The 57545-nt window shown below is 71.5% G+C and carries 48 protein-coding genes (1 of these 48 running past the window's edge); 23 read left to right on the forward strand and 25 right to left on the reverse strand.

Features of this window, described 5'->3' with window-relative positions:
* Positions 1-244 precede the first annotated feature (244 nt).
* Entirely contained in the window at positions 245-1753 is a 1509-nt protein-coding gene (locus ACFVS6_RS10530; protein WP_389702929.1) for a GMC family oxidoreductase, read from the reverse strand.
* 483 nt (positions 1754-2236) lie between these two features.
* On the opposite strand from ACFVS6_RS10530, the gene ACFVS6_RS10535 reads away from it, so the two are divergent.
* Entirely contained in the window at positions 2237-4015 is a 1779-nt protein-coding gene (locus ACFVS6_RS10535; protein ID WP_389702532.1) for an FAD-dependent oxidoreductase, read from the forward strand.
* On the opposite strand, the gene ACFVS6_RS10540 is transcribed toward ACFVS6_RS10535, so the two are convergent.
* On the reverse strand, positions 4016-5119 hold the full coding sequence (locus ACFVS6_RS10540; protein WP_389702533.1) for a polyprenyl synthetase family protein: 1104 nt from the start codon (positions 5117-5119) through the stop codon (positions 4016-4018).
* Between the two features lie 156 nt (positions 5120-5275).
* On the reverse strand, positions 5276-6112 hold the full coding sequence (locus ACFVS6_RS10545; protein ID WP_389702535.1) for a serine protease: 837 nt from the start codon (positions 6110-6112) through the stop codon (positions 5276-5278).
* Positions 6113-6329: 217 nt separating this feature from the next.
* On the opposite strand from ACFVS6_RS10545, the gene ACFVS6_RS10550 reads away from it, so the two are divergent.
* A complete protein-coding gene (locus ACFVS6_RS10550) occupies positions 6330-8036 on the forward strand; it encodes a CocE/NonD family hydrolase (RefSeq protein WP_389702537.1) in 1707 nt (568 codons plus the stop codon).
* A gap of 51 nt (positions 8037-8087) precedes the next feature.
* Here ACFVS6_RS10550 and ACFVS6_RS10555 read toward each other — a convergent pair whose 3' ends face one another.
* Positions 8088-16562 carry a type I polyketide synthase gene (locus ACFVS6_RS10555; protein ID WP_389702539.1) on the reverse strand — a complete coding sequence of 2825 codons (8475 nt, stop codon included), beginning with the start codon at positions 16560-16562 and terminating at the stop codon, positions 8088-8090.
* A 175-nt stretch (positions 16563-16737) separates the two neighbouring features.
* Here ACFVS6_RS10555 and ACFVS6_RS10560 point away from each other — a divergent pair, with 175 nt between their 5' ends.
* Positions 16738-17619, forward strand: a complete 882-nt coding sequence (locus tag ACFVS6_RS10560) for an alpha/beta fold hydrolase (protein WP_389702541.1) — start codon at positions 16738-16740, stop codon at positions 17617-17619.
* A 327-nt stretch (positions 17620-17946) separates the two neighbouring features.
* Positions 17947-18486 carry a hypothetical protein gene (locus ACFVS6_RS10565; protein ID WP_389702543.1) on the forward strand — a complete coding sequence of 180 codons (540 nt, stop codon included), beginning with the start codon at positions 17947-17949 and terminating at the stop codon, positions 18484-18486.
* A gap of 16 nt (positions 18487-18502) precedes the next feature.
* On the opposite strand, the gene ACFVS6_RS10570 is transcribed toward ACFVS6_RS10565, so the two are convergent.
* The 6 genes from ACFVS6_RS10570 to ACFVS6_RS10595 form a co-directional block, all read right to left on the reverse strand.
* Positions 18503-19132: an RDD family protein gene (locus tag ACFVS6_RS10570; RefSeq protein WP_389702545.1), complete on the reverse strand. Its 630-nt coding sequence runs from the start codon at positions 19130-19132 to the stop codon at positions 18503-18505.
* Positions 19133-19439: 307 nt separating this feature from the next.
* Positions 19440-20180, reverse strand: a complete 741-nt coding sequence (locus tag ACFVS6_RS10575) for a class I SAM-dependent DNA methyltransferase (RefSeq protein ID WP_389702547.1) — start codon at positions 20178-20180, stop codon at positions 19440-19442.
* Positions 20167-21735, reverse strand: a complete 1569-nt coding sequence (locus tag ACFVS6_RS10580) for a hypothetical protein (protein WP_389702549.1) — start codon at positions 21733-21735, stop codon at positions 20167-20169. The genes ACFVS6_RS10575 and ACFVS6_RS10580 overlap by 14 nt, the downstream gene beginning before the upstream one ends.
* Before the next feature lie 151 nt (positions 21736-21886).
* Entirely contained in the window at positions 21887-22231 is a 345-nt protein-coding gene (locus ACFVS6_RS10585; RefSeq protein WP_389702550.1) for an Asp23/Gls24 family envelope stress response protein, read from the reverse strand.
* A complete protein-coding gene (locus tag ACFVS6_RS10590) occupies positions 22228-22875 on the reverse strand; it encodes an Asp23/Gls24 family envelope stress response protein (protein WP_389702552.1) in 648 nt (215 codons plus the stop codon). Before ACFVS6_RS10590 ends, ACFVS6_RS10585 begins: the two co-directional genes overlap by 4 nt.
* The gene (locus ACFVS6_RS10595) at positions 22866-23453 is read right to left on the reverse strand and encodes an RNA polymerase sigma factor (protein WP_389702554.1); all 588 of its coding nucleotides are present in this window, start codon (positions 23451-23453) and stop codon (positions 22866-22868) included. The genes ACFVS6_RS10590 and ACFVS6_RS10595 overlap by 10 nt, the downstream gene beginning before the upstream one ends.
* 352 nt (positions 23454-23805) lie before the next feature.
* Here ACFVS6_RS10595 and ACFVS6_RS10600 point away from each other — a divergent pair, with 352 nt between their 5' ends.
* The 5 genes from ACFVS6_RS10600 (at position 23806) to ACFVS6_RS10620 (ending at position 27038) form a co-directional block, all read left to right on the forward strand.
* Entirely contained in the window at positions 23806-24312 is a 507-nt protein-coding gene (locus tag ACFVS6_RS10600) for an Asp23/Gls24 family envelope stress response protein (protein ID WP_389702556.1), read from the forward strand.
* Between the two features lie 81 nt (positions 24313-24393).
* The gene (locus tag ACFVS6_RS10605) at positions 24394-24579 is read left to right on the forward strand and encodes a hypothetical protein (protein WP_389702948.1); all 186 of its coding nucleotides are present in this window, start codon (positions 24394-24396) and stop codon (positions 24577-24579) included.
* Positions 24576-25550, forward strand: a complete 975-nt coding sequence (locus ACFVS6_RS10610; RefSeq protein ID WP_389702558.1) for a DUF6286 domain-containing protein — start codon at positions 24576-24578, stop codon at positions 25548-25550. Before ACFVS6_RS10605 ends, ACFVS6_RS10610 begins: the two co-directional genes overlap by 4 nt.
* Positions 25550-26134 carry a hypothetical protein gene (locus tag ACFVS6_RS10615; protein ID WP_389702560.1) on the forward strand — a complete coding sequence of 195 codons (585 nt, stop codon included), beginning with the start codon at positions 25550-25552 and terminating at the stop codon, positions 26132-26134. Before ACFVS6_RS10610 ends, ACFVS6_RS10615 begins: the two co-directional genes overlap by 1 nt.
* A complete protein-coding gene (locus ACFVS6_RS10620) occupies positions 26124-27038 on the forward strand; it encodes a YihY/virulence factor BrkB family protein (RefSeq protein WP_389702561.1) in 915 nt (304 codons plus the stop codon). The genes ACFVS6_RS10615 and ACFVS6_RS10620 overlap by 11 nt, the downstream gene beginning before the upstream one ends.
* Before the next feature lie 102 nt (positions 27039-27140).
* Here the strand turns inward: ACFVS6_RS10620 and ACFVS6_RS10625 are convergent, their stop codons facing one another.
* The 4 genes from ACFVS6_RS10625 to ACFVS6_RS10640 all read right to left on the reverse strand — a co-directional run bounded on the left by ACFVS6_RS10625 (position 27141) and on the right by ACFVS6_RS10640 (position 31529).
* Entirely contained in the window at positions 27141-28616 is a 1476-nt protein-coding gene (locus tag ACFVS6_RS10625) for a SulP family inorganic anion transporter (RefSeq protein WP_389702563.1), read from the reverse strand.
* Positions 28613-29194 carry a carbonic anhydrase gene (locus ACFVS6_RS10630; protein ID WP_389702565.1) on the reverse strand — a complete coding sequence of 194 codons (582 nt, stop codon included), beginning with the start codon at positions 29192-29194 and terminating at the stop codon, positions 28613-28615. Before ACFVS6_RS10630 ends, ACFVS6_RS10625 begins: the two co-directional genes overlap by 4 nt.
* A 748-nt stretch (positions 29195-29942) precedes the next feature.
* Positions 29943-30731 carry a class I SAM-dependent DNA methyltransferase gene (locus ACFVS6_RS10635; RefSeq protein WP_389702566.1) on the reverse strand — a complete coding sequence of 263 codons (789 nt, stop codon included), beginning with the start codon at positions 30729-30731 and terminating at the stop codon, positions 29943-29945.
* Positions 30732-30950: 219 nt separating this feature from the next.
* Positions 30951-31529, reverse strand: a complete 579-nt coding sequence (locus ACFVS6_RS10640) for a fasciclin domain-containing protein (RefSeq protein ID WP_389702568.1) — start codon at positions 31527-31529, stop codon at positions 30951-30953.
* 428 nt (positions 31530-31957) lie between these two features.
* On the opposite strand from ACFVS6_RS10640, the gene ACFVS6_RS10645 reads away from it, so the two are divergent.
* On the forward strand, positions 31958-32365 hold the full coding sequence (locus ACFVS6_RS10645) for a DUF427 domain-containing protein (protein WP_389702570.1): 408 nt from the start codon (positions 31958-31960) through the stop codon (positions 32363-32365).
* A 63-nt stretch (positions 32366-32428) separates the two neighbouring features.
* Here the strand turns inward: ACFVS6_RS10645 and ACFVS6_RS10650 are convergent, their stop codons facing one another.
* A complete protein-coding gene (locus ACFVS6_RS10650; RefSeq protein WP_389702572.1) occupies positions 32429-33061 on the reverse strand; it encodes a hypothetical protein in 633 nt (210 codons plus the stop codon).
* Positions 33062-33212: 151 nt separating this feature from the next.
* Between ACFVS6_RS10650 and ACFVS6_RS10655 the strand changes: the two genes are divergently transcribed.
* Positions 33213-33503 (forward strand): hypothetical protein, encoded by a 291-nt coding sequence (locus ACFVS6_RS10655; protein ID WP_389702574.1) that lies wholly within the window; start codon positions 33213-33215, stop codon positions 33501-33503.
* A 60-nt stretch (positions 33504-33563) separates the two neighbouring features.
* The gene (locus ACFVS6_RS10660; protein WP_389702576.1) at positions 33564-34883 is read left to right on the forward strand and encodes a hypothetical protein; all 1320 of its coding nucleotides are present in this window, start codon (positions 33564-33566) and stop codon (positions 34881-34883) included.
* 208 nt (positions 34884-35091) lie between these two features.
* On the opposite strand, the gene ACFVS6_RS10665 is transcribed toward ACFVS6_RS10660, so the two are convergent.
* Positions 35092-36219 (reverse strand): hypothetical protein, encoded by a 1128-nt coding sequence (locus ACFVS6_RS10665; protein WP_389702578.1) that lies wholly within the window; start codon positions 36217-36219, stop codon positions 35092-35094.
* A gap of 225 nt (positions 36220-36444) precedes the next feature.
* On the opposite strand from ACFVS6_RS10665, the gene ACFVS6_RS10670 reads away from it, so the two are divergent.
* The 4 genes from ACFVS6_RS10670 to ACFVS6_RS10685 all read left to right on the forward strand — a co-directional run bounded on the left by ACFVS6_RS10670 (position 36445) and on the right by ACFVS6_RS10685 (position 40274).
* Entirely contained in the window at positions 36445-37326 is an 882-nt protein-coding gene (locus ACFVS6_RS10670; protein ID WP_389702579.1) for an SMI1/KNR4 family protein, read from the forward strand.
* 316 nt (positions 37327-37642) lie between these two features.
* Entirely contained in the window at positions 37643-37939 is a 297-nt protein-coding gene (locus tag ACFVS6_RS10675; protein ID WP_389702580.1) for a hypothetical protein, read from the forward strand.
* 432 nt (positions 37940-38371) lie between these two features.
* Positions 38372-38749, forward strand: coding sequence for an amphi-Trp domain-containing protein (locus ACFVS6_RS10680; protein ID WP_389702582.1), 378 nt, complete (start codon positions 38372-38374; stop codon positions 38747-38749).
* 229 nt (positions 38750-38978) lie between these two features.
* Entirely contained in the window at positions 38979-40274 is a 1296-nt protein-coding gene (locus tag ACFVS6_RS10685; protein ID WP_389702931.1) for a diacylglycerol/lipid kinase family protein, read from the forward strand.
* Positions 40275-40405: 131 nt separating this feature from the next.
* On the opposite strand, the gene ACFVS6_RS10690 is transcribed toward ACFVS6_RS10685, so the two are convergent.
* Positions 40406-41236, reverse strand: coding sequence for a 2OG-Fe dioxygenase family protein (locus tag ACFVS6_RS10690; RefSeq protein ID WP_389702584.1), 831 nt, complete (start codon positions 41234-41236; stop codon positions 40406-40408).
* Positions 41237-41563: 327 nt separating this feature from the next.
* Here ACFVS6_RS10690 and ACFVS6_RS10695 point away from each other — a divergent pair, with 327 nt between their 5' ends.
* Both ACFVS6_RS10695 and ACFVS6_RS10700 read left to right on the forward strand, forming a co-directional pair.
* Entirely contained in the window at positions 41564-42994 is a 1431-nt protein-coding gene (locus ACFVS6_RS10695; protein WP_389702585.1) for a DUF2252 domain-containing protein, read from the forward strand.
* Between the two features lie 134 nt (positions 42995-43128).
* Positions 43129-43347 (forward strand): hypothetical protein, encoded by a 219-nt coding sequence (locus ACFVS6_RS10700; protein WP_389702587.1) that lies wholly within the window; start codon positions 43129-43131, stop codon positions 43345-43347.
* 454 nt (positions 43348-43801) lie between these two features.
* Here ACFVS6_RS10700 and ACFVS6_RS10705 read toward each other — a convergent pair whose 3' ends face one another.
* Entirely contained in the window at positions 43802-44266 is a 465-nt protein-coding gene (locus ACFVS6_RS10705; protein ID WP_389702589.1) for a hypothetical protein, read from the reverse strand.
* A 69-nt stretch (positions 44267-44335) separates the two neighbouring features.
* Entirely contained in the window at positions 44336-44623 is a 288-nt protein-coding gene (locus ACFVS6_RS10710; RefSeq protein ID WP_389702591.1) for a hypothetical protein, read from the reverse strand.
* 1789 nt (positions 44624-46412) lie between these two features.
* On the opposite strand from ACFVS6_RS10710, the gene ACFVS6_RS10715 reads away from it, so the two are divergent.
* Positions 46413-46988: a hypothetical protein gene (locus ACFVS6_RS10715; protein ID WP_389702593.1), complete on the forward strand. Its 576-nt coding sequence runs from the start codon at positions 46413-46415 to the stop codon at positions 46986-46988.
* A gap of 33 nt (positions 46989-47021) precedes the next feature.
* Here the strand turns inward: ACFVS6_RS10715 and ACFVS6_RS10720 are convergent, their stop codons facing one another.
* On the reverse strand, positions 47022-47480 hold the full coding sequence (locus ACFVS6_RS10720) for a nuclear transport factor 2 family protein (RefSeq protein ID WP_389702594.1): 459 nt from the start codon (positions 47478-47480) through the stop codon (positions 47022-47024).
* A 348-nt stretch (positions 47481-47828) separates the two neighbouring features.
* Positions 47829-48347, reverse strand: coding sequence for a proline dehydrogenase (locus ACFVS6_RS10725; RefSeq protein ID WP_389702596.1), 519 nt, complete (start codon positions 48345-48347; stop codon positions 47829-47831).
* 494 nt (positions 48348-48841) lie between these two features.
* Between ACFVS6_RS10725 and ACFVS6_RS10730 the strand changes: the two genes are divergently transcribed.
* Positions 48842-49339 (forward strand): hypothetical protein, encoded by a 498-nt coding sequence (locus tag ACFVS6_RS10730; RefSeq protein WP_389702598.1) that lies wholly within the window; start codon positions 48842-48844, stop codon positions 49337-49339.
* A gap of 53 nt (positions 49340-49392) precedes the next feature.
* Here the strand turns inward: ACFVS6_RS10730 and ACFVS6_RS10735 are convergent, their stop codons facing one another.
* The gene (locus ACFVS6_RS10735; RefSeq protein ID WP_389702600.1) at positions 49393-50352 is read right to left on the reverse strand and encodes a DUF1152 domain-containing protein; all 960 of its coding nucleotides are present in this window, start codon (positions 50350-50352) and stop codon (positions 49393-49395) included.
* A gap of 348 nt (positions 50353-50700) precedes the next feature.
* Here ACFVS6_RS10735 and ACFVS6_RS10740 point away from each other — a divergent pair, with 348 nt between their 5' ends.
* On the forward strand, positions 50701-52269 hold the full coding sequence (locus ACFVS6_RS10740) for an alpha/beta hydrolase (protein ID WP_389702601.1): 1569 nt from the start codon (positions 50701-50703) through the stop codon (positions 52267-52269).
* A 299-nt stretch (positions 52270-52568) separates the two neighbouring features.
* On the opposite strand, the gene ACFVS6_RS10745 is transcribed toward ACFVS6_RS10740, so the two are convergent.
* Positions 52569-54023: an MFS transporter gene (locus ACFVS6_RS10745; protein WP_389702603.1), complete on the reverse strand. Its 1455-nt coding sequence runs from the start codon at positions 54021-54023 to the stop codon at positions 52569-52571.
* A 223-nt stretch (positions 54024-54246) separates the two neighbouring features.
* Here ACFVS6_RS10745 and ACFVS6_RS10750 point away from each other — a divergent pair, with 223 nt between their 5' ends.
* Complete coding sequence (locus ACFVS6_RS10750; protein WP_389702605.1) at positions 54247-54771, forward strand: MarR family winged helix-turn-helix transcriptional regulator; 525 nt, start codon at positions 54247-54249, stop codon at positions 54769-54771.
* Positions 54772-55044: 273 nt separating this feature from the next.
* Positions 55045-55596: a hypothetical protein gene (locus ACFVS6_RS10755; protein WP_389702607.1), complete on the forward strand. Its 552-nt coding sequence runs from the start codon at positions 55045-55047 to the stop codon at positions 55594-55596.
* 435 nt (positions 55597-56031) lie between these two features.
* Here the strand turns inward: ACFVS6_RS10755 and ACFVS6_RS10760 are convergent, their stop codons facing one another.
* Positions 56032-56604: a snapalysin family zinc-dependent metalloprotease gene (locus ACFVS6_RS10760; protein ID WP_389702609.1), complete on the reverse strand. Its 573-nt coding sequence runs from the start codon at positions 56602-56604 to the stop codon at positions 56032-56034.
* A gap of 270 nt (positions 56605-56874) precedes the next feature.
* A protein-coding gene (locus ACFVS6_RS10765; protein WP_389702611.1) for a DUF4232 domain-containing protein crosses the window boundary here: on the reverse strand, positions 56875-57545 show its 3' portion. The gene runs 280 nt beyond the window's last position; only the last 671 of its 951 coding nucleotides appear in the window; its start codon lies off the right edge, out of view — the gene reads right to left on this strand; its stop codon occupies positions 56875-56877.

The following is a 57545-nucleotide window of genomic DNA, read 5'->3' on the forward strand; positions in this document are numbered from 1 at the left end:
GTAACGGACCACCTCCCCGAACCGCTCACGCAACGCCGCACCGGCCGCACGCACCACCATCACGGTCTCGTCGAGCAGGTGGGCATCGGAGGCGGCGGAGGCGGGATCGCCACTGGGCTGAAGCGTTTCGGACATGGTGGTGCTCCTGTCTGAGGAGGGGTGACGAGGCCGGGTCGCGGCGGCATGCGGCACGCGACGGCGGATGAAGCGCGCCGTGGGAGCGCAGGTGGGCGCGGAAGAAGGCTCAGTCGAGCAGTTGGGCAGCCCGCTCCGCGATGGCGTAGACGGTGGCGTTGGTGTTGGCCGAGGGGATGGACGGCATCACCGAGGCGTCGGCGACCCGCAGTCCCGCGATGCCGTGTACGCGAAGGTTCGCGGGGTCGACGACGGCGTCGGCGTCGGTTCCCATGCGGCAGGTGCCGGTGTAGTGGAAGTAGGGGCCGGTGGCCTTGCGGATGAACTCGTCCACGGATTCGCCGCGCGTCCCGGAGCCCGGCACCGCTTCCTGCTTGCGCCAGTCGGCGAACGCGTCGGCCTCCCCGATGCGGCGTGCGACCGCCAAGCCCCTGCGCATGACCTCCAGGTCACGGTCGTCGCTCAGGTAGCCGGGGTCGACGACGGGTGCGCCGGCGGGATCCGCGTCCGCCAGGCGCACGGTGCCGCTGCTGTGCGGAGCCATCGCCGAGAAGGCGATGGAGTAGCCGTCGGCCGGCGGCCGGCCCCACGCCGACGGGAGCGGGGCGGCGACGACGTAGACCTGAAGGTCCGGCCGGGCCGCGGCCGGGTCGCTGTACAGCAGGCCCATCATTTCGGCCGGCGGGTTGGCGGGAACGAACGGCACCGGTCGGCGGGCCTCGTACACCACCGCCGCCATCGGATGGTCCTGCAGGTGGGAGCCCACTCCCGGCAGGTCGGCGACGACGTCGATGCCGTGCGCGCCGAGGTGTCGTCCCGGGCCGATCCCCGACAGCATCAGGAGGTGCGCGGAACCGATCGCTCCTGCGGTCACCATGACCTCGGCGCTCTCGACGGACCGGTGCTCGCCACCCACGGTGTACTCGACGCCGGTGCAACGGCCCGCGGCGATGCGCAGCTTCCGCACGGTCGCGTCCGTGACGACGTCCAGGTTCGGCCGGTCGAGGAACGGGCGGACGTATGCGTCGGCCGCGCTCTGGCGGGCGCCGCCGGGCAGATTCATGTCGCTCCACCCGAAGCCGGTCTCCAGCCCGCCGCCGATGTCATCGGCCCGGGTGAACCCGGTTTGCAGCGCGGCGTCGACGCCCGCCGCGGCCAGGGGATGGGGGTCCTGGACCGGGGCGACCACGACCGGCCCGTCCGTGCCCCGCAAGGAGGCGTCACGGTCGCGGGTGCTTTCGCTGCGGCGGAAGTAGGGCAGCAGGTCGTCGAAACCCCACCCCGGGGCGCCGAGTTCGGGCCATTCGTCGTAGCCGGAGCGGTGCCCGCGCAGGTGGTAGAGGCCGTTGATGCTCGACGATCCGCCGAGCGCCTTGCCGCGCAGCACGTCAGCGGTCCTGCCCGTACCGGCCTGCACGGTCGAGGCGCCCAGCCACAGGGATGACGGGTCGAACCCGAGGAACCCCCAGGGGGGTGCCATCGCCTCGGTCGCGTTCCGTGCTCCCGCCTCCAGCAACAGCACGCGCACGCCGGGGCGTTCCGAGAGCCGGGAGGCGATCACGCACCCCGCTGTCCCCGCTCCCACAACGACATGGTCATAAGGACTCTGGCCCATCATGTCTCCGCTTCCCACGGCGGCACTGTCCGACCACCGGGTCTCAAAAGGGGCTCATCGACGATCAAAGAGCTGGTTTGCTTACATGTACTCAAGGGCCCGAAGAGTTGGGACGGCTCTCTTCCGGTCGGCCCGGTGCCTAGCTCGGCCACCTCCGAGCGCGGCGTGCGGAAGGCGTTGAACCGGCTGGTCAGTAGCGGGCGGGCGCCGGTGGATCAGGGTCCTCGGGATTCCTGTCCTTGGTGCGCACCCGTCCGCGAACGGCCCGGGTTTTCCTTCTGCCGTCGAAGCTTAGGAACGCCGACACGGCACGTGCTTGAACCTCAGCGACGTTCGTTCGGAACCTCAGCGCCAGATGAGGGGCGGACCGCGGAGGCCGGTGAGGGGGCAGGCCATCGTTGGCTTGCGTACGCGCCGATGTGGTGATGTTGCTCCCGGGCGTGCCCAGACCTTCTGCGCCGCGACAGGACGGATCGGGGGGCGTGCGTGCGAGCGCGAACAGGGGTGGCGGGGACCGGCCTGGTGGCGAGCGCGTCGGCGGGTACGCGGGCCGGGCGCAGGGTGGTCGTGATCGGCGGCGGCCCCGCCGGTCTGACCGCTGCGCTGGAACTGGCCGAGCGCGGCTTCTCCGTGACGGTGGTCGAGGCCCGTGCCCTGGGCGGCAAGGCCCGTAGCATCCCGGTCCTGGGCACCGGCCGGGACGGGCGCCGCGACCTGCCGGGGGAACACGGTTTCCGTTTCTTCCCGGGCTTCTACCGGAACGTCACCGAGACGATGGCTCGGATCCCGTCCCCCGGAGGTGGGTCCGCATCTCGTACCGTGGCCGATCGGTTGGTGGCGACGTCGGAGGTTCTGTACGCACGTGACCGGGGCCGTGACGGGGTGGTCGTGGACATTTCCGGCGGCCCCGCGACCCGGACCGTGGAGGCGACCCTGCGGGCCGTGGGGCGGCTGCTGGCGCGCACCCCCGGCCTCTCGGCCGAGGAGAGCGCGCACTTCGCCAACCGGCTGCTCGTCTACGCCACCAGCGGTACCGCCCGGCACGACGGCGAGTTCGAGAACACGTCCTGGTGGGATTTCACGGCCGGTGCCACCGCATCGGAGGAGTACCGGCGCCTCTGTGTGATCGGCCCGACCCGCAGCCTCGTCGCGGCCAAGGCCGAGGTCGCCAGCGTGGCGTCCATCGGCCGCACCCAGGTGGAGTTCTGGTCAGGACTGCTCGGCGGGCCCGGTCACGCCGAGGCGGACCGGGTCCTGGACGCACCCACGACGGAGGCTTGGATCGGCCCGTGGGCGGACCACCTGGTCGGGCTCGGGGTCCGGTTCCTCGTGGGGCACCGGGTCACCGGGCTGCGGACGGCACGCGGTGCGGTGCGGGCCGCCGCCGTCCGCACCCCGTCCGGCGCTCCGCACGAGATCGAGGCCGACTGGTTCGTGTGCGCCGTACCGGCCGAGGCCGCCGTACGCACCCTCGGTCCCGAGGTGTGCGAGCTGGACGACTCCCTGGCCGGCATCGACCGGCTGGAGACGGACTGGATGACCGGTGTGCAGTTCTTCCTGCGCGAGCGGACGCCCCTGGTCCGCGGCCACGTCATCCACGTCGACTCGCCCTGGGCCCTCACCTCCATCGCCCAGGCCCAGTTCTGGTCGGACATCGACTTCCCGAACCGGTACGGCGACGGGGCGGTGCGCGACTGTCTGTCCGTGGATGTGTCCGCCTGGGACGTGCCCGGCCCGCTGACCGGGAAGCCGGCCCGCGCGTGCACCCGCGAGGAGGCGATCGCGGAGGTGTGGCACCAACTGACGGATTCGCTGCGCCGCGACGGACGGGACCTGCTCCACAAGGACCTGATGCATTCCTGCTTCACGGACCCGGCCATCGCGTGGCCGACGGAGCCCGGAGGCCTCGCCCGCAACAGGGAGCCGCTCCTGATCAGCACCGCCGGCTCCCGGCGGTGGCGCCCCCGGCCCGCGGGCAAGGTCCCCAACCTGTTCCAGGCCGGCGACCACGTGGACGTCGACCTCAACCTCGCGACCATGGAGGCCGCCGATCAGAGCGCCAAGGCCGCGGTCAACGCCCTCCTGTCGACGGCCGGCTCGCGGGCGCCCGCGTGCGTCGTGCGCGGCCGGGACCAGCCTGCCGAACTCGCCGGGCTCCGTCGTCTGGACGACGAACTGAACGCGGCGGGCCTGCCCAACGCCTTCGACCGCCCGGCCCCCTGGGAACGGCAACGGAGCGGGGCGCAGGGCCCGCTACCCCGGTGATCAGTGCGTGCGGCCGATGACGAAGGCGGCAAGGTCCCTCAGGTCCTCCCCGGCCTCCTGCGAGGGCGGGCAGACCCGGGCGAGTGCGTCCAGCGCCGTCCGTTCATGGGTCCGCGCCGCCGCCTCCGACACGGCTCGGGCACCGCTACGGTCCAACAGCCGGCGTGCCTCGCCGGTCTGCGACGGGGTCCACGGCCCGGGCATCGCGTACAGCTCGCGCAGCCGACCGGTGACGGCCTTCTCGGGCAAGGTCTCGTCCTCGGCCAGGGCGACCGCCACCGGATGGGACTTCTTGCGGGCCGCCAGGTCGGCTCCGGCCGGTTTTCCGGTCACCGCGGGATCTCCCCAGAGACCGAGGACATCGTCGACGATCTGGAAGGCGATGCCCAGATGCTCCCCGAAGGCGGCCAGATCGCCGGCCGCGTCGGGGGCGGCGCCGAGAGCGCAGGCGCAGGCGAACAGCGAGCCGGTCTTGTCCGCGTGCACCCGAAGGGTCGCGCCCACCTCGGGACACGCTTCGTCCTCCAGGGCGAGATCGAGGGCCTGCCCCTGAGCGAGGCGTACGAGCGCGTCCCCGAGCAGGCCGGTGACCCGAGCGGACGCGCGCAGCTTTCGGAGGCGCCCGGGGTCGGCCGCCGAGCCGGGCAGCCGGAGGGCGTCGAGGAAGCCCAGTTCGAGGGCGTGCGGGGTGAGGGCGCGCACCGCGCATTCGACGGCGTCGACGCCGAACACGCGCCACGCCGCGGGCCGGCCCCGCCGCACCTCGTCCTTGTCCATGACGTCGTCGTGGAGCAGGGAAAGCGCATGGAGCATTTCCACGGCCGCCGCCCCGGCGCGCACCAGAGGGTCCCTTTCAGCGCCGGGAGCGCCGCCCGCGGCGCGGGCGGCGGCGAAGACGAGCGCCGCCCGTACCGTCTTTCCGCGACCGCCCTCGGCCACGGGACTTCCCTCGGCGTCCCGCCATCCCCATTGGTAGGCGAGCACGCTCGCCGCGGCCGGGTCCACCCGTTGCAACAGTGGGGCGATCACCCCGTCCGTACGGTGTCGGGCCTCGGCGAGGAGGGTGTGGACCCTGGAAGGGCTGCGACGAGCGGCGACCGACACGAATCCTCCGGAGGCGGCCGACGGGAGGGCCGGGGCGGCAGGGCACACAACACGCAGGAGGTTACCGGGCCACGCGCACCAACGGCCCGGCGGACCGGTCCCGCCACAACCGGCGAGTTGACCCGCCGCGTGGGTGATGCGTGCGGGGCGGGTTGGTCAGATGCCGGTCCTGCCGGTGATCCAGAGTCGGTAGGCGCCGGTGTTGGTGTGGACGGACGGGTAGTTGGTGCTGCATGTTTCGGCGCCCCAGCTGACGATGCCGATCTGGCGGCCGTTCTGGACGAGTGGGCCGCCGCTGTCGCCGGCGCAGCCGCCGCGGCCCAGCTCGACTCCCGCCTTGTCGAAGGTGCACAGGTGGTTCACCAGGCTGATGTTCTGTCCGAGCCAGCGCAGTTGACAGGTCGCGACGGGCAGGACGGTGAGCGTGGCCTGCTGCAAGGTGTTCGGCGACGGGCCTCCGCCGCTGAGCCGTCCCCAGCCGGTCAGGGTCGCGCTGCCGCCCAGGACGTCCGGCAGCGCCGGAAGTGGGATCGGCTGCACCAGGGCGGTGAAGGCCAAGGGTGTGCTCAGCTTCACCAGCCCGATGTCGTTCGGCGTACCGGGCGCCCCGGGCGCGTAACCCTCGTGCACGATCGTCTGTTGCACCGCGTACGCGGTGCCCGCAGGTGTCAGGGTGTTCGAGCCCACGACGACCCGCAGTCCGGCGGCCGGTGTTCCGGTCAGGCAGTGGGCCGCGGTCAGTACCCACCACTCGCCGATGACCGAGCCGCCGCAGGAGTGGTGCCAGGCCCCGGCGTTCTGCTTCTGCAGCGACACCTGGTACGGGTACGCGCCCGCGGGGGCGTCGGTCCCGCCCACGACCCGCGTGACCGGTCGCGGCACGGACACCGCCGCCGCCCCGCCACCGGTCACCAGCCCGGCCGCGGCCAACAGGCCAGCCAGCACCGCCACGACTCGCCCGGCCACCCGCCCCCGGCCACCCGTCCACGCCATGGCAACTCCCCCGATCCGGCGCGCCCTTTCGGTCGGGGCGCGATCGATTCGCAGCCTGCCAGTCCGCAGGGGGCCTGTGCGAGCCGCGAACAGGCCGTTCCGGAGCCGGACGGCTACGTTCCGCAGCCGGCGGCCCCGAGTTGCCGACGGCTCGGCCCCTTGCCATCGTTTGTCCTGAGTGCCGGATCAGGGACTCGGGGGTACGGGAGCGGTTCCGATGAGCAGTGGCCACGAGGACGATGCCGGGCTCGACAAGCCGTGGAGCAGGCCCGGACGGGGCCGGTACGCCCTCGGGCGCCTCTCGGGCATGCTGCGCCCGAACATCTCGGTGTACCGACCGGAGCCGGGCAGGGTGCGTGTCGAGAACGATTGCCCGGTCGTCACCCGGGACGGCACGGTTCTGCGCGTCAACGTGTACCGGCCGCCGGATGACAGCACCCCGGTACCCGTGATCCTCTTCGCCCACCCGTACGGGAAGGACGACCTCGCCGAGTTCAACGCGGCCGGTCGTCCCAAGCTGTCGTTCCGCTACCGGGTGATGCGCCAGACCGGGCCGCTGGTCTTCTCGTCGCTCACCACCTGGGAGGGGCCCGACCCGGTGTGGTGGGTCGGGCAGGGCTACGCGTTGGTGAACTGCGACGTCCGGGGCGCGGGCACGTCCGACGGCGTCGGGTCGCTGCTGTCCGCCCAGGAGGGCGAGGACGTCCACGACCTGATCGAGTGGGCCGGGGCCCAGCCGTGGAGCAGCGGGGCCGTCGGGATGCTCGGGGTGTCGTATCTGGCGCTGACGCAGTGGCGGGCGGCTGCCACCCACCCGCCGTCGCTGAAGGCGATCGCGCCGTGGGAGGGGTTCACGAACGCCTACCGAGGGCTGGCGCGCCCCGGCGGCGTTGAGGAGAACGGATTCCTCAGGTTGTGGGACCTCGGTCTGAAGAAGGTCCGGCAGGCCTACTCGTTCCGGCGGGAGAGTTCCCGTCGACCGGTGATCGATGCCTGGTACCGGTCCCTCGACCCGGACCTGTCCGCGATCGAGGTGCCCGCGCTGGTCTGCGGCAGCTTCTCCGACAACAACCTCCACAGTCGCGGGTCGTTCGCCGGATTCGAGCGGATCGCGTCTGCGGAGCGGCACTTGTACACCCACCGCGGCGGCAAGTGGGCCGTCTTCTACGACCAGGAGGCCCGCACGGCCCAACTGCGTTTCTTCGAACGCCATCTGAAGGGGCTGGACGTGCCGCGACTGCCCCGGGTCCGACTGGAGGTCCGGGATCGCGCCGACCACGTGATGGAGGTCCGGGACGAGGAGTCCTGGCCACTGGAGCGCACCCGATGGACCCCCGAATACCTCACGGCCCGGGGTCTCTCGGCCGATCCCCCGGCCGCGCCGGGAGCCCTTTCCTTCGACGTCCGCCGGCAAGGCGCCCGGTTCGGCTGGACGGTCGCGGAGGACACGGAACTCACCGGACCGATGGCGCTGCGGCTGTACGTCGAGCTGCACGACGCCGACGACCTCGATCTCGTCGTGGGCGTCGAGAAGTGGAACGGGGGACGGTTCGTACCGTTCGAGGGCTCCTACGGGTACGGCCGCGACCGCGTCGCCACCGGATGGCAGAACCTCGCGCTGCGGGCGCTCGACCCCGACCTGTCGCGCCCCTTCGAGCCCGTGCCGGCCTGTCTGGTGCGCGAACCCGTTCCGTCGGGGGAGGTCGTCCCCGTCGACGTCGCGCTCGGGGCCTCCTCGACCCTGTTCCGCGCGGGGGAACAGCTCCGGCTGGTGATCGCCGGCCGCTGGCTGTCCCCGCGCAACCCGCTGACCGGTCAGTTCCCGGCCTCCTACCGGACCCGCGCCCGGGGACGCTGCACCCTGCATTGGGGACCTGACCGGCCGGCGCATCTGCTGCTGCCCGTCATCCCGGCGAGCACCTGAGGGCATGACGAGCCCGTGCCCGACCGGCCGGTGTCCGCCGGTCGGCTCTGATCAGTGGGGCAGCGCGGTCAGCCAGTCGTGGACGGCATGGGCGGTGGAGCGTGCGTGTCCCTCCAGGAGGGTGAAGTGGTCGCCGGGGACGGTGGTCTCGGCGTGCGGAAGGGGCCAGGCGGGGGCCGGCGCCGTGCCGGGCAGGGCTTCCCCGGCCCGGACGAAGAGGGTCGGGGCCGCCGGCCCCGTCGGGCCCCATCCCGAGTACAGGCCGAAGTAGCCGGCCATGGCGGTCAGCCGGTCGGGGTCGGAGGAGGCGAACCGGGCCGCGCGGCGCAGCATGTCGACCGTCATCGGGGCGAGGGCCTCGTCGGCCTCGGCGCGGGCGGCCGGATAGGTGTCCAGCAGGACGACGCCGACCGGGGCCGCGTCCTCGGCCGCCAGCCGCTCCGCCACGGCCTGGGCCACCCATCCGCCCGCCGAGCGTCCGAGGAGGGCGAACGGCTCGCCGTGCGCGGCGGCGCGGACGGCGGCGGCCTGGGCGGTGACGAAGGCGTCGAGTGTGGCGGGCAGCCGTTCCCCGCGCCGGAACCCCGGATGCGGCAGGGCCGTGACCGGCCGGAGGCCGGCCAGTCCCCGGGCGAGGCGGGCGTACTCCTGTGGTCCGGACAGTGCGCTGAGCGCCGGGAAGCAGAGCAGCCGGGCTTCCGTGCCGCCCGCGGCGAGCGGGACGGCCCCCGGTACCGCCCCCGGCGCCTCGCCGCGGTCGAAGACCGGGCGGAGCCGCGCGGTGAGGGTGAGCAACCCCATCGCTTCCATGCTGCGTCCACGCTCACAGGCGGCACGGAAGAGCCCGGCCAGCGAGTCGGGCAACTCCGTGTCGCCCGCCGATTCGGCCGCCGCGGTGACGGTGGCCGGCGTCGGGGGCGTCGGCGTCGCCGTCGGGGGCGCCTCGTATTGCTGCGCCAGGTGGGTCGCGACCGCGCGCGGGGTCGGGAAGTCGAACAGCAGGGTGGGCGGGAGCACGGTGTCCGTCGCGGACGCGAGGCGGTTGCGCAGCTCGACCGCGGCCAGGGAGTCGAGCCCCCGGTCGGCCAGCAGGTCGTCCGGGTCGATCGCCTCGTCGTCCTCGGTGTGACCGAGCACCTCGGCCGCCAGCGCCCCCACTTCGGCGAGCAGCAGGCCGCTGCGCTCGGCGGGCGGCGCGTCGGCGAGCCGACGGACGAGCGACTCGGAAACCGGGACGTCGAACCGATGACCCGGTACGGCCGCTCCGGTCCCACCGGCGTACCCGGTCCGCCCCGCTGATCCGGTCGGTCGGGTGGCGACCGTGCGGGAAGGCACGCCGGGTGCGGGGTTCGGATCGAGGCGGGCCGCCACCGGAGCCGGGTCTGCGCCGCGGACGGCCGCGTCGAACAGGGCGAGGCCCTCGGCCGGTGCGAGCGGGGCGAATCCGGCGCGGGCCATCCGCCGGAGGTCCAGCTCCGTGAGGTGCGCCATCATGCCGCCGCTCTGCTGCCAGGGCCCCCAGGCGATCGATGTGCCCGGCAGGGCGAGCCGTCGGCGCTCGCGGGCCAGGGCGTCCAGCACGCAGTTGGCCGCCGCGTAGCCGGCCTGGCCTGCGGAGCCGAACGCTCCGGCCACCGAGGAGAAGAGGACGAACAGGGCGAGTTCGTGGTCAGCGGTCAGCTCGTGCAGGGCCAGGGCGGCATCCGCCTTGGGCCGCAGCACACGGTCGAGCCGTGTGCCGTCCAGCGCGGCGAGGATGCCGTCGTCGAGCACCCCCGCGGTGTGCACCACACCGGTCAGCGGGTGGGCTGCCGGTACTTCGCCGAGCAGGGCGGCGAGTGCCTGCCGGTCGGCGACGTCGCAGGCCCGCACCGTGACCCGGGCGCCCAGTTCCGCGAGCTCCGCGCACAGCTCGGTCATTCCGGGCGCGTCGGAGCCACGTCGCGCGACGAGCAGCAGATGACGGACCCCGTAGGTGCGGGCGAGGTGGCGCGCCACCGTCATGCCCAGGGAACCGGTCGCCCCGGTGATCAGGACGGTGCCCTCCGGGTCGAGCCGGCGTACGGGACGCGGAGCGTCCGCCGCCGGTTCCGGTACGCGGACGATTCCGGGGACGTGAGCCACGCCCCGCCGTACGGCCGTCTCGGGCCGGGCGTCCGCCAGGAGTGCGGGCAGCACGGCCGCGGAGTCGGGGTCGGCGTCGAGGTCGATCAGGGCGAAGCGGTCCGGGTTCTCCCGCTGCGCGGAGCGGATCAGTCCCCAGACGGCTGCCTGGGCGGTACCGGTCCAGGCACCGGCGTCCGTGTGGGTACGGGTCCCGGCCTCACCCGTGTCGATGGCGCCGGTGGTGACGACCACGAGGCGTGAGTCGGCCGGCCGGGGCTCCGCGAGCCACTCCTGCACCAGGGCGAGGGCCCATCGCGCCGCCCGGTGCACCTGCGCTGCGGGATCCACGGCGCCGTCGGCCGCCGATGGTGGCGGGCAGAGGGCCACGACGACCTCCGGTGCGTCGGCGGCGGCCGCCGCGAGGTCGGTGTAGCGCGGGACGCCGTGGCTCGCGGGCGCCAGGACGTCGTACGACTCGGCGACCACGCCGGTGTCGGCATTGACACCCCTAACGGCATCGGTACCGGTACCGGTAGCGGTATCGACGTCGGCGAGCACGCCCCACCTGGGCACGGGGCCGACCACCGCGGGCTGCTGCGGCAACCGCGTCCAGTCCACCCGGAACAGCGAGGCGGCGGGAGGTCGCACCTCACCGGATCCGGTGGGCGGCAGGGGGCGCAGGGCCAGTCGACGGATCGTCGCCACGGGCGCGCCGGCCTCGTCGGTCAGCTCCAGCCCGATCCCGCCCCCCGCCTCGGGGATCCCTCGGCCGGGATGCGTCATGCGCACTCTCAGCCGCCGCGCGCCGAAGGCGTGCAGGCGTACGCCGGAGAAGGCGAACGGCAGGGCCGCCGCTCCCCCGCCCGATGCGGTCCCGGGCCGGACCTCGCCCTCACCCGGGGGGAGTTCGGCGAGCGCCACGGTGTGCAGGGCGGCGTCGAAGAGCGCCGGATGGAGGGCGAAGCCCGCCGCCCCCTCCCCCGTCGCGGGAAGGCCGGCGGACTCGGGCAGGCTCGCCTCGGCGTACACCTCGTCACCGAGGCGCCAGGCGGCGCGCAGTCCCCGGAAGGCCGGCCCGTAGCGGAGCCCGGCACCGGCCAGGCGTGCGTACGCGCCGCCGGGCGCTCCCCCCGCCGGGGCTCCGTCGAGGTCGATCGGGACCGCGCCCTGCGGGGGCCAGGGGTGTTCCGACGCCGGGGCGACGGACGGTTCCCGGGCCGCTTCCGCTTCCGCTTCCGCTTCCGGTACGAGGGTTGCGGTCGCGTGCCGCCGCCAGGGACCCGGGGCCGCCGCGGCGCGGTGGAGGCGGGTGTGGACCGTGAGGGTCCGCCGGCCCGCGCCGTCCGGGCCCGCCACCTTCATCTGGAGCTCGACGTCCGCGTCCGGGGGCAGCGGCAGGGGTGCGGTCAGGGTGAGTTCGTCGAGGACCGGCGTTCCCGCCCGCTCGCCCGCGTACAGGGCCATCTCCACGAACGCGGTCCCGGGCACCAGGACGTCCCCGGCCACGGTGTGCTCGGCCAGCCAGGGCTGGTCGCGCAGGGAGAGGAGCCCTCCCAGCAACAGACCGTCGTCGTCGGCCGTGGCCGTCCGGAACGGCAGGAGCGGGTGGGGCGGACCGGCCGGCGGGGCCGTGGGGACGGGCGTCGGCGTGGGGGCGGTCCTCTGCGGCGGGTCCGCGTCCAGCCAGTACCGGCGGCGCTGGAAGGCGTACGTGGGTAGCGCGGTGCGTCGCGCCCCGTGCCCGGTGAAGACGGCTCGCCAGTCGACCGGAACGCCGTGCGCGTGCAGCGCGGCCACGGTGTCGAGCAACGCGCCCGACTCCGGCCGTGCGCCGCGCAGCGTCGGAAGGATCAGCGGCGCGGGCGCTCCGGCCTCCGGTGCGTCGGCGGACTGGGTCGGCGGGGCGGTCGCGGGCCGTGGCTCCGGTGTGGTGAGGCAGGTGCGTGCCAGGCCGGTGAGTACGCCGTCCGCGCCCAGCTCGACGAAGTGGGCCGCTCCGCGCGCTCGGAGGTGGGTCAGCGAGTCGGCGAACCGGACCGGTCGGCGCACGTGGTCCACCCAGAACTCCGGGGTGCGCAGTTCCTCATCGGTGGCCGGCCGCCCTTCCACGGCGGTGACCAGCGCAAGCGCGGGAGTGGCGAAGGACAGGCCCTTCACCGCCGCGGCGAACTCGGCCAGCATCGGCTCCATGTGAACGGAGTGGAAGGCGTGGCTCACGCGCAACGGCGCGGTGGATCGGCCCAGGTCCCGGAAGTACGCGACGGTCTCGCGCACCGCGGCCTCGTCCCCGGAGACGACCACCGCGGCCGGCCCGTTGACGGCGGCGATCTCCACCGGCCGTCCCGTCCGCGCCAGATGGGCGGCGACCTCGTCCGCGCCGGCCGCCAAGGATGCCATCGCGCCGCCCGGCAGCGCGTCCATCAGCCGGCCCCGGGCGGCCACCAGCGTGCAGGCGTCCTGAAGGGACAGCACCCCGGCGGCATGGGCCGCGGCCACCTCGCCGATCGAGTGCCCGGCCACCAGGCCGGGGCGCACGCCCCAGGACTCCAGCAGCCGGAACAGGGCCGTCTCCAGGGCGAAGATCGCCGGTTGCGCGAACCGGGTCGTGCGCAGGAGGGCGTCGGCCTCGGTGTCGTCGGAGGCGAACACCACGTCCCGCAGGGGCTTGGGCAGCAGCGGGTCGAACAGTGCGCAGGTCTCGTCGAAGGAGCGGGCGAACGCGGGATGCGTCGACCGCTGTCCGTACAACTGCGCCCCCATCGCGAGGCGTTGGCTTCCCTGCCCGGTGAAGAGGAAGGCCAGGGGGCCGGACCGGCGGGCTGCGCCGGTGTGGACGCCCGGCCGGCGCCCTCCTTCGGCCAGTGCCCGCAGCGAGGCGAGCAGTTCCGCACGGTCCCGGGCCACCAGCACGGACCGGTGTTCGAAGGACGAGCGGGTGGTGGCGAGGGAGTAGCCGATGTCGGCCGGTTCCGCTTCCGGGGTGGCGGACAGGTGCTCGGACAGCCGCCGGGCCTGTTCCCGTAGCCCGGACCGGGTCCGGGACGACAGTACGAACGGGACCGGAACGGCACCGGAGGCCGGGGCGGTCGGTGCGGGGCGGGGGGCCCGGGGGCGGTCCTCGGGTAGGGGTTCCTCCAGGACCACGTGCGCGTTGGTCCCGCTGATGCCGAAGGAGGAGACCCCGGCCCTGCGCGGGCGGTCGCCGGCGGGCCACCGCACCTCCCGGGTCAGCAGCGCCACCCGCCCCGACGGCCAGTCCACAGCCGGATTGGGTTCGTCCGCGTGCAGCGTGCGCGGGAGCACGCCGTGCGCCATCGCCTGCACCATCTTGATCACTCCGGCCACGCCGGAGGCGGCCTGGGTGTGGCCGATGTTCGACTTGATCGAGCCGAGCCAGAGCGGTCGTTGCCGTGACTGGCGTCCGTGGACGGCCAGGAACGACTCCGCCTCGATGACGTCCCCCAGCCGGGTGCCGGTGCCGTGGGCCTCGACCGCGTCGATGTCCGCGGGCGCCAGCCCGGCGTCGGCCAGGGCCTGGCGTATGACCCGCTGCTGGGCCGGGCCGTGCGGTGCGGTCAGCCCGTTGCTCGCGCCGTCCTGGTTCACCGCCGAGCCGCGGACCACGGCCAGAACCGGGAGCCCGGTACGACGCGCGTGCGAAAGCCGGCTCAGCAGCAGCATCCCGGCGCCCTCGGCCCAGCCCGTGCCGTCGGCTGCCGCCCCGAACGCCTTGCAGCGGCCGTCCGGCGACAGCGCCCGCTGCCGACTGAACTCCACGAAGGACGCGGGCGAGGACATCACGGTGACCCCACCGGCCAGCGCGAGGGCGCACTCGCCGCGGCGCAGCGCCTGGGCGGCAAGGTGCATGGCCACCAGGGACGAGGAACAGGCCGTGTCCACGGTGATCGCCGGCCCTTCCAGGCCGAAGGTGTACGAGATGCGGCCGGAGGCGACGCTGCCCGCGTTCCCGATGCCGAGATACCCCTCCACCTGCTCGGGCGTCACCGCGAAGCGGGCGGCGTAATCGCCGTACATCAGCCCGGCGTACACCCCGGTCGCCGAACCGCGCAGGGTCCGGGGGTCGATCCCGGCCCGTTCGACGGCCTCCCAGGCCACCTCCAGCAGCAGCCGGTGCTGCGGGTCCATCGCCGGCGCCTCGCGGGGCGAGATGCCGAAGAAGCCCGCGTCGAAGCGGTCCGCGCCGTGCAGGAAACCGCCCTCGCGGACGTACGTCCGGCCGGGGCTGTCGGGGTCGGGGTCGTACAGCCCGTCGACGTCCCAGCCCCGGTCCGCGGGGAACGGGCCGATGGCGTCCGTCCCGTCGGCCACCAGCCGCCACAGCTCCTCCGGGGTGCTCACCCCGCCCGGGTAGCGGCAGGCCATCCCCACGATGACCACCGGGTCGGCGGCGTCGGCGTCGCGGTCGTCGCTGCCGCCGGAAGGGGCCTCGGCCAGGTCCCGGAACGGGGTTCCGGTGTCGGCCTCCCCGGCGCCGGCGCCCAGCGTGCAGAGGTGGGCGGCGAGGGCGGCGACGGTCGGGAAGTCGAAGGCGGCGGCCTCGGAGAGCGGGATGCCGGTCGCCGCGGCCAGCCGCTCCCGCAGCACCGTGGCCGCCAACGAGTCCATGCCCAGGTCCCGCAGCGCGGTCCCGGGCTCCACCGCCTCCGGCGCGCAGCCCAGTACGTCCGCAGCGGTGCGCCGCACCAGGGCCAGTACGTCGGCCGTCGCGTCCCCCGCCGATGCCGTGGGGTGGTCCAGCAGCCGCCCGGCCAGGTCGGCGAGCGCGGGCCGGCGTACCTTCCCGGACGAGGTACGGGGGATGCGCTCGACCTCGTACAGGGCGGCGGGCACCTTGTGGAGGGAGAGTTCCCGGCGGCAGGCCGCCAGGATCTCGGCACGATCGAGGACGCGGCCGGGCTCGGTGACCAGGAAGGCGACCGGCACATCGCCGAAGGCGGGGTGCGGGCGGCCGGCCACGGCGGCGTCCGCCACCTGGGGCAGCCCGCGCAGCACCGCCTCCACTTCCGAGGGGTGGATGTTCGCCCCGCCGCGGATGATCAGATCACCGGCCCGACCGGTGATCACGAGCTCCCCACGACCGTCGACCCGGGCCAGGTCCCCGGAGCGGAACCAGCCGTCGCGCAGTACCGCGGCGGTGGCCTGCGCACTGCCGTGGTACCCCGCCGTCACGCCGGGTCCGCTCACCCACAACTCCCCTTCGCCCACGTCCTGTCCGTCCGCCCCGCCGCCGACCCGGACCCGGGTGCCGGGCAGCACCCGGCCGCAGGACTCGGCCGTCGTCGGGTCGCCCGGCGCCGCCATGGTGACCGGGCCCGCCTCGGTGCTGCCGTAGTGCTCCAGGTAGGGGACGCGGCAGACCTGCTCGAACTCCCTGCGGAACGCGGGCCCCGCCGAGGCGCCGCCGCTGACGCAGCCGCGCAGGGCGGGCGTGCCCAGACCCGGTGCCGGTCGGCGGTCGCGCTCGTCGTCGACCTGACCCGTACGACGTGTCGCTTCGGCGCGCACCTCGTCGAGCAGGGCGGAGTACGTGGTCGGTACCCCGCCGAGAAGGGTGTACGGGGCGTCCGTACGGCGCAGTTCGGCGAGCACCTCCGCCACCGTGAAGCGGCGCGGGATCATGGCGCTCGCCCCGGTGGCGGCCACCCCCACCGCGCAGACCACGTGGCTCATGGCGTGGTGCAGCGGCAGCGGCCAGAGCAGTCGGTCCTGCCGGGACATCCCGAGGACGCCCACGAGTCCGGCGGCCACGGGCGCGAGGCGGTTGCGCTGTGTGAGCAGCACGCCCTTGGGGGTGCCCGATGAGCCGGAGGTGTAGAGCAGCCAGGCCACCTCGTCCAGCCCGAGGTCGTCCGGCGCGGGCGTACCCGGTTCGGTGTTCACCAAGTCCGCGTAGTCGAGCGGGACATGGTCCGCGTTCCCCGGACGCGGGTGGTCCGGAGCCGCCGCGACCGGGTTCGTCCCCTGTGGTTCCTCCGCCTCCGCGACCACCAGCGCGATCAGCGCGGGGCGCGTCTCCAGGAGCGGGCGCAGCCGGGGCAGCCGGGCGGAATCGGTGAAGACGACGCGGGCTCCGCTGTCGTCCAGCAGGTGGGCCAGCTCCGGCCCGGAGCCGTCGGGGTCCAGCGGCACGGCCACCGCGCTCGCCCGGGTGACGGCCAGCAGGCTCTCGACGGCCTCGACGCGGTTGCCGAGCAGGATCGCCACCCGTTCGCCGCGCGCCAGGCCCAGCCCGGCGAGGCGCCCTGCCAGGCGTCGGGTTCTGCGTTCCAGATCGCGGTAGGTCAGCCGGGTACGGGGATCCTCGAAGGCGACCTGCTCCCCGTTGCTCCGGGCATGCTCGCGCAGGAGCACCGGGAGCGGCCTGACGATGTCCTCGCCCGTACGCATCTGATCACTCACCCGTCCGAAACCTCCTGAGTGGACCCCTGGTTGAGATGTCCGCACGGCTCTTCGGGTTCCATCGGCGCCTCGGTTCTTCGGCGGGCGAGGGAGAGGCAGGGCTCCTTGACAGGCCGCAAGTTCATCTGTGCAGGATGGAGACACCTAACCATTCAAAGAACCTTAGAGGGTTAAGATGACTGATGTTCACCATCGCACCGCGGACGTCGACGGCCTGACCGTCTTCTACCGGGAAGCCGGCCCGGCGGACGCGCCCGTCATGCTCCTCCTGCACGGTTATCCGACGAGCTCCCACATGTTCCGGCACCTGATCCCTGAACTGGCCGGTCACTACCGGCTGATCGCGCCCGATCACATCGGCTTCGGCCGCTCGTCGGCGCCCGGAGTGGAGGACTTCGACTACACCTTCGACAGCCTCGCCGAGGTGACCCGCCGCTTCCTGGGCACGATCGGCGTCCACCGGTACGCGATCTACGTGCAGGACTACGGCGCACCCATCGGCTGGCGCCTCGCGCTGGCCTCCCCGGCGAGTGTCGTCGCCGTCGTCTCACAGAACGGCAACGCCTACGAGGAAGGATTCGTCCCGGACTTCTGGGAACCCGTCTGGGCCTACGGAGCCGACCCCGGCCCGGCGAACGAGGCACGGCTGCGGCCCGCCCTCGGCAGGGAAGCCGTCGAATGGCAGTACACCCACGGCGTTTCCGACCCCAACCTGATCGATCCCGACGCCTGGGAACACGACCTGGCCCTGCTGGCCCGCCCCGGCGTCGACCGCGCCCAGCTCGCCCTGTTCGGCGACTACGCCGGAAACCGGGCCCTGTATCCGGCGGTCCACGAGTGGCTCCGGTCCAGCCGCGTCCCCGTACTGGCGATCTGGGGCCGCAACGACGAGATCTTCGCCCAGGCCGGCGCGACGGCCTTCGCGCGCGACGCCTCGGACCCGGAAATCCTGCTGCTCGACGGGGGCCACTTCCTCCTGGAGAGCCATCTCGACGCTGTCGCCGCCGCCATCATCCGGTTCCGGCCGCGCGTGGTCGACGCGCCGACGGGCGGGTGACGGAGGGGCGCTCGCGGACCGGCTGCGGCGAACCGCAACGGATCGGAGGGGTCCACGACGCTCTTGACCTCAAGTCAGCAGCTCCAGAAGGCACCACACACCACACTTCGCACGGACGTCCGGATCGTCGGCCAGGGGCGGCGCGACGCCCGACTCGGCCCGGCTGGGCCCGTCCCGACTTCGTGTGCTTGCCCAACGCAGCCCGGACGGGAACGGGTTGGCGGACGTCGGCCCTTGGACGGTGCCGGCGATGCCAGGGGTCGCATCGGATCGGCTGCGGTCGATGTCGGTGCGCGACGGTGGCCAACGGGCGTAGCGTCGTGCGGTATGAGTGAGGCTGTGGAAGCCAAGGGTCCGAAGGTTCCGCCGAGTTTCCCTCCGAAGTCGCCGCCGCCGCAGAAGAAACCGGTGGAGCCGCCGCGGCCGCAGCCGGCGGCGAAGCCGAAGTCGATCACCGGGGTGCCGGCCCGACTGGTCGTCGCCGGCCGTCGGGCGAAGGTGCTGGCGTTCCGCGCGGACCGATGGGCGGCGAAGAAGGCCGCCGCGCAGGCCGCGCTGGCCGTTGCCGAGTGGGACCATCCGCTGTTGGACGAGCACGACTTCCTCAAGACCGTCCACGGCCTGGTCAACACGGCCGTGGCGGCCGGCGGGAAACGCGTCAGCGTCCACCTCGCCGACGAGGACGACAAGATCCTCGTGATGACCCTCAACCACCGGAGCGACGAACGGGACGACGTGGGAACCGTTCCGGCCGAAGTCGCGGCACTGCGGACCGTGGCAGCCTGTGGTGCGCACGTCGACCACGACGGCCACGCCTGGTGGGCACTCCTCGACGCCCTACCCCGGCCGCAGAAACACCTGGGATAGCCCGTCCTGCCCCATGTCACCTCTCCACGCGGGTTCCTGCCAGCAGGTCGTGGAGGGCGCGTTCCGGGACCACGCAGGAGAGGAGGAAGGCGGCCAGGGGGAACACGTAGAGGACGATGATCGGCCAGGGAGTGGCGGCGTCCCAGTCCATCGGTTGCCCATGGTGCACGGCACGTCGTACGGCCACCAATTGGATGATCGTCGCGGTCATCGGCGGTCCGTACAGCAACACGGTCCGCCACAGGGCGCGCAAGCCGCCGGCTCGACCCCACGTCGACGTGTTCCGGACCGTCAGTCGCAGCAGGGCCTTCCCAGGGGTGCGCCGTCCGCGCAGGACGAAGAACAGCTCGTAGCACGTGATGGTCGCAAGGAACACGACCGCCATCATGAGGGTGATGAAGTTGGCGATGTCCGCCATCGGCTGAGCGGACTCCCGGGCGAGGGCCAAGGAGGCCTCTGCGTCCTTGCCTTCGGGGCCCATGCCTCGCGCGAATCCATTGACCCCGTCGGCTATGCTCTGGCCCACGAATCTGAAGACCAGCCAGCCCATCGGGTATCCGAGGGGCAGAGTCAGGACCGCGCAGATCAGGTAGTCGATCACTCGGGCCCATAACCGTCGTATCGCAATCCGCATCCGGTCCCCCATCCGTGCGTGTCCGGTCGTCGAGCGTGGCTGAATTCTTCCAGCCCGACCCCGCCCGAGGGAGGCGTTCCCCTACAACTCGGGCACGCGGGAGCTGACTTCTCGAACTGACCGCGCCCCGGGGGGTATCTCGCCCCGGACCCTCCGTGCCGAAATCAACGCCGTGATGGGCGTGTGGTCAGCGAGGCCCGCGTGACCCGCGTCGTGCGTGCGGGGTTTCGGGCTCGTCGCATGGCGGCCGCGCTCGCTCATGGCGGAAGGGACCGGTTTCGAAGCCCCGCCGCCGGTCGGTGAAGCATCGGTGGGTCTGTCAGGTTGGCTTGCGCCACACGGAGATGTGCTGTGCGGAGTCCTGGGCGAACGGCGTCCCGTCCCAGTCCGCGACGCGACGTTCCAGTTCGAGGCCGGCGATGCGTGCCATCAGGTCGAGCTCCGACGGCCAGGCGTAGCGGTGCCGGGAAGCGGCGCGACGATAGCGGCCGTCCTCGCCGTCACGGGTGAAGTGGTGCGAGATGAGAACCTGCTCGACCAGGTCGAAGGTGTCGAAGCCGAGATGCTGTTCGGAGACGTCGAACGGCACCGCGACCTGGCCGGGCGGCAGGAACCGCAGCGGCGGCACGCCCAGCTCGATGACGAATCGGCCGCCGGGCCGCAGATGACGCGCGGCGTTGCGGAAGCACTCGACCTGTTCGTCCTGCGTGAGCAGGTTCGTGATGGTGTTGTAGACGAGGTAGACCAGGGTGAACTCGCCGGGAACGACGGTGGTGGCCATGTCCCCGATGGTTACCGGGAGCGTGGTCGCGTCGACCTTGCGCCGCAGAACCGCGGCCATGTGCTCGGACAGTTCGATACCCACCACCGGCACGCCGTGTTCCCGGAGCGGGACGCCCACTCGTCCCGTCCCGATGGCGAACTCCAGGGCCCGGCCGTCACCGGCGAGCTCCGCCAGGAAGGCGAGGGTCGGTCCGAGAACGGCCGGCGAGGAGGTCCGGGTCTCCTCGGCGTCGTAGCGCTCGGCGGTCGCACGGGTCCACAGTTCACTGCTCGTCACGGACGACCACTGTGCCCGGTCCCGAGGGGCCTGTCGACGCATTTGCGTTCCCGCGTCGGGCCGCCGTCGGCGGGGTGGCGGCGGCGTTCAGGCAGTGGTCGAGGAGTGCGTGCATGCGGGGAACGGGGAGGGAGGGGTTGGCCGCGGCGCCCTCCGCGGTGCGGGGGTCGGCGAGGAGGGTTTCCAGGGTTTCCGGTGTCAGGGTCGGGTTGGCGGCGGCCGCTCGGCGTACCGCGTCGTCGGAGTCCTGCAGCGGAGGTTCGGGCAGGCCGGGGTCGGCCGCGGCCAGGGCTCGCACCTCGGGGTCCGGGTGGCCGATGAGGTGGGTCCAACCCGTACGGGGGAAGGCGGGCAGGGTCAGCAGGTGCGGACGGTGGGCGGGGCGGGTGACGAAGACGTCCAGCAGGATGTGCGGCGGAGCCAGTGGGTGGTGGCAGGCCAGCCGGATCCGTACCTCCTCGTCGTCGTCCAGCGCCAGTGTCCCGACGAGCTCCGCGGGCAGGTGGGGCCAACTCGCCGCGACCCGACGGAGCACCGGTTCCTCGGACAGCGCGCAAGCGGCGTACCAGTCGCTCGACGGCTCGTCGGGCGGCTCCGTGATCGGGCAGGTGCAGTCGGGACCGTGATCGACCACGCTCCGGACCGCCTCGCATTCGGCCCAGGTACGGATGACGAGCTGGAGTCGCGCACGCATCCGCACGTCCTCGTCCGGATCCTGCCTCAGCTCCGCCGCCTCCGGTCCCAGGTCGGGTCGGGTGGCGACCAGCCTGCGGATCTCGACGTCGGGGTGGCGGGCGAGCCGGGCGACGGCACCGGCCGGAACATGACGGTTCCGGGCCGGCGGGTACACCTCGCCTTCCGCGAAGCACTGCTCGACGACCGCGGCTGAAAGGGCACAGGTCGCGAGCAGGAACACCCTGTTGCGTGCTCCTTCGGACGGCAACCTGGCCTCCACCGCCTCCGGGTCCAGCACCCAGCCGGCCTCCCTCGCCGCCTTCCGCACCGCGTGGTCCGGGTCGTCGAGCAGGGCGTCGCGCTGCGCGGCGGTGAGAGACGTCCACTGGTAGGTGGCGTGCAGACGGAGCACGGGGTCGTCGTGACCGGCCATGTCCCGCGGGAAGGATCGAGGGACCCGCCGGGAGTACCAGAGCTCCCCGACGATGTCGCTTTCGCTCACCTTGCCGTCCTCGCCTGCTTCCTGGGCGGTGAGGAAGGTGGCCAGGACGTCGTCCGGCAGGGGCCGGACCCACCGGGGCACGAGCCGGCCGCGGACGCCGCCCGCGAAGTACGCGCGGACGATTCCCGAGGGGTCCGATGCCAAGGGGGCGAGTCGTGCGGGGTCGACGTGCAGGTTGTGGGCGAGGGCGCGGCGGATGCGTTCGGTCGGGTGGCGCAGGGCCGCGTCGGTGACGGCGTCGGGCAGATCGCGGCCCCGGCACATCAGCGAGCCGGCCTCACCAGCCGCTTCGTCCAGGAGACGAATCAGCACGTCGGCGGGCGCCGCCTCGTTGAAGGCGAGTCCGCGCAGCCACAGTTCACGGAGGGAGTCGGACACCACGTCATCCTGTCACGTCGCCTGCCGGACCCGGCCGCCCGAGGGCTCTCCCGCCTCCGGCCCGGGGAGTCCCGCTGCCCGACCGCGGCGCCCGTGGCGATCCGGCGGCCCCGGAGCTTCCTCGCGGGGGTCGGTGTCCGGCCCGTGGTCGTCACAGGATCCCGGTCACCGTGACGTGTACCGGGATCGCGGGTGTGCCCGTCGGGTAGGCCGCACGGACGGCCTCCCGGATGTCTCGCGTCACGTCCACGGCCCGGTGCCCGTGCAGCAGGACGACATGGACCTCGACCTTCACCGGTTCCCCGTCGGGATGGGTGATCCGGACACCGGCGTTGCGGCGAACGGCTGTTCCCGGTGTGCGCAGGCCCGTCCTGGCGACGACGGCGGAGCGCAGGAGGTCGCCGAGCGCCGGCCTGAGGAAGGCGACGCCGCTCACGCCCAGGACGGCCTCGGCGATGGTCGTCCGGGCCGCTTCGTCGCTGTTCGTCGTGGTCATCGGGGGTCCTCGGTGGTGGGTTCGTCATGGAGGTCGATGACGACCACGTCGATGGAGGTGATGCGCAGGCCGAGGGCTTGTTCGGCGGATTTCGCGATCGATGCGCGGACCCGGTCCGCTGTCGGTTGGAGGTCCTGGTTCATCCCGATGGTCACCTCGATTCGCACGCGGGCCGGTGTCCGGACATCGGCGCGCGGGGAGGGTTCGGGGCTGATGCGACAGCTGCCCGCCCGCACCCCGGGGACCTGCTCGGCCGCCGCGCGGAAGGTGCGGGCCGCGGCCGCTTCGTAGATCCAGGAGTCCTCGTCCGTGTCCCCCAGTGCGAGGGTGTGGCCGGGGCGGAGTTCCAGGCGCACGACGTTCATGATGCTCGTGGTGAGCCGGGCCATGTCGGCCTCGTTGTCGGCTCCGGTCTCACGGTTCCGGTGCAGAGCGGCATCGCGGAGCAGTGCGAGGTCCGCGAGCGCGGCGGTGCAGTGGGGGCATCCGGTGGTGTGCGGGTCGCCGTCCGGCCCGGCCGTGCCCCGTCGGTCCCGTGCCTCTTCGTCCCAGAGGAGCGCGAGGTCCCGGCCGCAGGGCAGGACGGTGTCGTCGTCCTCGGTGCCGGCGTCGTTCAGTGGCTCGTGGGGTTCGTTCATCGCCATGCGTCCATCGCCTCCGTCAGACAGCGCCGTGCTCGGAAGACTCTGGCCCGTACGGCTTCCTGGCTGATCCCGACCGTCTCCGCAATCTTCTCGTACGGCATTGTCTCGATCTCCCTCAGGATCCAACAGGCGCGCTGCTCCGGCGAGAGGAGGGCCATGGCCTTCCCCAACGCGTGGACGGCGGCCTGGGACTCCGCGGCGCGCTCCGGGGAGCTCTGGTGTTCGGGTGCCGCCTGCTCGGGCAGCACGTCGATGTCGGTGACCGGGCGTCGGGCCCGGAGTGTGTTCAGGCAGCGGTTCGTGACGATCCGGTGCATCCAGGTCCCGAATCCCGCATCGCCGCGGAATTCGGGGAGTTTGCGCCAAGCGTTGACGAATGCGTCCTGGACCGCGTCCTCGGCTTCCGATTTGTTGCCCAGGAACTGTGTCGCCAGCCGCAGCAGACCAGGACCGTGCCGGCGGACGAGGGCCTCGAAGGCCTCCTCGTCCCCTTCCGCCGCCCGGGAGGTGAGGAGGGAATCGTCGTGCTCCGTCCCTGCTCCTGGCTCCTGTGGGCCTTCGTCCCGCTCAGCCGTCACGCGTCGGCTCCTCTCGCGTTCTCCATCTTGGACACAGCAGACACCCATTTCGTTACGGGGTTCCTCCGATCCTCCGCATGTTCCCGGCAGCCCGATCCGAAACCGGTATGTGACGAAACTGCCCGGAATGGTGTCGGGGTGCCCGTCCGGGCGTCCGGGACCGCCCGCGGGAACCCTTCGCGGGGAAGCGGCCCGATGACACGGGGAATCCGGAGGCGGTGGAGCCCGCACGGGGCGGCGAATCGGATTTCTCGTGGCAGCCGCGTCACAGCCGGCCATCGCCGGGGTCTATGGAAGTGAGAGCACATCACGGCGCCGGTTCCCGCGGCGCCCGGAGAAGGGATGTACGACCATGCCCACCGAACAGCTGGTTCCGGCGCCGAAGAAGGACCACCGCGCGCAGACGGACACGACGGCCGCGGGTACGACCGACATCGCCCTGGGCAAGCCGGGTGTGGACGAGCCGGCTCAAACGCGGGGGAAGACGTCCATCGCCGACGTCGTCGTGGTGAAGGTGGCGGGACTCGCCGCGCGGGAGATCCCCGGTGTGCACGACATGGGCGGTGGCCTGTCGCGCACGCTGGGCGCGGTCCGTGACCGGGTGCCGGGTGGCCGTCCGAACATCGGTCGGGGTGTGAAGGTCGAGGTCGGGGAGCGTCAGACGGCCATCGATCTGGACCTCGTGGTCGAGTACGGCGTTTCCATCACCGAGGTTGCGGCCGATGTGAGGGAGAACGTCATCGGCGCGGTGGAGCGCATCACCGGCTTGGAGGTCGTCGAGGTGAACATCGCCGTCAACGACGTTCACCTCCCCGAGGACGACGATCAGCCGGCGTCCGGAGAGACCCGCGTCGAATAGCGGGTACGGGTTGTTGACGCGTTGCCAATGACTACCCCGCTGCCCCTTGTCGGGCGCACCGGGCAGAGAGGCGGAGAAGACGTGAGCAGGGCGTTCATCGGAATGTTCACCGGGATGGCTCTGGCGTTCGCCGGATACTTCGGAGGCTTCGCCGCGTTCGTGCTGGTCGCCGCCCTCGGTACGATCGGCTTCGCCGTCGGCGCCTGGTTGGACGGCGGCGGACAGCCGCACGAGTTGCGGGCGATGTTCGACCGGAGTCGGCGATGACCGCCCCCGCGGCCCACGGGGCGACCGCACCCGCCGCCCGCGGGTCGACCACCATCGCGGACAAGGTCGTCCGCAAGATCGCCGCGCGGGCGGTGCTGGAAGCGCTGCCCTCCACGATCGCCGGCAAGGCCGGCGGGACGGCAACCGTCCACGGCCGCAGGGCCGCGGTGGCCCTGCGCGTCGCCTTGCCCTACCCCGGGCCGCTTTCGGACACCGCCCGCCACGTGCAACAACACGTTGCCGATCGCACCCGGCAGCTCACGGGGCTGGACGTCGCCCGACCGCGGCTCGCCGTCGTCCAACTGGTGGGCCGGAAGCAGGCACTCGGGCAGCCGGCCGCGACCCCGTCGGCCGGGCCGGCTCAGCCCCGGACCCCGCGCCGGTGGTGGTCGGCCCGTCGCCTGCCCGTAGTGGTCCTGCTCCTCGTGGCCTTGCTGGTCTGCGCGGCGGCGACCGTCGACGTCATCCGCGTCCACCTCACCCATCACCCCGCATCCGCCTGGCGGATGCACACGGTGGAGTGGTTGGCAGGACACCGTCTCGCGGATGAGGCCGTGACCATCGGCGCCCTGGCCGCCGCCCTGGTCGGGGTGTGGCTCCTCGCGTCGGCGCTCACTCCGGGGCTCCGCCGGCGGCTGGTCCTCATCGGCACGGGTGCGGTCCGGACGGTCGCGGTGGACCGCTCCACCGTGGCCACCCTGGTGCGTGACGCCGTCGGCGACGTGGACGGCATCGACACGGTGCGGGTCCGGGCGGGCCGTCGCCGCGTCACGGTCCGTGCCCGTCTGGCCTTCGGCGACCAGGACGCCGCGCTCCTTCGGGCCACCGCTGCCGTGGACCGGATCCTGGCCGCCTGCACGCTGCGCCGCACCCCCCGGCACAGGGTGACCGTGACCCCTCAACCGACGTGGCAGCCTTCCGCGTCCGGCACGGACACCACCGTTCCGGACCAGGAGAGGGGGAGCATCTGATGGCCGCACCGAGCACCACCGCCAACCGGGTCCTCCTCGCCACCGCGGGCCTCGTCCTGCTGGTCGGCGGCTTGTGGTGTGCCACCGCCCAAGCCTCGATCGCCGGGTGGCTCCCGGCCGGCGTGCCCACCGCGCCGCCCGACGCCACCCCGCTCGACCGTGAGGCCTTGGCCGATCTCCGCTCCCACGGCTGGTGGACTCCGACCGTCATCACGGTGGGAGTCCTCGCCTCCGTGCTCCTGGCCCACCGGCTCCTCAGCCGGCTCCGCTTCCGCCGCCGTCGTCGTACCCTGCCGCTGGCCGCGGCGGGCGGCTCCCTGCGCACGCGCGCCCTGGAGGAGGCGCTCACCGAGCGTGCACTGGCCATCGACGGCATCGGCCGCTGCCGTACCCGTGTCCATCACCGCCGCAAGCGACTGCGCCTGGACCTGCGCCTGTGGCTGGACCCCGACACCACCCCGGACACCGTCATCGGAGCCCTCACGGCCCTGGCGGCCGAAGCCGAAGCCGCGACGGCCCCCTACGACATCGACACCCGCCTGCGCATGAGCCACCTCACCCACCGGATACCGCATGTCCGCTGAGGCCCGACTCCTCCCCCTGGACGCCCCGGTCACCAAGCCCGGCGGCGGGCGCACCTGGTGGCCGGCCCTGTACCGCACCCCGGTCACGTTGTGGAAGGACGACATCACCGACTACGCGGCCGCCCTCACCTACTACGCCATCCTCGCGATCCTCCCGTCCCTGCTCGTCACCGTTCTGGCCTTCGGACTCATCAGCCCCGACACGGCCGAACAGTTCATCGCCCACGTCACCCATTACGCGCCCGGGCAGTCCGGCGGCGAACTCCACGACCTCCTCGCGGGCGCCCTGGACCGACACTCCGCGGCCTGGACGCTCCTGGCCGCGGGAACGGCCAGCGCCCTGTGGTCCTCCTCCAGCTACCTGGCCGTCTTCCGCCGCGCGCTGCACCACATGCACCGGGTACCCGACCGGCGCTCCCCCTGGCGCAAGGCCCACCGGATCCTCGCCACCGCCCTCGCGCTGCTCGTGCTCCTCGCCGTCACCGCCCTCGTCCTGATCCTGAGCGGACCCGTCGTGACCGGCATCGGTCATCTCCTGCACCTCGACAGCGGCGTCCCGTTCGTCTGGAGCCTCATCCGCTGGCCGCTGCTGCTGACCCTGGTCGCGGTCCTCGTGGTCGTCCTCTTCCACACCGGTCCGGTTTCCGCCCACCGCCGTCGCCACAGCCTGCCGGGCGGCACTCTCGCGGCCGCCCTCTGGCTGACCGTCTCCGCCGGCTTCGCCCTGTACACCTCCCTCCTGGGCACCTACAGCCGGCTGTACGGCTCCCTCGCCGGGATCGTCGTCTTCCTGATCTGGCTCTGGCTCTCGAACCTCGCCCTCCTCACCGGGGCGCAGTTCACCGCCGAGCTCCACAGGGGACACCGCGCGGACGAGCAGGGCGCCGAGCCGTCGGCAGCGTGAAGGACCGCTTCCTGCCGACCTCGGGTTGGTACCGCAGCGGGCGGAGCGGGGCGCGATGCTCCCGTCGCCGTCTCCCGGTGACGGATCGGCGCACGCCGCGCGCTACGGAGTCATGACCTTCACCGGTTCCGTTTCGACCCCGCTGTGCCGCTCGGCCCAGTTCTCCAGCGCCGTGCGGCAGGCGTGGTCGACGTGGTGCAGCCCGGAGAGGTCCAACTCCACCGGGCGGTCCTGGGGCAGTGCCTCCAACGTGTCGAGGATCTTGGGCAGCCGCAGGAAGGTCGCGTTGCCCGACAGGAACGCCCGGACGGGACCGGCCCCCTTGTCGACGACCTCCAGCTTGACGTGCGAGGCCTGCCACGCGGTCTTGGCGACGGACAGCGCCAGACCGATCAGCACGCCCTCGAAGAGGTTCACGCCGACGATCGCCACGGCCGTCACCACGAGGATCAGCGCCTCGCCCCGGTACGCGGTCCACAGCAGCACGACCTGCCGGAACGGCACCAGCTTCCACCCGACGTGGAGCAGGATGCCGGCGAGAGCGGGCAGCGGGATCAGCCCCAGGACGGACGGCAGGAGCGCGGCGAACAGCAGCAGCCACACGCCGTGCAGCACGCGGGAAGCCTTGGTCCTGGCGCCCGCCTGGACGTTCGCCGAACTCCGCACGATCACGGCGGTCATCGGCAGCGCGCCGAGCAGCCCGCACACCGTGTTGCCGGCGCCCTGCGCCATGAGCTCCTTGTCGTAGTCGGTGCGCGGCCCGTCGTGCAGCCGGTCCACTGCCGCCGCGCTGAAGAGGCTTTCGGCGGAGGCGATCAGCGCGAACGCGAGGACGGTGCCGAGGACGGCCGGCTGGGCCAGCCCGCCGAAGGCGTCGGCGCCCGGTGGCCGGATCGCGCCGAGCAGCCCCTGCACCTCCACCGTGGCGACCTGAAGCCCGAACGCCGACGAGGCCAACGTGGCCAGCAGCACCGCGGCCAGGGCACCCGGCAGGATCCGCACCCGTTTCGGCATCCGCTTCCACAGCACCAGCACCGCGATGGTCGCCGCGCCCATCCCGAGCGAGGTGAGGGCCTCGGTACTGCCGGCAGCGCGGACGAGCGCGTCGGGCAGCCCCGCGATCTTGTCGATGCCGGATGCCGGGGCCGGCAGCCCCGCCGCCGCGTACAACTGGCTCGCGATGATCACGAGGCCGATGCCCGCCAGCATGCCCTCGACCACGGAGACCGAGATGGCCCGGAACCAGCGGCCCAACTTGAGTGCTCCCATGAGGACTTGGAGCAGCCCTGCGGCCAGCACGATCGCGCCGAGCATGGCCGGTCCGAATTGACTCACGGCCTCGAAGATGAGCACGGTCAGACCGGCGGCCGGGCCGGACACCTGCAGGCTGCTGCCCGGCATCAGTCCCACGACGATGCCGCCCACGATGCCGGTGACCAGGCCGAGTTCCGCCGGGACGCCGGAGGCGACGGCCACACCGACGCACAGGGGCAGCGCGACGAGGAAGACGACGAGGGAGGCCGCGAAGTCCTGCCTGAGGTGTGGGGACTTGATCACGGCGTTCACGGCGCCGCTCACAGGGCCTGGAAGGTGTCGGTGTCCGCGCGGTGTTCGAGTACCGCGCCGGTGTGGACCTCGTAGTACCAACCACGGACCCGGAGACGTCCCTCGGCCAGCCCGTCCTCCACACAGGGGTACGAGCGCAGGCGCAGCAGTTGAGCGAGCACGTGGTGCTGTACGGAGGAGGCGACCGCCGGGTCGTCCCGGTCGGCCGACACCGGCCGGGGCGCCGCGTAGGCGAGCCAGTCCCGAACGGCGGGAACGGTGTCCAGGTCGTCGCCGCGCACCAGGGCGCCGACGGCCCCGCAGTGGGAGTGGCCGCAGACCACGATGTCCTGGACGCCGAGGACTTCCACGGCGTACTCGATGGTGGCGGCCTCGGAGGTGGGCCGCTCGGAGGCGTAGGGCGGGACGATGTTGCCGGCGGTGCGCAACTCGAAGAGCTGACCTGGGGCGGCACCTGTGATCAGGGCCGGTACCACCCGGGAGTCGGAGCAGGTGATGAAGAGGACTTGGGGGGACTGGCCTTCGGCGAGTTTGGCGAACTCCTCAGGGCGCTGTCCGAACGCTCGGGCGTTGTCGATGAGGGGCTGCATGCGTGATCGATCCTCCTGGCGCGCCATGACGGCGCGTCGGACGGGCAGGACGGAGGGTGGCGCGGCGTGAACATCGGGAGCGCCGGCGGGGACGTGGCGGACGGGTGCGGGGCTACCGGCCCGTCGATGCGACGGTCGCGATGACCGGTGATGACGTTCGATGTCTACTTGGACAACTCAATTCCGGACCGGGTTGCGGCCGGGAGATGAGAGACTCCGTACGCAAGTGCGAATTCCGCTGCCCGCGCCGAGAACGGACGGCGAGTGGAACCTCGACGAGGATCCCAAGCCCATTCTCGGCAGTCACACCTGGCAGCATTCATCCCTCCCGCACGATCGACATCCCTTGTACACACCAAGAACCAGTCAACGGTTGGTCAAGAAACACGTTAACCCAACGAAGTTGTTTGCATGGTTAACGCAGCGTGTCGGACTGAAGAGAGACCGAAAGTGCCGGGATTGTTGGCGTGATCCCGTCCCGGATCGCGCCGAACCACAAGCGACCGCCGTCGACCGACGGCGTTCGTTCCCGCGCGAAGTCCACGAAGTTCAGGGGTGAATCCCGCCCCGCCGGGCCGACTCCCCGATCCCGCCCCTCGCCCGCTCGACCTTCCGCGACGCGGAACGGGAGTCCTGGCCCTGGGGCACTTCGATCGGGCCGGTCGCCGTCGATGGCGACTCGGCGGCGTAACCGGCCCCGCGGCGATCAATTCGCGTCGCGGGGCCGCCACTGCTCCTCACATCGCGGTCAGACGCCTGAGGCGGTGACGCGGATCTTCGACTGTCCGTGCGGGCGCGCTTCCCAGTCGTCCATGAAACGGGCTGCCAGTCCGTGCCGCGCGGCCAGGCGCACCAGCGTCTCGGTGCGGTAGTAGAAGTCCTCGCGCAGCACCTGGTGCTCGACGCCCTCCGTGCGGTCGAAGGTGAAGTCGAAGAAGCCACCGGGAGCCAGGACACGCCCCACGTTCGCAAGGCACTCGTCGATGACCCCGAGCGGCGAGTGCGAGAATACGCTGTGGGCGTGGACGACATCGAAGTGGCCGTCCGGCAGGAAGTCGAGCCGCAGGTCCTGGGTGAGCGTCAAGTACGGCAGCTTGCCCTGCAACCCGTACTCCGTCAGGGTCTGCTTGGCCGCGACGAGGATGTCCGGCGAGATGTCGACGCCGTAGTAGTGGCCGGGCTCCAGGTAGGCGATGAAGTGGTGACCTGCCCGCAGGTTGCCGCAGCCGATGTCGAGAACCCGTTGGTCGGCGCGCAGGCCGTGCTCCAGGAGGTAGTCGAACTGCATGCGGCCGAGTGCGAGCCAGCGCTCATGGCTTCGACTGCCCACCGCGGCCTGCGGACTGCGGGCCGCGTCGGAGGCCATGACGGCCCGGTAGTAGGACACGTGATCCCTGTGCTTGAGCCGTAGCCAGCTGTCCCTCGCAGACCGCAGCAGGTGCGGGCCGACGCGTTCGGGGTGACGCAGGGCGTAGCCGAGCCGGTGGGAGATCGCGGCCCGGTTCGCCGACAGCGAGGCGGGGGTCTTCGTGGGCATCGGGTCCACCGTCCGGGGAGAGCAGTGCGACAGGTGAGGAGCAGATCCTGAGGCAAGGGGAGCGAAGTGCCGGTGCCCGTCGGGCCGCACTGGACAAGCGTGACCCGGGAGACGCAGATTTTCGATGAGGTCGGGGCCCCCCGAACAGGTGATGTCATGGTTGCGGACGGGGTCCGTCGTCACACGGACCCCGTCGGGGTGTGTACGCGAGCGTGCCGGTCACATGGGTGTGAGGACGGTGTCGATGACGTTGACCGTGCCGTTGGCGGTTTGGATGTCGCCACAGACGATCTTCGCCTTTCCGTTGACGGTGAAGTTGTCTCCGGAACCCGCCGTGGTCAGGGATCCACCTTCGAGCGTCTTGAACGAACCCGCGGCGAGCTGGTCCGGGGTGATCTTCTCCCCCACCACGTGGTAGGTGAGGATCTTGGTCAGCTCGGCCTTGTCGGCGAGGATCTTGTCCAGATCGGCCTTCGGGATCTTCGCGAACGCTTCGTTGGTCGGCGCGAACACGGTGATTCCCTCTGCATTGTTCAGGGTGTCGACCAGTCCTGCCTTCTTGACGGCCGTGACCAGCGTCGACAGTGCCGGATTGTTCGACGCAGCGGTTGCCACCGGTTCCTTGGACATGCCTTCGAGGCTGCCTGAGCCCTCCTTGGGGACTGATGCGCAGGCCGGACCGTACGGGTCAGCCCGGTGTGCGTCGGCGAATGCCGGGGCTGCCACACCCAGCAGAATGGGAAGTGTGAAGGCTGAGACCGCGAGTGCGGCCGTTCGTCGGGCGTGCTGCTTGGTCATGGTTCCTCCTCCTGAGAAGAAGATCTCCAGGCTGCTGCCTTTCGACGTTCACGTCCGGAATTCCGCCCCGGGGCGAAGCGTCGTCAACCCCTACTTCGCCCCCCGCTCTCGAAACGGATGGGACGGAGCGATGAACCCCGGAGATTCCGTCGCTTCCTACGATTCCTCGAATCGAGCTACGGCTGGTCCGCAATGGCTGCATCCTTTCTGCTGGAACAGGCGAAGGGAGAACATGACGTTCACACCACTCACCGGCCCATCCGGCGGAAGAAATGGCGGCCGGCCACTCGCGGTCGACGCAGGCGGCTCGCGGCGGAACCCGGAAGGCGGCGGCGATGCCTACCGGCAGTGAGGGAGCGGCCGGTCGAGCCGCAGAGTCCGTATGGAGCTACCCCCGTCCACCGCGGGTCGAGGCTGATGATCGGCACGTGGTGGTCACGTACGCCGACGTGCGGGTGGCCGACACCCACCGGGCCCTGCGCGTGCTGGAGACGAGTCACCCGCCGGTCTTCTACGTACCGTTCGATGACGTCCGAGCGGAGTTTCTGGTCCGATCCGCGTCGCGTTCGTTCTGCGAGTGGAAAGGAGTCGCCACGTATTGGGACCTGGTCGTCACGGATCGCGACCGATCCGTGAATGCCGCCTGGAGCTACGAGGATCCCTTGCCCGCCTTCGCCCAGATCGCCGGTCGCATGGCCTTCTACCCGACCAGGGTCGGTGGCTGCTGGGTGGGCGGCGAGCCGGTGCAAGCGCAGCCGGGAGACTTCTACGGTGGTTGGATCACGTCCGAAATCACGGGTCCGTTCAAGGGGACACCCGGCTCCCAGGGCTGGTAGGCCCTCCGCCCGCGGGCAGCGGCGGCCGTCGACACCTGTCGCGGCCACACGGCCCGGGCCGTTTCACCACCGCTGCCCGGGCCCGATGACCGCGAGACCCACCTGCTCGGCGAGCCAGTGCGCGTACGGCTCCCGCATCTGGCGGCCGCCGAAGCTGCTGCTGCGGACGTGGACGAGGACGGTGTGTTCATCGGTGCGGTCGTCGAGGTCGCGGGTGCCGGTGTTGAGGAGGAGCGTCACCTCGGCGTGCTTGGACTCACCGTGAAAACCTGCCTCGGGCGCGTCCGGCCAGGCCAGGTGCTCCCAGTTGATCTCGCCCGAGTTGGATCCGATGGCGGCCGTGAAGGCGTCCTCGATGCTGCCGACCGGCAGGTCGCGCAGCTCGCACTCCACCGGCAGCCGCCCCTCGTACGCAGACGGGTCGGACGGCAGATCGGGGCCCCGAACGCCGAGGACCAGCGCGGGATGCTCCTCCCACGACATCCCCTCGAACTCCCAAGCCTCCTCATGCCCGCGGAACAACGCCGCGGGCAGCGCCTTCGCGACTCGTCGCACCTCGGCGACCGACCCGAGCATGGCGCACACGGACACCTCGGAGTACTCGCAGCGGCCGAACTCCATGAGGCGGCGCGCGGCACCCAGAGCGAGTACGACGTCGGGAGTGCGGAAGACGGGATAAGCGATGTCGTCGGACATGCGATGACTGTGCCACGGCCCGTGATCGAAAGGCATTCGATTTCATGGACGGTCCACCTCGTACTCGACGTGGCTGCGATCGGCTCGGCGCGCTCGGCAATCGGGATCCGCAGGGCACACTGGTTACACCAAGGACTGCCGGGGAGGCCGGATGAACTGGGCGTCATGGACCACGCGCGGGGTCTTCGCCGGGCGCGATGGGGTGCACACCGGTGGCGAGGGCCCCGTCCTCACGGGTGAACTCGACATTCACACCACGTGGATCGAGGCCGACGGCCTGGCCCAGGTCACGGTGCAGTACAGCGGCGCGTCCGAGTGGCTGCCCCTGGCCGGCAGCCCCGTCCCCTGCGCCGACGAAGGGGCCAGCCGCGCCCTGCACGAGGAGGTCATCCGTGCCGTACGCGCCGGAGCCGCCTTCCCCCTGGACAAGAAGGGGTCCTGAACTCCTCCGGCGGTCGGCGCTCCGGGCCGGCTGTCAGCGCCGTGGCGCATGATGAAACACATGATCCAGACTCTTCCCCTGGCCCTGCCGGACACCCTGGTGGACCACCACCGCCTTGATCTGACCGCGCTCTACTCCAAGGGCTGGGGCGTACACCTCTTCGACCTCGTCGGCGCTCCGAACGGGGACGTGTACGCCCTGTACGGCGTGTACCGCCACACCTACGGGGTCGCCCGCGATGAGCAGGACCCGCAGGTCGCGAACTTCGGGTACCGGATCATCACCCGGTACTCCGCGGAGGGCGAGATCCTGGCGAGCGCGCAGTTCCGTACGGGCGGCGCGCGGGAGGAGGGTTCGGACGTCGCCGACGGCGGCGACCTCAGCCTGTGCGTCCTGCCCGACGGCGTCCTCGCCGTCACCGGGACGCCGGACAGGACGACCCTCGTCGCACCGGACCTGAGTCGGGTCCTGGCCGTCTACGACTCCAAGGACGGTCGCCCGTACCGGGAGTTCACGCAGGGCGAGGGCGACCCCTTCGCCGGCTCCCTCACCGTCACTCCCGCCGGCCGTTTGCTGTGCACACTCGCCGAGTACGGCGTCTGGAGTTACGGCAACGTCATCACCAACCTCGTCGGCATCGCCGAGGGAGCCTTGACCGCCGACTCAAAGCCTGCCATCCGCGCGCTCGCCTCGCTCGACCCCGAACCGGCCCGCCAGAGCGCCGTCGACCTGCGCCCGCACGTGACGTACCGGGACGCTCCCGTCGGCATGGCGAACCGGCCCCGCCCTGCACTGACGGAACTCGTCGCCGCCGAGGACAGCCTCTCCCGCTGGGAGCGGTCCCGCCTGGGCCGCCCGGTCCCGCTCTCCGAGAACCTCTTCGTCGTCCCCTTCTACGCCAGGACGTTCCGGGGCGGCAGCCGCGGCCAGCCCTTCGTCTTCGCCCTCGTCAGCGACCAGGGCGAGATGACCGGACGCCTCCACGGCCTCCACGAGTGGCGCGACTCGCCCTTCACCGGCCACTGCTTCAACCTCGCGGCCGACGCGCACCGCGGCCACGCCTTCCACCTGAACCGCTACGGCCTCTACGCCTGGAACAAGGCAGGAGTGCTCCGCGCCAAGCTGGACACCGACACCAAGACGTTCAAGCCACTGACCCACTTCATCCTCGGATCCTGTGCCCCCAACGGCGACCTGCTGCTGGCCCACACCAAGCAGCACCTGATCCTGCGCGTACCCGCGCCCGACGACCTGACCGACCTCGGCGCCACCGTCGAGGAGGCGTTGCGGGCGTACACCCGCCGGCGGACCGCGCTGAAGAAGGAGTGGGGCCCGGTCAATTGGCACTGGAGCCACTCGGCTCCGCTCCACCGCATCTGACGACGACCACCGGCCGCCGCCGCGCCCGGCTTCGGCCGCGCCTCGTTCAACGACACTCGGAGCAGGCCCCGCGGGTCCTTCCGAGGTTCGTCGGTCGTGGGACGGACGTCGGCGGGCCGCCGGCCGGTCCCGAACCGGCCGCGCCCGGTCAGCGGCGCGGTGCCGGTCCGGGTCTCGGCCGGTGGACCCTCGCGGTAGCACCGCGGTGCTACGCCTGCGGGAGGTGGGCCTGCTTGCTCGCGCAGGTCCACACCGTCGGGCTGCCCAGGCCGTTCGCGTCCAGGAGCGTGCCGCCGACCCGGTCGTCGTCGGTGACGGTCTTGGCGCTGCCACGGCGGGGGCCGTCCCCGCCCGGCAGGGTCAGCACCGGTCCCTTGCCGGGCCAGTACGCGGGCTGGGTGCTCGCCGTCCAGAGCTCCTCGTAGGACGAGGCGTATCCGACTGCCACACCCGATGTCGGGCTCGTGCCCTCCAGGGCCAACTCGGGCTCCCCCGCGAGTCGTCCGGGCTCGGTGGGCAGGGCGTCGTAGGGCTTCTTCCAGGTCGCCGGGCGGTGCTGGCGCAGCTCGCGCCAGCTCGTCCACTCGTGCCCGACGACCCGGCCGCGTTCGTCGATGCCGGTGCCGATGGTGCTATGGATCTGCGCCTCCTCGTTCCAGGCGCGGAGGCTGTACGGCGGGTAGCCGCCGGCGGGCCAGACCACCGGGTGGAGGCGCACGACGTTCTGGTCGTTCTCCTGGTCGTAGAACTCGCCTCGCAGGTGGCCCAGGATGTCGCCCCGCTTGTTGATCGCCGTCACCGACAGCTTGCTGCCGGGGAAGGCGTCTGCGGGCAGCGGGAGTTCACGGACGAGCTTGCCGTTCACCCACTCCTTGGCGATGCCGTTCTCGCTCGTGGCGATGCGTCCGCCCTCGTTGACGGCGACGGAGGACGCGCGGCGCCCGGGGGCGGTCAGCAGCTTCACCGCGGCGTCACCGGGGCGGTAGCTGAAGGCGACGGTGGTGTCCATGTCGCGCTGGAGCGTGCCGACCATCAGCCCGCCATCGCTGACCGACGAGACCTGGCCGCCGGTCCAGCCGTCGGGCAGGGGTACGGCGTGCACCGTGGTGCCCGTCCAGTACACGGGCAGCCCCTTGCTGGTGCCGACCGCCAGATCCGCCCGGCCGAGGTCCGACACGGTCCCCCCGTCCAGGACGGCCCCGACCGGCAACGCCTGCAGGGTCCGAATCTCCGGGGTACAGCCGACGGTGCCCACGGCCTGGGCCGGTCCTGCGGCCGTCACCAACCCGGCCAGTACGGCTGCGGCGACGACTGCGACGGTGTTCTTCTTCCCCACGTGTGAGGCCCCCCTCGTGATCATGACGTACTCGAATGCACATACTGCCCGGCGATCCGGGACTCTCGCACGTGTTTTCGCAGCCCGGACAGTCGTGTTGGGCAATCCGCAGGGCCGCGAGCGGTCCCCCACGACGAACACACGAACACTGGGACTGAGTTCGGGGTTCCTGTCCAGCCCGAAATCTCGTCGATCCCATCGCACGGTGACGCTTACGGTGCCTCCATGACTGATGGGAAGACCACCACGACCGACCACGAGCGGCTGGTCCGGCTCATCGCACCGCCGACCGTCCTCGTGGACTCCCATGGTGACTGGGCCGTCGTCGAGGCAGGGCTCGGTACCCGACTGCCCGAGGACTACAAGCGGCTCGTCGAGGCCTACGGTTGGGGGGAGTTCTGCGACTTCCTCCACCTCCACACGCCGTTCGGTACGAGCGAGCACAACGGCATCGAGTGGCAGCGAGCCCACCCGACGGGATCTCGCGAAAGGGACCGCCGGCGCCACCCGTATCCTCTGCACCCGGCTCCCGGGGCACTGCTGATCTGGGGCACCACCATGGACGCGGACCGACTGTGTTGGCGCACCGACGGGGCCCCCGAGGAATGGCCCGTCGTGGTGTGGAGCAGCGAGGGCCGGTACCGGACTCATGCCATGGGAACCTCCGAGTTCATCGAGAGCTGGGCCCTCGGGCGTGCCAGCTCCGATCTGCTCGTGGGCATGGAGCCGGACCTGGCCCCGTGGTTCAACTCCTTCCGCCCCCGCACCGACCGGTGCCTTCGTCTGTCCGAAGGTCCCTTCTCCCACGCCGAACGCCTACGGCTCCTGCTCGAATCGCTGGCTCCCACTGTCGATCGGGGCTCGTGGCGCTCCGAACACGACGAGATGGGACAGGACCACTTCGCAATCCTCGATGCCGACTGGCTGCTCACCTACGACGCCGCCCGCCCTCATCAAATCCGGATCGGATTCCCGCCCGAGGACAGCGGACGAGCCCGGCAGCGTCTCCTCGACGCCGTTCACCACATGGGCTGCGAGGTCGTTGAGATCATGACCGCGGCCGGAACGCCCCTACCGTCCTGGGACACCGTCACGGACGAGGACTGACAGGCGGATCCGACCGACGGAGAGGAGGAGGGTCTGATGGTCTTTCCGCGCCTTCTTGTTCGTCGGCAGCCGCGAGCCCTGCCGGTCGATGAGCTCATCCCTGGGCGTGCGTGACCGCACCGCCGGGCCAGCTCGCCCGTCCGGGAGGGGCACCCGGCCGGCGCTCCCGCAGGGCCTGCGGTGGACGACTCCGGCAAGGACGGCAAGGGGTCATTAGGGGCAAAACAGGGGGCGGGTTCTGTGGTCGGCGGGTTGCCGGGCGGGAAGCATGAGGGGCGGCGTTTGCCAAATTGTCCAGCACGTTCAGGAGTTGGTTATGCGACACCGCATCACTGCCGCCCTGGCCCTCGGGGCCGCCCTCGCCATCGCACCCATGGCTACCGCTTCCGCCGCCACCCAGACCACCGTCACCGCCGATCAGTGCTTCAAGAACGGCGGCTTCTTCGGCGGCTACAACAGCGACGCCAAGGCGTTCTGCACGCGCGGCGTGTACGACGGCGTCCCGTTCGACAAGGACCCGAACCAGGGCTGGTGTCCCGATGGCCAGCACATCGTCTTCCGCTACCTGCAGGGCCTCTTCTGCGTCCCCAACGTGCCCACCGTCAAGGGCTGACCTCAGCCGCCCGGCCTTCGCATGAGCCGACAGCCCCGCAGCGGACCAGCCGCTGCGGGGCTTGTGCGTACCAGCACCCGAGCCTGCGTCGGACGTCATCAGGTTTCTCCACGGGCCGGTCGGACGGATTCGTAGGAGCGGCCGGCGGGGCAGGGGTCCGACCCCGTGGCCCGGCCCTGGCCCGTCCCCCGCTCGGCTCTCCGACCCGACGGGCAGTGGCACCTTTCACCGGTACGTTTCCGCCTCACCGGTACCCGCCGTTCCTCCGATCCGGACCCGTCCCGGGCGGGCCGGAGCGGGGCCGTCCGGCCTGGTGCACGACGGGAAACGTCATCCGTGGGGCCGGGCGGTCGTGCGGGATGGGCCACAGGAACAGACCATGGCAGGTGTCCGGTCGATTCGGTCGGACGTGGCCCGTGCCCTGGAGGAAACGTGTCGGACCTCAAGTTCGAACAGAAACGCTCGCTGTCCCGAAGCGAGGCCGCCGAGCAGCTCGCAGCGCTCGCCGAGGCACTGAGAGAGGGCGGGAACGCCGAGGTCACGCTCGGTTCGGGCGTCCTGAGTCTGCGCGTGCCCGATGAGCTCCGCAGTGAGATCGAGATCGAGGTGGACGGTGACGAGATCGAGCTGGAGATCGAGCTGAAGTGGACGACCGGTCGACCTCGTACGGAGGCGCGCGCCGGGCGGGAGACCTCGCCGGACGCCTCGGACGATGGCGAACGGGCACCGACGGCACAGCCGCGACCCGCACGGCCGCGGAAGACCGCGGCGACGGCCAAACCCCGAAGGTCCGTCGCGAAGCGCCCGTGAGCTGCGGCTTCCGGTCGGTTCGGTCCGGTCCGGTTCTCCGCGGCGCGGCGACACCGCTGCGGTGGGGTTGCGGAAACGTGCCCCACGGCATCCGTGCGCTCCGGCGGTCGCGTCGCCGGCACGCTGCGTGCGTGGTGGGTGAAGAGTGGGTCCAGGGGGCATGAAGCCCCTCGGATCTCGGGACGTGACCGAGACGACGCGTGGTCGAACGGAGGCTCCCCGCGTGAGCATGCACGCCCAGGCACGTCTGGCCCTGCTGTCCGGTGCGGCGGCCCTCATCGTCATGCTGGTCTTCGCCGGGCTCCGGAGCGTCGTTCTGGTGGGTGTCGGGCTGGCCGGAGTGTCCCTCACCGCTGTCGCCGCCTGGCTCGTCCTGGCCCACCGTGGCCCCGTTCGGTGGATGGCGGCGCTGCTGTTGGTGGCGGCGCCCGTGGCGGTGATCGTGTGGTTCGCCCGGGTGGGACTGCTCCGGGTGGTGATCTGCTCGGTCCTCCTGTGGGTCCTGGCCGCGGCTTGCGGACGTGCCGCGCTCGTGCGGGAGGGTCGGTCCCGGATGCCCGAGCTGCCCGCCGTGCCGCCGCGACGGCCGTACATCATCATGAATCCCCGCTCCGGCGGCGGAAAGGTCGGCTCCTTCCACCTCCGCGAGAAGGCCGAGGCGATGGGCGCCGACGTGCTCCTCCTCGACCCGGATCATCCCCAGGACGTCGTCGCCCTCGCGCGCCGGGCGGTGGACGAAGGGGCCGACCTGTTGGGGGTCGCGGGTGGCGACGGTACGCAGGCTCTGGTGGCCGGTGTGGCCTCGGAGCGGGGCGTACCGTTCCTGGTGATCAGTGCGGGTACGCGCAACCACTTCGCCCTGGACCTCGGACTGGACCGGCGCAACCCGGCGGCCTGCCTGGACGCCCTGGCCGACGGGGTGGAGGTCCGGGTCGACCTCGGCAGGATCGGCGACCGGCCCTTCGTGAACAACGCGTCCTTCGGGACGTACGCGGAGGTGGTCCGGAACCCGGCGTACCGCGACGACAAGATCCGTACGATCCTGGCGCTGTTGCCGGACCTGCTCGCGCGCCACACGGGCCCCCGGCTCAGCGTGCACGCCCCCGGGTTCGCCGTGGACGGTCCGCAGGCAGTGCTGGTGAGCAACAATCCGTACGGCAGGGGTGACGCTGCGGGGCTCCGCAGGCGCAGTCGGCTGGACACCGGCACGCTCGGCGTGCTGGGCGTGAAGGTGACGAACGCCGCGCAGGCGGCGGGAATCCTGCGTCACGGCCGGGCCGGTGGCCTGACGTCGGTCCGTGTCAGCGAGGTTGTCGTGGACTCTGACGGTCCGGTCATCCAGGTCGGTGTGGACGGCGAGTCCCTGACGATGCCGGCGCCGGTGCGCTGCCACGTGGAACCGGGGGCACTGCGGGTCCTGGTACCCCGGCACCGGCCCGGGGCGGGTGCCGGGGTACCGATGAACTGGCCCGAGGTGCGCAGACTGGCCTTCACGACGGGGCGGGGTGCGGGCTCCGGCCGGTAGCCGGATGGGCGGCGCGGGTGCCGGTCCGGTGGTCCTTGTCGGTCAGGACCTGAAGCGGCGCCGGTCATCGGCCCCGGGAAACGGAACGGTGCGCGATGGCATCGACGTCGGCGTCGGCCTCGGCCTCGGCGTCACAGCTGGGGCACGTACGGGGCGAGACCGACGATGACGACGGACCGTTCGCCCGGCCCCGGACCGGAACCCGCGCGGACCGGGCCGACGTAGTGACTGACCCTGTGGTCGTGGACGGCGTAACCGTCCAGTGGGTCGGTGAGGGTGAAGCTCGCGTGGATGTCCGCCCACGGGTCCTCGGGCTGGAGGCCCGCGCCGGCCGGTGTGGCGATGACGTTCTGCCCGCCGGTGACGTTGGTGCGGCTGATCAGATGGGCGAAGGTGAACGTGCCGGTCGAACCTCCGTCCTGGTGGAGGCAGTTCGGCGAGGACACGGCTTCCTGCCCCGGGCCGTCGACGCCGAGCCTGATCAGGTGGACACCGACCCACAGGGGACGTCGGCCCAGGTCCTTCACGGCCAGGACCTGATCGATGTCCCAATGCAGGAGTCGCAGCAGCAGCGCGTTGTCCAGGAGGGTCTCGGGGATGGCGGGGAGCGCGCGTCGCGGGCGGGGGTGCTCGCGGTCGTCGCTGCCCTGCGAGAAGTCCGTGACCGTTCCGTGCACGGGGTCGGGGGTTCCGGGGATCCAGGACAGCTCGCCCTTCCAGGGCAGGTGCACGGCATGGGAGTACCGGCGGAACCGGTTCGTACCCGGCGCGTAGGGATCGGGCGGCAGGGCGGTGCAGACCTCCTGCATCCTGGCCAGATCACCGGCGAGGGATCCCTCCGGGACGATACCGAGCCGGTCCGCGCCGAAGCGGGCGAACCCGTGCTCGCGCAGATCCTCCGAGCCTCCACCCGGATCCGCGGCCTCGGGGTGCGAACGTCTCCCGGATTCTGTCTTTTCCACGTGTTCCTCCACCGAATGACCCGCCACGGCCACGGTTCCGCCCGCCCGCGTCGGTCCGGGAGCAGTCAGCATCCTTCCACGCTCCAGTGGAATGCTCGCGCCGCGTGCGCGGTTGGCTGACGCTTCCCGCCGTCTCCGGGGGCGAGGACGTTCCCGACCCGGTGGTAACCGTGCGCCGTGCGAGGCCCCCGGGGCGGATCTATGGTGGCAGGGAGCCCCGGCACCCGTCCCCCGGCATGCGTGGAAGCACGTGTCCCGCCACCGACCCGGCGGCCCGACGGTGCCGGTGCTGCTCGACGGCCGTAGGGCCAGGCAGGAGGGCCTCGGATGGACCGCCAAGCGAGCACCGCGATGCGTCACCCGCTCCACGCGAGTCCCGCGGAGCGGGCGGCACGCGGCAAGGAGGCCCGGCGCCGTTCGCCACGCTCGGGACACGCGGCGTACGAACCTCCGGCGGACGGGCGGGACCCGCTGGCGATCCTTGAGGCACAGTCGGCGACCCGGGTTCCCGAACTCGTGCCGATCCGCTACGGCCGGATGACCGAGTCCCCGTTCCGGTTCTACCGGGGTGCCGCCGCGATCATGGCCTCGGACCTCGCCGGCACCCCCGACTCGGGGATCTCCGCCCAGCTGTGCGGAGACGCTCACCTGCTGAACTTCCGGTTGCTGGCGTCGCCCGAGCGCGAGCTCATGTTCGACATCAACGACTTCGACGAGACCCTGCCCGGCCCATGGGAGTGGGACGTGAAGCGGCTGTCGGCGAGCTTCGTCATCGCCGGTCGGGCGAACGGCTTCGACGACGCCGAGCGGGCCCGCATCGTGGCCGGCACCGTGCGCTCGTACCGCGAGGCGATGATCGACTTCGCCGGCATGGGCAACCTCGACGTCTGGTACGCGAAGATCGACGCCGGACGCCTCAAGGAACTCGCCGCAGCACGGCTCCGCAAGAAGGGTCGGCTGAAGCTCGACCGTGCCCTGGCCAGGGCACGGTCGCGGGACACCCTGCAAGCGTTCGGCAAGCTCACCCGAATGGTGGACGGTCACGCGATGATCGCGCCGGATCCTCCGCTGCTCGTACCGGCCGCCGACCTGCTACCGGACGCCGAACGCAGCGAGTTGGAAAAGCAGTTCAGCGGACTCATCGACCGGTACGGGTTGACGCTGCCGTCCGACCGACGGCACTTGTTGACGGACTACCGGCTGCAGGACGTCGCCCGCAAGGTCGTGGGCGTGGGCAGCGTGGGAACCCGTTGCTGGATCTTCCTGCTGCTCGGGCGGGACGGCGGGGACCCGTTGCTGCTGCAGGCGAAGGAGGCGGGCCCGTCCGTGCTCGCCGACCACCTCGGGGCAGGCGCGCACCGCAACCAGGGCGAGCGCGTGGTCGCGGGACAGCGACTGATGCAGGCCACGAGCGACATGTTCCTGGGGTGGGAGAGGGTCGACGGGATCGACGGCAAGCGCCGCGACTTCTACATCCGCCAACTGCGCGACTGGAAGGGCATCGCGATGCCGGAGACGATGTCACCCGGCCAGTTGGCGACGTTCGGCGAGGTCTGCGGCATCACGCTGGCCCGCGCCCACGCACGGTCGGGCGATCGGATCGCGATCGCCTCCTACCTTGGCAGCGGCGACTCGTTCGACCGGGCCCTCGTCAGCTTCGCGGAGGGGTACGCGGACCAGAACGAGCGTGACCACCGGGCACTGGTGGACGCGGTGCGCACGGGACGCCTACCGGCCGAGCAACTACCGACGGACTGAGGGGCCAGGCCTGAGGGTCAGGCCCCGCGGAGCCCGCCCCGGCTCGATCGGGCCTGCCTGCCGACCTGCCGACCTGCCGACCTGCATGCCACGCTTCCCGTGTAGGACGTCCCGATCGGAGCAAGATGATCAGTATGAACAGCAACAGCGCGTCCGAGTCGGGCGAATGGTACTTCGACACCGCCACCCACACCGTCGTGGACGGGCCCGGGCCCGATCGCCTCGGCCCCTACCCCACCCGCGAGAAGGCGGCTTCGGCCATGGAGACGGTGGCCGACCGCAACAGGGCGTGGCAGGAGGATCCTCGCTGGGACGACAAGGAGGACGAGGGGGATACGGGGTCCAAGGGGTAACGGCTCGGGGCGCCGCCTGAACCCCCGCCCGGGTGCACGCGGCGCCCGCTCCTCCGCCACATCGGCAAGCCTGACGCCCAGCGACTCCTCGACCGCCCTCCACGGCGCTTGCGAAGCCGGCCGAGTCCTCGGCCGCGGTCCGAACAGTTCCGCCCGTACGTCGGACGCCCTCTCTCGCCCCTGCCGCATTTCTCCGATGCGCATATCGACGCGCTTCCCGGCCGCGAGAGCCGTTTCGGTTTGCCGGGGTGCGGGACAGCAGCCGCGGCGAACGAGCCGGTCCCGACCGTGGGGTGGGGCTGACGGATCGATGCGCGACCGACGACACAGAGCCCGGCTCGGGTGGATGTGGCCCGACCGGGCTCCGCGCGTGTGGGTACCGCTTCGAGGCTGGTCCGTCAGTGCCTCGTTCGCATCCCCGTGCTGGAGCTACCACGGGGATGCGCGGCAACTGTCAGTGCTGGATGGCGACCAGGCGCTTGCAGACGATCGCGAGGTCGTAGGTGTGGGATGCGGTGTCGTTGTTGACGACCGTGGTCTCCCAGGACTCGCTGACGCCCTTGATGGACTTCTGGAGGAAGAGGCTGGTGGAGCTGAGGGCGACGCCGCCGCTGTCGATCAACCAGCCCGGGTCGCAGGCCAGGCTGCCGTTGTGCGGGGTTCCCGGGACGACGGTGAACGTCGTCTCCAGGGTCCGGGATTGCAGTTCGTAGCTGATTCCGCCGCGCGAGTCCTGGCAATGGTTGGGGCTGGGGTTGCGGTTGTCGCTGTGCTTGTTGTCGTAGCCGCAGTCGCTGCCCGACCGGAGCGGAGTGTCCGCGGCGAACGCCGGTGCGGCGAACCCGGTGAGTGCCAGGACGAGAGAGGCGGTCAGGACTGCGGCCGGGCGGGCGTCCGGACGGTTCGGGGTGCGGTGCATGTTCGCTTTGCTCCTTGCTGGTGCGTGCGGGCCGGGCCGTCGTGGTGATGCGACCCGGCCACCGTGGGACTACTTGTGGGCGTGACCGGGCTTCTTGTGATCGAGCCGGGCACAGAGTGCGTGGACCTCGGCCACCCAGGTGCCTGCGGTCGGGTTGGCGGTGCCGGCGGGCAGCGTGTTGGAGACCGAAGCGATCCAGTTCTGCGCGTCGCCCGAGTTCTCCCAGTGCACGTTCAGATCGGGGCTGCGCAGGGTGACTCCGCCACCGGTGACGAAGTAGCCGCGGGGGCAGACCGCTTCCAGCGTGGTCGTGGTGCCGGGGAGCACGGGGGCGCTGATGTTGACCACCTTGCGCACGTCGAGGTCCGCGCGGTGTCCGTGCCCGGAGTCCCCCTTGGGACCGCGAGGACCCTTGTCGCCCTTGTCGCCCTTGTCACCCTTGGGACCCTTGGGGCCGGCGGGACCTTGGGGGCCCGGCTTGCCGTGGCCGGACGCACCGGGCGGACCTGCGGGCCCTGCGGGGCCGACTGCACCTGCCGGTCCGGCGGGGCCGCCAGGGCCGGGAGGGCCACCGATCCCGGCCGTGCCCGCGGGTCCGGCGGGGCCGGCCGATCCGGGCGGGCCTGCCGAACCGATGGGGCCGGCCGGGCCCTGATTGCCGGTGTCGCCCTTCGGACCCTGGACACCGGCATCACCCTTGACGCCCTGGGCGCCGTTGTCGCCACGCGGGCCGGCAGGACCGGCCGGGCCCTGATTGCCCGTGTCGCCCTTCTGACCCTGCGCACCGGGGTCACCCTTGGGACCTTGAGTACCGGTGTCGCCCTTGGGACCTTGAGTACCGGTGTCGCCCTTGGGACCCTGGGTACCGGGGTCGCCCTTCGGGCCTTGAGTACCCGTGTCGCCCTTCGGACCCTGAGGGCCGGTGTCGCCCTGCTTGCCGGGGTGGCCCTTGGGGCCCTGCGGGCCGGTGTCACCCTTGGATCCGGTGTCGCCCTTGGGCCCGACGTCACCCTTGGGCCCGGTCGGACCGGTGTCACCCGGCTTGCCCGGACGACCCTTCGGACCCTGCGGGCCGGTGTCGCCCTGGGGCCCGGTCGGGCCGGTGTCTCCGGGCTTTCCAGGGTGACCCTTGGGACCCTGCGGACCGGTGGGACCAGTCGGACCGGTGGGGCCAGTGGAGCCGGTCGCACCAGTGGGACCTGTCGGCCCGGTGGGGCCTGTGGGGCCTGTGGGGCCGGTCGGGCCGGTGTCGCCCTTCGGGCCTCGGGGGCCGCGCGGACCTTCCTTGCAGTCCTTCTCGGAGCCACCACCTCCCCCGCCACCGCTCATGCGAGGATCGTCGCTCCCGTGCTCACACGGTGCCTGCGGCCCGGCCACGGCCGGGACAGAGGTAGTTCCCGCCTGCTGTCCGACGTTGACCGCAGCCACTGCCGGCGCACCGGCAACTCCCAACACGGCCGAGGCCAGGAGCCCACACATCAGCCACGCGCCCCCGGCGCCCGCTCTCGCCTTACGACGAGCATCCATCCGCACTGCTCCTTGTCGACCAGGACCCCTCACGGGATCAATTGCGACTTTTATACGCAAAACGGATATTGAACATTCACCTAGGGACCGCGATTCACTCTCGTAACAGTGATCACACTGGCAACACTGGCCACCGGACGCCGCGTGTGGGCAAAGTGGCCGCCGGACGAGAGAGTGACACCGACTCCTCGACACACGCCTCGCCATGACGAGAGGCGCCGTCCCAGGTGACGACCGGAGCCACGACCACCCGACCGGCGCGTCCGGCCGCGACCTTGCGCGGCAAGGCCGAGAGGCTCGGCAGCGGTCGACCACGAACCGCGCCCCACCCCGCACCCCCGGCCGGATCGGAAGCCCGGTGAAGCAGCGCGATGCCATCGCCCGGAGCCCCGCGATGCCGTGCGTATCGATGGCGGGACGGTGAGAGCGGTGGGACCGACAAGGCCGAACCGGAACCCGGTGGGCGCCCCGCTCTTCGAGTCCAGGTCGGGCCGACCTCCCGTGCGATCAGCCCGCCGGATCCGCGCGGGCGCCGGAAGCCAGGTCAACGCCGCCGGTCCGACACCATCGTGCCGAGAAATTCCGCGAGCGTTCTCGCCGATCATGTCAGTGTGAGGGCGTGACAAGGATCGAGATGGCGGATGCGTTCGCGGCGAGCAGCTCCAACGTTTTCGGGAGTCTCCACGCCTATCGGGTTCGTGGACGAGGCCGCAGCGCGGTGATTCTGTGGAGTGGTGGCAGAGGCGACGCACCTGATCAGGTGGTGGCGTTGCCGGCGGCCGATCGCTGTGGGGTACCGGTGTTCACGACTGTCCGACAAGCACGGATGTACGCAACCCGACGGGGGCTGAGGCCGGCCACTGCCGAGGCCAACACCCTGGAACTCAAGCGTGTCGAGCACTGGCTCGAGGACCCGGTGCGCCGGCGTGTTCCCGCGGGTCCGGTGCTGGAGGCCTGGAACTTCTTCGAGGATCTGGCACGCGGACTCCACGAGAGCAACCGGTTGCCCCGGCAGAGTTCGGTGCACAACAGCGCCTACGAGAAGTTGTTCGCCGACGAATGCGCCGAATGGACTCCCGCAGAGCATGACGCGGTACTGGAACTGGTCGCGGCTGGGTTGGAGTTGTGGAATTCCTGCCCCGTGATCACAAATCCCCGCTCGCGCGCTGTCGTCGCCGGTGTGCCCAGGTCGTAGCGCCCCCGCACCCTCCCGGAACCAACCGTGCCCTCATGGGGTGCAGGCCTCCGCGATCGACAGGCTGTTCTCGTAGAGGTGGTGCCGGGTGATCCGGCCGTCCTCGACGGTGAGGTGCAGTGCGAACGGGCCCGCGAAGGACTTTCCCGTCGCGCGTACGGTCCCTGACAGGTGCCCCATCAGGACAGCTTCCGTGCCGTCGACGAGGAAGGTGTCGACGGAGGCGCGCGCCTCTTCGGGCACGGTGTGCTCCAACAACTCCGTCAGCTGCGCGGCGCACTCGGCGGCAGTGGACCGCGGGCGGATCCACGGGACGACGGGATTCTCGGCCAGCAGCCAGTCGACCTCACCGGCGAAGAGCCCGGTGAGCCGTCCGGTGTCCCCGGCCACCCGGGCGGCAATGAACTCCTGCACCACGGCCCGGGTGGCGGCGGCAACAGAACTCGTGGTGGTGCCCGAACCCGTTGTGTTCGCAGCTGACTGAACGGACATGGCGCTCTCCTCACCGTTGCGTTCCCGACGGAGTGAGTTCCCGTCGATGTGCTTGATCCTCGCGGTGGAGGCGAGCCGGGTCGATTACCCCAGGGGTAACGAGCGGCCGACAGGGACAGGAGACTCCACCCTCCAGAGGCGGGCCCCCTGGGTCTTCACGACAGCAGTTCCGCACGTCGGAACCGAGGCGGGGCGGCTGTCAGGAGTCGAGGGCGACCCTGCGGCGGCGGCCGTTTACTGGAGCTCTCCACTCTCCCGCCGGGCCGCCGGGCCGCCGGCCCATCGCGTGCATGCGGAACAACACCTCCATTGCCCGACGATCCGGGGCGGGCACTCGGAGTTCTGCGTTCACTTGGCCTTGTCGATGGTGCTGCGGGCCGCGAGGCGGAAGTCCTTGACGGCTTCGTAGAGGGTCCGCTCCCGTTCGGCGGCAAGGGCGAGGTCGTCGGCCTTGTGGGTGGTGTTTCCCGCACGGGCGTTCTCAGCCATCCGTCGCATGACGTGCGAGAGGTCGCTGGAAGCGGCGCTGACGCGTTCCGCTGCTTCCGCGAGGGCCGTTGGCCCTTCGAGGATGACGATTTCACAGGCGCGGTGTACCTCCCGGGCCAGGGTGATGAAGCGGGCTATCCGCTCATCGATGTCCGGCAGGTCGGGTTGCTCCGAACGCAGCGCGTCGAGCACGGCGTCCATCGCGATGTCACGGTCGTGGAGCGCGCTGAGGTAGCCGGCGTAGGCGTCGCGGCGATGCTGGCGACTCCATTGGGCGTGCTGGGACCGCGACTGAGCACGGCCGTTGACGATTGCGGCCCCGAGGGTGGTGGCGGAGCCGACGGCGGCGCCCAACAGCGCGGCGAGTCCAGAGTCCATGGGCTCCAGTCTGCCGTCCCTCCTGGCCATCCGGTTCGCCGGGGCTTCGGCCCTGCTTGTGACGTGCCGATGGGGTGCAGGACTCGCCGAATGCTGCCTGGGACGGTGCAGATCCCGTACGACCCGTACGAGGGCGGGCGAGGCGCAGTCAGGCGGGTGTGCGATGCCGCGGGCCGTGCACTCGTCGTGGTAGGCCGAGGTGGGTTGCGGTCGGCCACCGCGACCACGCACCGCAAGGCGAGTGGCCGCACCCTGTGCCCGCCCATCCGCCGCCCCGGCCGTGACGGCTACTCTGTCGAGGTTCTCGTCGGCGGTGCAGGTCGACACCGCAGTCGAGTCGTACTGCACCTTGGACCGGCGAGGCACATTGAAGATCAAGGCACACGTGCCTTGTGGGCATTGCCTCGGGGACGGGTGGGACGACCATGGGGGACGTGTGGGAGTCCTGCGTGCGCCGACACGAACCTGGCCCCGCGGTTTGCAAGGGGGCGTACATGAACAACAAGGTCAAAGGTCTCGCGGTCGTGATCGCTGGGCTCGGCGTATTGGCGGCGGGGGGTCTGCTCTCTCCGGACGGCAAAAGCTCCGCCGGTAACGGCTGGAAGGCGGAGCCGGACTCGGGCGCGCCGAAGTACACCGGTCCGGACCCGCTCCAGGAGGACGTCCTCCAGGACTTCAATTCCGTAGCCGCGTCGGCAGGCTTGGGACCCGGCATCGCCGGCGGCGGTGTGGTGAACGCGGCCGGGTGCGTGGCAGCCCAGAATCACATCGGCACGACGAGCGACGCGCAGCTGACCGTGATCGTGGACCGACTGGCCGACCACGGCTGGCGCATCACCCAACGCCGGACCGCCGCCCCTGTGGCGGTGGCCCTGTCGAAGGGCACCTGGAGCCTGGTCGTCACCCCTGACCCCCCAGGCGGCACCCAGTACCTCTCACTCACAGCGATCCGCAACACTCCCGCCTGCGAGGGCCGGCTCGCCGCCCCCTGAACCGAGTTCGTGCGCTTCCGTCCAGCAGAGGGCCGATCGCCGACCGACGGCGGTCAGTGGGGGATCCGCCGGGACGGCCGGGTGACGAGATCTTCGCGGAACTCGGCGATCCGCGAGTGGACCTGACGTATCAGCGAGGTGTCCTCGATGCGGTCCAGGTAGAGGCAACGGGCCGCCAGGGCGGGCAGCTCGAAGGCGAAGCACAGTGACATCAGCGGGTTCACGAAGAGCTCGCCGCCGCTGGTGCGCTCGGTGAACCGGACGTCGCCGAACGCACCGCGCACGGCCGCCGCGATGGAGCCGTTCACGATGCTGGGGCGATCGGGGGTGTGTTCCTCGGCGTGTGCCACAGCGTCCAGGTAGAGGGCGCCCTCGCGGGTGGCCCGCGAGATCGAGAACGCCCCGAGGTACGCCCCGTCACGTTCCAGCGCCGCGATGTTCTCCAGTACCAGGCCGTGGCTGACGCCGTGGTACGCGTCCACGCCGAAGCCGACCGATACGACGAGGCGCTCCGGTACGTCGTCCAGCGCCGCCAGCGCCGCGACGCTGGTCAGGTCCTCCTCGGGGGTGCCGAGCCCGGCTTCGTCGCCGCGCATCAGGATGTCCGTACCCCCGTCGACCAGGACGATCGCGTCGATGCGGTGGAGGTCGATCAGGGCCCGGTAGGCGGCGCGCAGGGGCTGGACCCCGACCTGCGGGAAGGCGTACACCGTGGACGGGTAGCCGAGCCGCCGGAGCCACTGGGCGAGGGTCCGCTCGGGGAAGTAGGCCTGGTGGGGTGCGGTCTCGGGGGTGATCGCGGCGAGGTCGGGTGCCGCCCAGTCCTCCATCGGCAGACCGGCGAGGGAGCTGAAGGAGAGGTTGGCCAGGTGGACGTCCTTGCCCTGGTGCATGAGCGAGAGGGCGATGGGGAGCCCTGCGTAGATGTCGAATCCCCCGCCCGCGCCGGCTATCAGGACGCGTTCGGCACGGTCGAGTCGGGCGAAGAGCGGGTTGGTGTGCAGGGCAGTCATGCCGATCATTGTGCGGGGCCGCGCGGGGATCGCGCCCCGGAATTTCCGTGGTGGGGGCGGCGGTGGCGGTATGTCGGGGTGCGGTCACGTCGAGTTGCTGCGCGACGGCATGGCACACCGCACTGGGGTATGCAGCGCACCGAGCGCGACCGGGCTCCTTCGGGCAGGCGCATTCGTGCGGTGTCGGCACGGCCTCGGCCGGTGCGCCACCGGCGGTCCGGTCCGTGCGTTCGGCTCGCGTGGGCCGGTGAATCGCGGTTTCGTGGAGTGAGGGGTTCTCGCCACGCCCCGCCGCGGCGGTGCGGTCGGCAAGAGCCCGACGCCCGACGCAACGGAGGAGGGCCGACCATGCGCCTGTCCGGACTGACCAGCGGCCGCCGGCAGCGCGCGGCCGCGCTCGTCGCCGCGGCGGTCTGCTCGACCGTACTCAGTTGGCCCGGACCCGCCGCCGCTCGGGTCACGCCGTCTCCCCCGGTGGGCATTCCGCGGCTCGACTGGCGTCCCTGCACGCCCGGCAGCCCGTACGACTGCGCCACCGCCCGCGTCCCCCTCGACCATTCCGCACCCGCCGGCCGCACCATCGACCTGGCGTTGGTCCGCAGGCAGGCGACCGATGGTGCGCGGCGCGTCGGAACCCTCTTCGTGAACCCGGGTGGACCCGGCGGCCCAGGGACGGTACAGGTCCCGCAGAACTACGACTCCTTCCCGAAGGAATTGCGGGAGCGGTTCGACATCGTCAGCTGGGACCCGCGCGGCATCGGGAACAGCACGGCGGTGAACTGCTTCGACGGCACCGACGCCGCCGAGGCGTGGGGGCGTACCAAACCGGTCGGCTTCCCCGTGGGTGAGAAGGAGCGCACCGCCTGGATCGACGCCTACGAGGACCTCGGCCGGCGCTGCGAGAAACACGACGCCGACCTCCTGCGCCACGTGTCGACCGCCGACACCGCCCGGGACCTCGACCTGCTCCGGCAGGCCGTGGGTGAGCCGCAGCTCAACTACTTCGGTGTCTCCTACGGCACGATCCTCGGCGCCACCTACGCCAACCTGTTCCCCGACAAGGTCCGCGCCATGGTCCTGGACAGCAACATCGCGCCCTCCGCGTGGACGAACGGCGGCCGGCCCGACGCCCGAACTCCCACCTTCCTGCGCATGGGTTCCGACCTCAGCGCCTCAGCCACCCTGAACCGGTTCCTCGACCTGTGCGGATCGGCCGCCACGGACCGCTGTGCCTTCTCGGCCGGCGATCCGAAGGCGACCCGCGCGAAGTTCGATCAGCTGATGCAGCGTCTCAGGGCCAACCCGGTGGACACGTGGACGTACGCCAGGACGGTCGCGGACACGGTCACCGGCCTCTACATCGTGGACCCGGGCCGGGCGAACCTCGCCCGCCGCCTCCAGGACCTGTGGGAGGGGCGGACCCCGAAACCGGCGGTGTTCCCGCCCCCGCCGCCGGTCGCCAACCCCGAACCGTACCTCGGTGACGAACAGGCGATGGCCGTGTGGTGCGGCGACAGCCCCAACCCCCGTGATCCGGCCGCCTTCCACGCTCTGGAGGAGAGCAGCGCCCGGCGGGCGGGCGACGCGGGCCGCTTCTGGACCTGGGCAGGAGAACCGTGCGCCACTTGGCCTGCCCGGGCCGCCGATGGATACACCGGGCCGTGGAACAGGCCCACCGCAAACCCCGTCCTCGTCGTCGGGACCACCTACGACCCCTCCACCTCGTACACGGGCTCCCAGGCCATGGCGCGGGAACTGGCCAACGCCCGCCTCCTCACCCACGACGGGTACGGCCACACGGCCCTGTTCAACAACGCCAGCACCTGCGTGAAGACGTACGAGAGCCGGTACTTCGTAGACGGCACGCTGCCACCGCCCGGGACCACCTGCCGCACGGACAAGCAGCCCTTCTCCTGATCGTTTCCGAATCCGGTCCGTATCGGTGCCCTGCTCGATGGCGCCCGGACCGACGGTGCGTTCGGAGCGGGTCGTGCGGTCCTGTGCCCAGGAGCGGCCGGGGGAAGGGCCTCGCCTCGTTGAAGGTTCTGCGCGGGCCTCGAAACGGGTCACTCGATCCATGTCCTCCAACGTGCCGGTTCCTCGCATTCTTGCCACGTTCCCAACGGAGTCCTCCGGCTCCGCCTGAACATCCAGAGTCCGGCGCACCGTTCGGCGGGCGCCGGGGCCCGCCTGTCGTGCGCGGTGCCGGTCTGGGCTCAGAGGGAGAGGTGCTGTTTGGCGCCGGATCCGGATCCGGATCGCGGTGCGGGTCCGTCGGCCGTGGCCTCGGGGCCGATGTGGTGCTGCTCGTCCTCGGGGCGGCCCTTCCTGGGCAGCAGGAAGGTGATCGCGAGGAAGACCACCAGCAGGCACGCCTGGACGATCAGCGCCCGGTGGAAGCCCCCGGTGAAGTCACCGGTCTTGGCCTGGCCGAAGAACACGGAGCCGAAGACCGCGACGCCGATGGAACCGCCGACAGCCTGCACGGCCGACAGGACACCGGAGGCGGATCCGATCTCGTCGTCGTCCACCGCGGCCAGGATGAAGCTGAACAGGGCGGCGATCACCATGCCCGCGCCGACGCCCGCCACCGTCATGCCGGGAACGATGTCCCAGATCGAGAACGAGGCGGCATCGAGGGCGTCGAGTTCCAACCACAGCACGGCCGCGCCGGCAAGCTGGACCAGCGGTCCGATCTGCAGCACCTTGCGGCCGATCTTGTCCGCGAGGAACGCGCCGCTGACCGCGCCGCCGATCGCGGTTCCGACCGCGAGGGGCAGATTGCCCAGTCCCGCCTCACCGGCGGTGAAGTGCCGGCCGATCTGGAGGAACAGGGTGAGCACGAGCTGGGTGCCGATGAGGCCGCCGAAGAACAGGGCGATGCCGCCGAGCCCGACGGTGAAGGCCGGCTTGCGCAGCAGGCCCGGGGTCACCAGCGGCTCGCGGCCGGAGGCGGCCATGCGGCGCTGCTGAAGGGCGAAGAGGGCGAACCCGATCACCGAGGCGGCCATCGACAGCCACGTCCACAGGGGCCAGCCCTCCTCCTGCCCCTGGTTCAGCGGCAGGACCAGCAGAGCACAGGAGAGCACGACCAGGGCGGCGCCGGTCATGTCGACGTGTACCGTGCGGTCGCCCGCCTTCCTGGGCACGAACCTCGCCGCGACGATCAGTGCCGCGATGCCGATGGGCAGGTTGATCAGGAATACCGACCGCCAGCCCAGGCCGAAGAAGTCGCCCTCGATGAGGAAGCCGCCCAGGACCGGACCGATGATGCCGCCCAGACCGAGGACGGGTCCGAAGATCGCGAAGACCTTGGTGAGTTCGGGGCCGGAGAAGTTCTCCCGCAGCAGGCCCAGGCCCTGGGGCAGCAGCATCGCTCCGGCGGTGCCCTGCAGCAGGCGGAAGGCGATCAGCGACTCGATGTTCGGCGCGACCGCGCACAGCAGTGAGGTCGCGGTGAAGGCCGCGAGCCCGACCAGGAACATGCGACGTCGACCGTAACGGTCGCCGAGCCGGCCGCCGAGCACCAGGCCGGCGCCCAGGGTGAGGGCGTAGCCGCCGATCACCCATTGCAGTCCGATGGAACCGGCACCGAGCGATCGCTCCAGGTCCGGTCCGGCGACGTTGACGATCGAGGCGTCCAGGAGATCCATGATCTCCGCGACGATCATCACTGCCAGGATCAACCACCGCCATCGGTAGGGCTCTGTCGTCTCGTGAGGCGTGGGGGACGGGGTCGGGGGCGGGGTCGGGGACGGGGTCGGGGACGGGGCATGCACGCGAGATACCTCCATGATGAAGTAATTCCACCATGAAGGTAAAATGAGCGCGGTAGGTTGTCAAAGCGGGGTGCGTGGACCCCGCGGCAGCCGGAGTGAAGTGTGGAGGCTCGACATGGAGGAAGCGGTGCGTGACGGTGTCGCGGAGCAGCGCGAGCGGCTCATGGAATCGCTGAGGATCTACGGCGGCCACTACTCCGAGCTCAGCCGGCGCTTCGCCACCTGGCTGGGCCTCCACTCCACGGACGCGACCGCGGTCCTGGAGATCGCCGCCGCCGAGGAGCGCGGGGCACCCCTGTCACCGGCGCGTCTGAGCGCGCGGATCCCCCTGTCCACGGGCGCCACGACCGCCCTGCTGAACCGCCTCGAAGCAGCGGGGCACATCACCCGCGCCCGCGAACACTCCGACCGGCGCATCGTCACGCTGCGCAGCGGCGGGCACATCCAGGAACGGGCGGACGAGTTCTTCGGCCCGCTCGCCCACCGCCTCGATGCGGCGATGTCGCACTACCCGCCCCGGTTCCTGGAACAGGTCGAAGCGTTCATCACCGACCTGAACGCCACCATGGACGGCCACCTCACGGAACAGGACGTGGTGACACCCCGCTCCCCCGGCAACTCCGACGATCCGACTCCCTGACCGCCATGGCGCCGATCACCGGCTGGGCGGGGCGGCCCCGCCTCAGCGCTCCCCCCACGCCGCGCTCGGCGACTGCTACGCCTCCTACTCCGGCGCCGGGGGCGCCGGACCAGGTCAGGGCCTGCGACCGATCCAGCCGCAGCCACCCGTCACCGGCCTCAGTCCTCACCATCGGAAGGCCGATCCCTTCCTCGCCCCCGCCGAAGGCGTGGCGACCTTGATCTGCTACCGCAGGCCAACCGAAGGGCGTGATGCTGACTAGCATCAACTCCTGTGATCACCGTCATCGTTACCATCTCACTGGCGTTCGCCGGCTGTATGGTCACCTATCTCAACGGCTTGCGCCTCGCGCAGCGCCAAGAGCGCCTCGCTCGCGTGAATCGGCAGCTCAGCGACTTCTACGGACCGCTGTTCGCCCTCACGGAAGCCAACAGCCGCATCTTCGGGGCCTTCATGGAGCGCAACGCTCGTCCTGACGGCAGGTCGCCCTTCGTACATGAGACTCCACCTTCCGACGATGAACTGGCCGAGTGGCGCTTGTGGGTCACGACCGTCTTCCTCCCGAACATTCAGGCAATGCGCGACCTCGTCATCAAGCGCGCCGACCTCCTGAGCGAACCGGAGATGCCGCCGATCCTGCTTCAGCTGTCCGCACACGTTTCCGGCTACGAGATCACGGCCGCCCGCTGGGAGCAGGGAAGCTACGACGAGCACCTGTCCGTAGTGCCCTTCCCCGCCGAGGAGATGGCCACCTACGCGCGGCACGGGTTCGCGCGCCTGAAGCAGCAGCAGAGCCGTCTGCTCGGTCAACGGCGAAACAGCTGACCAGGAGAGGCGACGTCTGCCGTGCGAGCTCCGCCCGTCGGGCGGAACGGTGGCGACACCCCACCCCTCGGGTTCACACCGCTTGGGCGAGAGTCCAAGGCGGAGCCGAAGCGCCCTCCCTGATCGGTCGAGTCACCCGCCCCCAGCCCCAGCCGGGCGGGCCCCGGGGATTCGTGCGCGAGCCTCCATGGCGCTGACCGGTGTCGGATCAGTGGCTCCGCCCGTGCGTCACCGCGGCTAGCGCACGATCAGCAGGGCTTCGACGTCCCCCTCGGGCGCCTGGTGGATGTGCGGGACGTCGGCCGCCCAACTGCCTTGCATGCCCGGCCCGAAGCTGCTGCCGCATGACGGCACGGCAGTGGACCGGCACGGCCGCCCTCCGGGAGTTCCGTCCCGATCGAGCGCCCGCACCGGCCCACCCGCCGACCCCTACGATCAGGGGGCGTCGATGAGTACTCGGCCGTCGGTGGGCACGATCGCCGCGAGCCCGTTCGCGTACGCGTTCTGCACGCGGGACCGCTCCGTCGCGTTGGGCACGGCGTTGGCGCAGGCCGTCCCGGCGCTGGAGCCGGACATCAGCTGGGAGCACGGCCCCGGCTTGGTGTCCGGCAGGCCCAGGCTGTGGCCCAGCTCGTGCGCCGCGATGCGCGTCTTGTCGTATCCCTGGCTCACGGCTTGCGAACCGAGTTCGACCCGCACCTGTCGACCCGGACGGACCGGGCCGAGCGTGGCCTGCGGCCAGCCGGTGGTTGCCACGATGACGATCTCCGCCCGGACGCCGGGCGCGGCCTCCACCAGCCGTACGTTGCTGACGTTCGCGTTCCAGGAAGCGACCCCGGCCGCGATGGCCGCCTCCCAACCGCCGGCCCGGCTGTCGTCATAGCGGAGCGTCACCACTGCTGCGGTGGCGTCCGGTGCGGGCGCGGGGGCAGCGGTCGCTCCGGTCGCCGCGGCGAGGACGAGCGCGGCAGCGGAGGTGCCTGCTTTCAGCCATATGCCCAGGGACATGTCGTCTTCCTTCACGCGTGGGGGACCCGACCCCTCGGCGGAGCCGGGGCACTGGAGACGCCGCCACCGCCCGCCTGTTGCCCGCGCGTTCGGACAGCCGCCCCTCCGGAGCCCTAAGAAGGTAGCCCCGCACTCGGCCAACCCGTCATGCACCTGCCAGCCAATTCAGGCGGGGACTCCGGCCGGTGCCCGGTCAGCGGGCGCCACCGTCCCAGGGCCGACTCCGACGCCCCCTGTCGGGTCCTCAGCGGGGTGCGCCGCACGGTCCGTTCAGCGCTTCGCCTTCTCCCATGGTTTGACCCCGAGCTTTCCGGTGGTTCCGAGGTCGAGGTTCGGGGTCACCGTCACCGGGTCGGCACCGGCCTTCGCGCGGACCCGCACGTAGGGGATGTTCGCCGGGGCGCCGGACTCGGTGGTGTTGCGCCAGACCAGGCTGGAGATCGCCGACTCACCGGGCTTGAGCGTGACGGGACGGGGCTGCCTGTCGGGCCCGTCGCCGGTGGTGATCTCAGCGCTGCCCTTGAGGATCTTGATGCCGTCGACAGGTTTGAGGTCGTCGTCCAGGAGCTCCAACAGTGGGTAGCCCTCGACGGCGTAGTCCCGCGTGCCGCAGTTGTCGAGGTGCAGGCCCACGACGCGCAGCCCCATGGCCGCGTCGCCCTTGTCCACGCTGACACGGATCCCGGAGGCGGGGCACGATCCCGGCTCGACCGGCGCCTCGCTCGCGGGCACCTTCGTCACTTCGAGAACCTTGGCCCGCGTCACCCGTGGCGCGGACGGCGGCAGTTCCCCGGCGCGGACCGTGCCCCGTACGGTCTTGCCGGGGCCGACGTCGCGCACGGTTGCCGTTTGGTTCATCAGGGCTTGACCGTCGCTACTGAGGAAGGTGAACACGACCGTGTAGGTCAGGGTCTCGGAGCCCTTGTTGGTGACTTCGTAGG

The sequence above is a fragment of the Streptomyces sp. NPDC057939 genome (assembly GCF_042887545.1).
Taxonomy (GTDB): domain Bacteria; phylum Actinomycetota; class Actinomycetes; order Streptomycetales; family Streptomycetaceae; genus Streptomyces.

Bases quoted from the DNA above. Each gene is read 5' to 3' on its own strand.
- ACFVS6_RS10530 (WP_389702929.1), bottom strand. From the start codon at position 1,753: ATGATGGGCCAGAGTCCTTATGACCATGTCGTTGTGGGAGCGGGGACA.
- ACFVS6_RS10545 (WP_389702535.1), bottom strand. From the start codon at position 6,112: ATGGCGTGGACGGGTGGCCGGGGGCGGGTGGCCGGGCGAGTCGTGGCG.
- ACFVS6_RS10550 (WP_389702537.1), top strand. From the start codon at position 6,330: ATGAGCAGTGGCCACGAGGACGATGCCGGGCTCGACAAGCCGTGGAGC.
- ACFVS6_RS10560 (WP_389702541.1), top strand. From the start codon at position 16,738: ATGACTGATGTTCACCATCGCACCGCGGACGTCGACGGCCTGACCGTC.
- ACFVS6_RS10565 (WP_389702543.1), top strand. From the start codon at position 17,947: ATGAGTGAGGCTGTGGAAGCCAAGGGTCCGAAGGTTCCGCCGAGTTTC.
- ACFVS6_RS10570 (WP_389702545.1), bottom strand. From the start codon at position 19,132: ATGGGGGACCGGATGCGGATTGCGATACGACGGTTATGGGCCCGAGTG.
- ACFVS6_RS10585 (WP_389702550.1), bottom strand. From the start codon at position 22,231: ATGACCACGACGAACAGCGACGAAGCGGCCCGGACGACCATCGCCGAG.
- ACFVS6_RS10590 (WP_389702552.1), bottom strand. From the start codon at position 22,875: ATGGCGATGAACGAACCCCACGAGCCACTGAACGACGCCGGCACCGAG.
- ACFVS6_RS10600 (WP_389702556.1), top strand. From the start codon at position 23,806: ATGCCCACCGAACAGCTGGTTCCGGCGCCGAAGAAGGACCACCGCGCG.
- ACFVS6_RS10610 (WP_389702558.1), top strand. From the start codon at position 24,576: ATGACCGCCCCCGCGGCCCACGGGGCGACCGCACCCGCCGCCCGCGGG.
- ACFVS6_RS10615 (WP_389702560.1), top strand. From the start codon at position 25,550: ATGGCCGCACCGAGCACCACCGCCAACCGGGTCCTCCTCGCCACCGCG.
- ACFVS6_RS10620 (WP_389702561.1), top strand. From the start codon at position 26,124: ATGTCCGCTGAGGCCCGACTCCTCCCCCTGGACGCCCCGGTCACCAAG.
- ACFVS6_RS10630 (WP_389702565.1), bottom strand. From the start codon at position 29,194: ATGCAGCCCCTCATCGACAACGCCCGAGCGTTCGGACAGCGCCCTGAG.
- ACFVS6_RS10635 (WP_389702566.1), bottom strand. From the start codon at position 30,731: ATGCCCACGAAGACCCCCGCCTCGCTGTCGGCGAACCGGGCCGCGATC.
- ACFVS6_RS10640 (WP_389702568.1), bottom strand. From the start codon at position 31,529: ATGACCAAGCAGCACGCCCGACGAACGGCCGCACTCGCGGTCTCAGCC.
- ACFVS6_RS10650 (WP_389702572.1), bottom strand. From the start codon at position 33,061: ATGTCCGACGACATCGCTTATCCCGTCTTCCGCACTCCCGACGTCGTA.
- ACFVS6_RS10655 (WP_389702574.1), top strand. From the start codon at position 33,213: ATGAACTGGGCGTCATGGACCACGCGCGGGGTCTTCGCCGGGCGCGAT.
- ACFVS6_RS10660 (WP_389702576.1), top strand. From the start codon at position 33,564: ATGATCCAGACTCTTCCCCTGGCCCTGCCGGACACCCTGGTGGACCAC.
- ACFVS6_RS10670 (WP_389702579.1), top strand. From the start codon at position 36,445: ATGACTGATGGGAAGACCACCACGACCGACCACGAGCGGCTGGTCCGG.
- ACFVS6_RS10675 (WP_389702580.1), top strand. From the start codon at position 37,643: ATGCGACACCGCATCACTGCCGCCCTGGCCCTCGGGGCCGCCCTCGCC.
- ACFVS6_RS10685 (WP_389702931.1), top strand. From the start codon at position 38,979: ATGCACGCCCAGGCACGTCTGGCCCTGCTGTCCGGTGCGGCGGCCCTC.
- ACFVS6_RS10695 (WP_389702585.1), top strand. From the start codon at position 41,564: ATGGACCGCCAAGCGAGCACCGCGATGCGTCACCCGCTCCACGCGAGT.
- ACFVS6_RS10700 (WP_389702587.1), top strand. From the start codon at position 43,129: ATGAACAGCAACAGCGCGTCCGAGTCGGGCGAATGGTACTTCGACACC.
- ACFVS6_RS10705 (WP_389702589.1), bottom strand. From the start codon at position 44,266: ATGCACCGCACCCCGAACCGTCCGGACGCCCGCCCGGCCGCAGTCCTG.
- ACFVS6_RS10720 (WP_389702594.1), bottom strand. From the start codon at position 47,480: ATGTCCGTTCAGTCAGCTGCGAACACAACGGGTTCGGGCACCACCACG.
- ACFVS6_RS10725 (WP_389702596.1), bottom strand. From the start codon at position 48,347: ATGGACTCTGGACTCGCCGCGCTGTTGGGCGCCGCCGTCGGCTCCGCC.
- ACFVS6_RS10730 (WP_389702598.1), top strand. From the start codon at position 48,842: ATGAACAACAAGGTCAAAGGTCTCGCGGTCGTGATCGCTGGGCTCGGC.
- ACFVS6_RS10735 (WP_389702600.1), bottom strand. From the start codon at position 50,352: ATGACTGCCCTGCACACCAACCCGCTCTTCGCCCGACTCGACCGTGCC.
- ACFVS6_RS10740 (WP_389702601.1), top strand. From the start codon at position 50,701: ATGCGCCTGTCCGGACTGACCAGCGGCCGCCGGCAGCGCGCGGCCGCG.
- ACFVS6_RS10745 (WP_389702603.1), bottom strand. From the start codon at position 54,023: ATGATCGTCGCGGAGATCATGGATCTCCTGGACGCCTCGATCGTCAAC.
- ACFVS6_RS10750 (WP_389702605.1), top strand. From the start codon at position 54,247: ATGGAGGAAGCGGTGCGTGACGGTGTCGCGGAGCAGCGCGAGCGGCTC.
- ACFVS6_RS10760 (WP_389702609.1), bottom strand. From the start codon at position 56,604: ATGTCCCTGGGCATATGGCTGAAAGCAGGCACCTCCGCTGCCGCGCTC.